The organism is Kitasatospora fiedleri (assembly GCF_948472415.1).
In the GTDB taxonomy this organism is placed as follows: domain Bacteria; phylum Actinomycetota; class Actinomycetes; order Streptomycetales; family Streptomycetaceae; genus Kitasatospora; species Kitasatospora fiedleri.
In genome coordinates, this window is sequence record NZ_OX419521.1 from 1 (window position 1) to 47,829 (window position 47,829).

General features: G+C 72.7%; 63 protein-coding genes and 1 pseudogene. 31 read left to right on the plus strand and 33 right to left on the minus strand.

The window, feature by feature from the left end; genetic code table 11:
• Window positions 1-450 precede the first annotated feature (450 nt).
• The 3 genes from QMQ26_RS36750 to QMQ26_RS36760 are packed head-to-tail and all read left to right on the plus strand — an operon-like array spanning window position 451 to window position 1,342.
• The gene (locus QMQ26_RS36750) at window positions 451-585 is read left to right on the plus strand and encodes a hypothetical protein (RefSeq protein ID WP_282206834.1); all 135 of its coding nucleotides are present in this window, start codon (window positions 451-453) and stop codon (window positions 583-585) included.
• Window positions 585-1,142: a hypothetical protein gene (locus QMQ26_RS36755; protein ID WP_282206835.1), complete on the plus strand. Its 558-nt coding sequence runs from the start codon at window positions 585-587 to the stop codon at window positions 1,140-1,142. Before QMQ26_RS36750 ends, QMQ26_RS36755 begins: the two co-directional genes overlap by 1 nt.
• The gene (locus tag QMQ26_RS36760; RefSeq protein ID WP_282206836.1) at window positions 1,142-1,342 is read left to right on the plus strand and encodes a hypothetical protein; all 201 of its coding nucleotides are present in this window, start codon (window positions 1,142-1,144) and stop codon (window positions 1,340-1,342) included. Before QMQ26_RS36755 ends, QMQ26_RS36760 begins: the two co-directional genes overlap by 1 nt.
• A gap of 12 nt (window positions 1,343-1,354) precedes the next feature.
• On the opposite strand, the gene QMQ26_RS36765 is transcribed toward QMQ26_RS36760, so the two are convergent.
• The 30 genes from QMQ26_RS36765 to QMQ26_RS36910 form a co-directional block, all read right to left on the minus strand.
• Window positions 1,355-1,519, minus strand: a complete 165-nt coding sequence (locus QMQ26_RS36765; protein ID WP_282206837.1) for a hypothetical protein — start codon at window positions 1,517-1,519, stop codon at window positions 1,355-1,357.
• Entirely contained in the window at window positions 1,516-1,965 is a 450-nt protein-coding gene (locus QMQ26_RS36770; protein WP_282206838.1) for a hypothetical protein, read from the minus strand. The genes QMQ26_RS36765 and QMQ26_RS36770 overlap by 4 nt, the downstream gene beginning before the upstream one ends.
• 59 nt (window positions 1,966-2,024) lie before the next feature.
• Window positions 2,025-2,450 (minus strand): RapZ C-terminal domain-containing protein, encoded by a 426-nt coding sequence (locus QMQ26_RS36775; RefSeq protein WP_282206839.1) that lies wholly within the window; start codon window positions 2,448-2,450, stop codon window positions 2,025-2,027.
• On the minus strand, window positions 2,447-2,797 hold the full coding sequence (locus tag QMQ26_RS36780) for a hypothetical protein (protein ID WP_282206840.1): 351 nt from the start codon (window positions 2,795-2,797) through the stop codon (window positions 2,447-2,449). Before QMQ26_RS36780 ends, QMQ26_RS36775 begins: the two co-directional genes overlap by 4 nt.
• Window positions 2,798-2,867: 70 nt before the next feature.
• Window positions 2,868-3,110 (minus strand): hypothetical protein, encoded by a 243-nt coding sequence (locus tag QMQ26_RS36785; protein WP_282206841.1) that lies wholly within the window; start codon window positions 3,108-3,110, stop codon window positions 2,868-2,870.
• Window positions 3,107-3,271 carry a hypothetical protein gene (locus tag QMQ26_RS36790; protein ID WP_282206842.1) on the minus strand — a complete coding sequence of 55 codons (165 nt, stop codon included), beginning with the start codon at window positions 3,269-3,271 and terminating at the stop codon, window positions 3,107-3,109. The genes QMQ26_RS36785 and QMQ26_RS36790 overlap by 4 nt, the downstream gene beginning before the upstream one ends.
• The gene (locus tag QMQ26_RS36795; RefSeq protein WP_282206843.1) at window positions 3,268-3,531 is read right to left on the minus strand and encodes a hypothetical protein; all 264 of its coding nucleotides are present in this window, start codon (window positions 3,529-3,531) and stop codon (window positions 3,268-3,270) included. Before QMQ26_RS36795 ends, QMQ26_RS36790 begins: the two co-directional genes overlap by 4 nt.
• Window positions 3,532-3,807: 276 nt before the next feature.
• Entirely contained in the window at window positions 3,808-4,584 is a 777-nt protein-coding gene (locus QMQ26_RS36800) for a hypothetical protein (protein ID WP_282206844.1), read from the minus strand.
• Window positions 4,585-4,749: 165 nt separating this feature from the next.
• Entirely contained in the window at window positions 4,750-5,955 is a 1,206-nt protein-coding gene (gene dnaN / locus QMQ26_RS36805) for a DNA polymerase III subunit beta (RefSeq protein ID WP_282206845.1), read from the minus strand.
• A gap of 87 nt (window positions 5,956-6,042) precedes the next feature.
• On the minus strand, window positions 6,043-6,912 hold the full coding sequence (locus QMQ26_RS36810; protein WP_282206846.1) for a hypothetical protein: 870 nt from the start codon (window positions 6,910-6,912) through the stop codon (window positions 6,043-6,045).
• A gap of 47 nt (window positions 6,913-6,959) precedes the next feature.
• Window positions 6,960-7,529: an AAA family ATPase gene (locus tag QMQ26_RS36815; RefSeq protein WP_282206847.1), complete on the minus strand. Its 570-nt coding sequence runs from the start codon at window positions 7,527-7,529 to the stop codon at window positions 6,960-6,962.
• A gap of 157 nt (window positions 7,530-7,686) precedes the next feature.
• Entirely contained in the window at window positions 7,687-8,145 is a 459-nt protein-coding gene (locus QMQ26_RS36820) for a hypothetical protein (protein ID WP_282206848.1), read from the minus strand.
• Window positions 8,146-8,335: 190 nt separating this feature from the next.
• Window positions 8,336-8,710, minus strand: a complete 375-nt coding sequence (locus tag QMQ26_RS36825; RefSeq protein ID WP_282206849.1) for a hypothetical protein — start codon at window positions 8,708-8,710, stop codon at window positions 8,336-8,338.
• 268 nt (window positions 8,711-8,978) lie between these two features.
• Complete coding sequence (locus QMQ26_RS36830) at window positions 8,979-11,471, minus strand: hypothetical protein (protein ID WP_282206850.1); 2,493 nt, start codon at window positions 11,469-11,471, stop codon at window positions 8,979-8,981.
• A gap of 226 nt (window positions 11,472-11,697) precedes the next feature.
• Entirely contained in the window at window positions 11,698-14,217 is a 2,520-nt protein-coding gene (locus QMQ26_RS36835; protein ID WP_282206851.1) for an FtsK/SpoIIIE domain-containing protein, read from the minus strand.
• A 148-nt stretch (window positions 14,218-14,365) separates the two neighbouring features.
• A complete protein-coding gene (locus QMQ26_RS36840; protein WP_282206852.1) occupies window positions 14,366-14,884 on the minus strand; it encodes a hypothetical protein in 519 nt (172 codons plus the stop codon).
• Between the two features lie 16 nt (window positions 14,885-14,900).
• Window positions 14,901-15,233: a hypothetical protein gene (locus QMQ26_RS36845; RefSeq protein WP_282206853.1), complete on the minus strand. Its 333-nt coding sequence runs from the start codon at window positions 15,231-15,233 to the stop codon at window positions 14,901-14,903.
• 31 nt (window positions 15,234-15,264) lie between these two features.
• Window positions 15,265-15,507, minus strand: coding sequence for a hypothetical protein (locus QMQ26_RS36850; RefSeq protein ID WP_282206854.1), 243 nt, complete (start codon window positions 15,505-15,507; stop codon window positions 15,265-15,267).
• 8 nt (window positions 15,508-15,515) lie between these two features.
• Window positions 15,516-15,998 carry a hypothetical protein gene (locus QMQ26_RS36855; protein WP_282206855.1) on the minus strand — a complete coding sequence of 161 codons (483 nt, stop codon included), beginning with the start codon at window positions 15,996-15,998 and terminating at the stop codon, window positions 15,516-15,518.
• Complete coding sequence (locus tag QMQ26_RS36860) at window positions 15,998-16,642, minus strand: hypothetical protein (protein WP_282206856.1); 645 nt, start codon at window positions 16,640-16,642, stop codon at window positions 15,998-16,000. The genes QMQ26_RS36855 and QMQ26_RS36860 overlap by 1 nt, the downstream gene beginning before the upstream one ends.
• Window positions 16,635-16,835: a hypothetical protein gene (locus QMQ26_RS36865; RefSeq protein ID WP_282206857.1), complete on the minus strand. Its 201-nt coding sequence runs from the start codon at window positions 16,833-16,835 to the stop codon at window positions 16,635-16,637. The genes QMQ26_RS36860 and QMQ26_RS36865 overlap by 8 nt, the downstream gene beginning before the upstream one ends.
• A 165-nt stretch (window positions 16,836-17,000) precedes the next feature.
• Window positions 17,001-17,168: a hypothetical protein gene (locus QMQ26_RS36870; RefSeq protein ID WP_282206858.1), complete on the minus strand. Its 168-nt coding sequence runs from the start codon at window positions 17,166-17,168 to the stop codon at window positions 17,001-17,003.
• A 76-nt stretch (window positions 17,169-17,244) separates the two neighbouring features.
• Complete coding sequence (locus tag QMQ26_RS36875) at window positions 17,245-17,529, minus strand: hypothetical protein (RefSeq protein WP_282206859.1); 285 nt, start codon at window positions 17,527-17,529, stop codon at window positions 17,245-17,247.
• Between the two features lie 94 nt (window positions 17,530-17,623).
• On the minus strand, window positions 17,624-17,974 hold the full coding sequence (locus QMQ26_RS36880) for a peptidoglycan-binding domain-containing protein (protein WP_282206860.1): 351 nt from the start codon (window positions 17,972-17,974) through the stop codon (window positions 17,624-17,626).
• A gap of 143 nt (window positions 17,975-18,117) precedes the next feature.
• Window positions 18,118-18,405 carry a hypothetical protein gene (locus QMQ26_RS36885; RefSeq protein WP_282206861.1) on the minus strand — a complete coding sequence of 96 codons (288 nt, stop codon included), beginning with the start codon at window positions 18,403-18,405 and terminating at the stop codon, window positions 18,118-18,120.
• Window positions 18,406-18,576: 171 nt separating this feature from the next.
• Window positions 18,577-19,263: a hypothetical protein gene (locus QMQ26_RS36890; protein ID WP_282206862.1), complete on the minus strand. Its 687-nt coding sequence runs from the start codon at window positions 19,261-19,263 to the stop codon at window positions 18,577-18,579.
• A gap of 188 nt (window positions 19,264-19,451) precedes the next feature.
• Window positions 19,452-19,721 (minus strand): hypothetical protein, encoded by a 270-nt coding sequence (locus tag QMQ26_RS36895; RefSeq protein WP_282206863.1) that lies wholly within the window; start codon window positions 19,719-19,721, stop codon window positions 19,452-19,454.
• A gap of 2 nt (window positions 19,722-19,723) precedes the next feature.
• Complete coding sequence (locus tag QMQ26_RS36900) at window positions 19,724-19,849, minus strand: hypothetical protein (RefSeq protein WP_282206864.1); 126 nt, start codon at window positions 19,847-19,849, stop codon at window positions 19,724-19,726.
• Window positions 19,850-19,851: 2 nt separating this feature from the next.
• Window positions 19,852-19,980 (minus strand): hypothetical protein, encoded by a 129-nt coding sequence (locus QMQ26_RS36905; protein WP_282206865.1) that lies wholly within the window; start codon window positions 19,978-19,980, stop codon window positions 19,852-19,854.
• Between the two features lies 1 nt (window position 19,981).
• A complete protein-coding gene (locus QMQ26_RS36910) occupies window positions 19,982-20,260 on the minus strand; it encodes a hypothetical protein (RefSeq protein ID WP_282206866.1) in 279 nt (92 codons plus the stop codon).
• A 315-nt stretch (window positions 20,261-20,575) separates the two neighbouring features.
• Here QMQ26_RS36910 and QMQ26_RS36915 point away from each other — a divergent pair, with 315 nt between their 5' ends.
• The 4 genes from QMQ26_RS36915 to QMQ26_RS36930 all read left to right on the plus strand — a co-directional run bounded on the left by QMQ26_RS36915 (window position 20,576) and on the right by QMQ26_RS36930 (window position 25,655).
• Window positions 20,576-21,334 (plus strand): GntR family transcriptional regulator, encoded by a 759-nt coding sequence (locus tag QMQ26_RS36915; RefSeq protein ID WP_282206867.1) that lies wholly within the window; start codon window positions 20,576-20,578, stop codon window positions 21,332-21,334.
• Between the two features lie 3 nt (window positions 21,335-21,337).
• Window positions 21,338-22,207, plus strand: coding sequence for a GNAT family N-acetyltransferase (locus tag QMQ26_RS36920; protein WP_282206868.1), 870 nt, complete (start codon window positions 21,338-21,340; stop codon window positions 22,205-22,207).
• 623 nt (window positions 22,208-22,830) lie between these two features.
• A complete protein-coding gene (locus QMQ26_RS36925) occupies window positions 22,831-23,997 on the plus strand; it encodes a hypothetical protein (protein WP_282206869.1) in 1,167 nt (388 codons plus the stop codon).
• A gap of 89 nt (window positions 23,998-24,086) precedes the next feature.
• Window positions 24,087-25,655, plus strand: a complete 1,569-nt coding sequence (locus QMQ26_RS36930; protein WP_282206808.1) for a replicative DNA helicase — start codon at window positions 24,087-24,089, stop codon at window positions 25,653-25,655.
• Window positions 25,656-25,683: 28 nt separating this feature from the next.
• On the opposite strand, the gene QMQ26_RS36935 is transcribed toward QMQ26_RS36930, so the two are convergent.
• Window positions 25,684-26,361: a hypothetical protein gene (locus tag QMQ26_RS36935; RefSeq protein WP_282206809.1), complete on the minus strand. Its 678-nt coding sequence runs from the start codon at window positions 26,359-26,361 to the stop codon at window positions 25,684-25,686.
• Window positions 26,362-26,487: 126 nt separating this feature from the next.
• On the opposite strand from QMQ26_RS36935, the gene QMQ26_RS36940 reads away from it, so the two are divergent.
• Complete coding sequence (locus QMQ26_RS36940) at window positions 26,488-27,219, plus strand: DnaB-like helicase C-terminal domain-containing protein (protein ID WP_282206810.1); 732 nt, start codon at window positions 26,488-26,490, stop codon at window positions 27,217-27,219.
• A 324-nt stretch (window positions 27,220-27,543) separates the two neighbouring features.
• Window positions 27,544-27,705 carry a hypothetical protein gene (locus QMQ26_RS36945; RefSeq protein ID WP_282206870.1) on the plus strand — a complete coding sequence of 54 codons (162 nt, stop codon included), beginning with the start codon at window positions 27,544-27,546 and terminating at the stop codon, window positions 27,703-27,705.
• A gap of 74 nt (window positions 27,706-27,779) precedes the next feature.
• Here the strand turns inward: QMQ26_RS36945 and QMQ26_RS36950 are convergent.
• A pseudogene (locus tag QMQ26_RS36950) lies at window positions 27,780-27,951 on the minus strand (histone deacetylase); the annotation flags it as partial.
• A gap of 713 nt (window positions 27,952-28,664) precedes the next feature.
• Here QMQ26_RS36950 and QMQ26_RS36955 point away from each other — a divergent pair.
• The 15 genes from QMQ26_RS36955 to QMQ26_RS37025 all read left to right on the plus strand — a co-directional run bounded on the left by QMQ26_RS36955 (window position 28,665) and on the right by QMQ26_RS37025 (window position 41,025).
• Window positions 28,665-29,300, plus strand: a complete 636-nt coding sequence (locus QMQ26_RS36955; RefSeq protein WP_282206811.1) for a sigma-70 family RNA polymerase sigma factor — start codon at window positions 28,665-28,667, stop codon at window positions 29,298-29,300.
• Complete coding sequence (locus tag QMQ26_RS36960; RefSeq protein ID WP_282206812.1) at window positions 29,297-30,022, plus strand: hypothetical protein; 726 nt, start codon at window positions 29,297-29,299, stop codon at window positions 30,020-30,022. Before QMQ26_RS36955 ends, QMQ26_RS36960 begins: the two co-directional genes overlap by 4 nt.
• Window positions 30,023-30,621: 599 nt before the next feature.
• Window positions 30,622-31,206 (plus strand): RNA polymerase sigma factor, encoded by a 585-nt coding sequence (locus tag QMQ26_RS36965; protein WP_282206813.1) that lies wholly within the window; start codon window positions 30,622-30,624, stop codon window positions 31,204-31,206.
• On the plus strand, window positions 31,203-32,021 hold the full coding sequence (locus QMQ26_RS36970; protein WP_282206814.1) for a hypothetical protein: 819 nt from the start codon (window positions 31,203-31,205) through the stop codon (window positions 32,019-32,021). Before QMQ26_RS36965 ends, QMQ26_RS36970 begins: the two co-directional genes overlap by 4 nt.
• Before the next feature lie 655 nt (window positions 32,022-32,676).
• Window positions 32,677-33,222: a MarR family transcriptional regulator gene (locus QMQ26_RS36975; protein ID WP_282206815.1), complete on the plus strand. Its 546-nt coding sequence runs from the start codon at window positions 32,677-32,679 to the stop codon at window positions 33,220-33,222.
• A complete protein-coding gene (locus QMQ26_RS36980; RefSeq protein ID WP_282206816.1) occupies window positions 33,219-33,659 on the plus strand; it encodes a helix-turn-helix domain-containing protein in 441 nt (146 codons plus the stop codon). Before QMQ26_RS36975 ends, QMQ26_RS36980 begins: the two co-directional genes overlap by 4 nt.
• Window positions 33,660-34,415: 756 nt before the next feature.
• A complete protein-coding gene (gene tap, locus QMQ26_RS36985; protein WP_282206817.1) occupies window positions 34,416-37,001 on the plus strand; it encodes a telomere-associated protein Tap in 2,586 nt (861 codons plus the stop codon).
• A 104-nt stretch (window positions 37,002-37,105) separates the two neighbouring features.
• A complete protein-coding gene (locus QMQ26_RS36990) occupies window positions 37,106-37,456 on the plus strand; it encodes a hypothetical protein (RefSeq protein WP_282206818.1) in 351 nt (116 codons plus the stop codon).
• Between the two features lie 92 nt (window positions 37,457-37,548).
• Window positions 37,549-37,899 (plus strand): telomere-protecting terminal protein Tpg, encoded by a 351-nt coding sequence (tpg, locus tag QMQ26_RS36995; RefSeq protein WP_282206819.1) that lies wholly within the window; start codon window positions 37,549-37,551, stop codon window positions 37,897-37,899.
• Complete coding sequence (locus QMQ26_RS37000; protein WP_282206820.1) at window positions 37,896-38,090, plus strand: terminal protein Tpg-like protein; 195 nt, start codon at window positions 37,896-37,898, stop codon at window positions 38,088-38,090. The genes tpg and QMQ26_RS37000 overlap by 4 nt, the downstream gene beginning before the upstream one ends.
• Before the next feature lie 220 nt (window positions 38,091-38,310).
• Window positions 38,311-38,562, plus strand: coding sequence for a DUF6213 family protein (locus QMQ26_RS37005; protein ID WP_282206821.1), 252 nt, complete (start codon window positions 38,311-38,313; stop codon window positions 38,560-38,562).
• A 247-nt stretch (window positions 38,563-38,809) separates the two neighbouring features.
• Window positions 38,810-39,802 carry a hypothetical protein gene (locus QMQ26_RS37010; RefSeq protein WP_282206822.1) on the plus strand — a complete coding sequence of 331 codons (993 nt, stop codon included), beginning with the start codon at window positions 38,810-38,812 and terminating at the stop codon, window positions 39,800-39,802.
• A 71-nt stretch (window positions 39,803-39,873) separates the two neighbouring features.
• Window positions 39,874-40,128, plus strand: coding sequence for a hypothetical protein (locus QMQ26_RS37015; protein ID WP_282206823.1), 255 nt, complete (start codon window positions 39,874-39,876; stop codon window positions 40,126-40,128).
• An 85-nt stretch (window positions 40,129-40,213) separates the two neighbouring features.
• Window positions 40,214-40,498, plus strand: a complete 285-nt coding sequence (locus QMQ26_RS37020) for a hypothetical protein (protein ID WP_282206824.1) — start codon at window positions 40,214-40,216, stop codon at window positions 40,496-40,498.
• Window positions 40,499-40,857: 359 nt separating this feature from the next.
• Entirely contained in the window at window positions 40,858-41,025 is a 168-nt protein-coding gene (locus QMQ26_RS37025) for a hypothetical protein (protein ID WP_282206825.1), read from the plus strand.
• 399 nt (window positions 41,026-41,424) lie between these two features.
• Here the strand turns inward: QMQ26_RS37025 and QMQ26_RS37030 are convergent, their stop codons facing one another.
• A complete protein-coding gene (locus QMQ26_RS37030) occupies window positions 41,425-41,979 on the minus strand; it encodes a hypothetical protein (protein WP_282206826.1) in 555 nt (184 codons plus the stop codon).
• A 341-nt stretch (window positions 41,980-42,320) separates the two neighbouring features.
• Here QMQ26_RS37030 and QMQ26_RS37035 point away from each other — a divergent pair, with 341 nt between their 5' ends.
• The 7 genes from QMQ26_RS37035 to QMQ26_RS37065 all read left to right on the plus strand — a co-directional run bounded on the left by QMQ26_RS37035 (window position 42,321) and on the right by QMQ26_RS37065 (window position 47,108).
• Complete coding sequence (locus QMQ26_RS37035; protein ID WP_282206827.1) at window positions 42,321-42,995, plus strand: hypothetical protein; 675 nt, start codon at window positions 42,321-42,323, stop codon at window positions 42,993-42,995.
• 85 nt (window positions 42,996-43,080) lie between these two features.
• Complete coding sequence (locus QMQ26_RS37040; protein ID WP_282206828.1) at window positions 43,081-43,581, plus strand: hypothetical protein; 501 nt, start codon at window positions 43,081-43,083, stop codon at window positions 43,579-43,581.
• A gap of 327 nt (window positions 43,582-43,908) precedes the next feature.
• Entirely contained in the window at window positions 43,909-45,276 is a 1,368-nt protein-coding gene (locus QMQ26_RS37045) for a hypothetical protein (protein ID WP_282206829.1), read from the plus strand.
• 531 nt (window positions 45,277-45,807) lie between these two features.
• Entirely contained in the window at window positions 45,808-46,113 is a 306-nt protein-coding gene (locus QMQ26_RS37050; RefSeq protein WP_282206830.1) for a hypothetical protein, read from the plus strand.
• Between the two features lie 6 nt (window positions 46,114-46,119).
• On the plus strand, window positions 46,120-46,440 hold the full coding sequence (locus QMQ26_RS37055) for a hypothetical protein (RefSeq protein WP_282206831.1): 321 nt from the start codon (window positions 46,120-46,122) through the stop codon (window positions 46,438-46,440).
• Window positions 46,441-46,689: 249 nt separating this feature from the next.
• On the plus strand, window positions 46,690-46,962 hold the full coding sequence (locus QMQ26_RS37060) for a hypothetical protein (protein ID WP_282206832.1): 273 nt from the start codon (window positions 46,690-46,692) through the stop codon (window positions 46,960-46,962).
• Window positions 46,962-47,108: a hypothetical protein gene (locus QMQ26_RS37065; RefSeq protein ID WP_282206833.1), complete on the plus strand. Its 147-nt coding sequence runs from the start codon at window positions 46,962-46,964 to the stop codon at window positions 47,106-47,108. The genes QMQ26_RS37060 and QMQ26_RS37065 overlap by 1 nt, the downstream gene beginning before the upstream one ends.
• Window positions 47,109-47,829 lie beyond the last annotated feature (721 nt).

A 47,829-nucleotide genomic window follows, 5' to 3' on the forward strand; every position in this document is an offset into this window, starting at 1 on the left:
GCATCGACCCGCAGGGGTCCATGGAGCAGTGGGCGCGGCGCGTCGCGGCGGATCTGCTGCCCTTCGACTACGTCGTCACCAAGGGGGTTGGGCACGCTGCCCGAGCTGGTGAGGGACCCGAACGTGAAGCGGATCTGGGTGGACACCCCCGGCTTCGTGGACACCGACCCGGACGCTGACTCCGACGCGGACCCGCTGGCGACGGCCGAGCCGCCGACGCGATGCGCGAGGCGCTGGAGCACGCGGACCTGGCGCTCGTGCCGATCACCACGGAGTTCCTCTCGAAGGAGCCGGCGAGTACACGATCGAGTACGTGCTCAAGCCCGGAAGATCCCGTTCATGGTAGTCATCAACATGTGGGACGCCCGGAGCGGACGGCAAGACGCACGCGGACCTGAAGAAGGCCGAGGAGTGGTGCATCGAACGGGGCTACCCGTACGCTCCGGCGCCGTGCGCAAGTACAAGATCCACAGCAACGCGGCCGAGAAGGGTGAGACGGTGATCCACTACAAGGAGCAGGGTGTGGGCGCGAAAGCCCGCAACGACCTCTACAGCCTGGCCCTCGCCGTCGAGCAGGTCCTCTGATGGGCCGCGAGCGCGGAACCGGGCAGGAGACGCGGGCGGTGCTATCCACTGCGGCGGTGGTGAAGGGCCTGCCCCACCACTTCAAGCAGACGTCCGACCTGAAGGTGCTGACGGAAACGGAGCGGGAGGCGCTGGCCCGCGAGAGCCGCGGTCGAGATGCTGGAGCTGTCCTACTGGGCGGCGGGAAGGCTCTGCAGATCATCCGGGACGGCAGGCTATACCGGGCGACCCACGACACCTTCGAGAAGTACCTCGAGGCGCGATGGGGGATGAAGCGGGCGAACGCCAACAAGCTGATCAAGGCGTGGCCGGTCGCACAGGCTGTGTTCGAAAACAAATCGAACGCTTTGGCTCACGCGGGAGCCAAAGCGCTGCTCGCCTTCCGTAGTGCGCTGGAGCTGGTGCCTGCCGCCGAGAAGCACGGCATCGAGGCTGCGACCGAGGTGTGGGGGATGGTCCTGGAGGTCTCCCCAAGCCGACCTCGGACATGGTCCGGCAGGCTGTTCAGGCGGTCCCGGCGCAGCAGCCGTTCGACGCCAAGCGCGTCCGGCCGGTAGTGCAGGCGGCGGTCAAGCCCGCCAAGGCTTCGGCGCCCCGGCCCCGCCGCGCACCGCAGGCCCCCGCCCCGGCCGCTGCGCCCGCGGTTCCGTGGAATGACCCGCAGGCGCTCTACGGGCTGCTGCGCGAGCACATGACTCCGGAGCACCGGGCCAGCCTGCTGGAACTCCTGCGCCAGGAGTCCGCTGTCGCCGTGTAGGTCCAGCTCGTTTTACGGCCGTAAAACGACGAAGCCTCCACCCCGAGCGGGGTGGAGGCTTCGTCGTGTCGGCGTGTCAGGCGGCGGTGATGAGGCGGCGGCGGCGAGCGCGACCAGGGCGGCGATGGAGGTGTCGGTGGTGGTGATGTCGGTGTCGGTGGTGGTCTCGGTGGTCACGGGCGCTCTCCCTGGACGGCGGGGTCGGTGGTGAGGGCCATGCGGTGGAGGGCGGTGGCGAGGGCCTCGTTCCAGTCGCCGGAGAAGGTGACGGCGCGGTCGTCGATGTAGCAGGCCGCGCCGAGCTTCTTGTTGGTGACCAGCAGGACGTCGCGGGTGGTCCAGTGGGAGCGGTCGGGGTCGTCGTCGACCTCGGCGTCGAAACCGTGCCCGCGGAGCCAGTCGGCGATGTTGGGGTGGTGCTCGCGCGAGCGGGCCGTGACGACGAAAACCGCGCGCAGCTCGAGGAGGGCTCGCAGGGCCTCCAGCGCCCCGGGGATCGGCTCGCCGTAGATGCGGCCGTCCTGCCAGCCCCGGTCGTGCTGTACGAGCGTGAGGTCGAAGTCGATGCCCACGGCCTGGGTGGCGGCGGACTCGGATCGGTAGGGGACAACGGTGCCGGACAAGCTGGTGGACCTCCGTCAGGTAGGAGTGGGTGGTAGTCGGTGCGGTGGTGCACTCCGGGTCAGGCCGCCTGCGGGGGCTGCACGACGTCGCGGTGGACATGGCGGTGCGTCAGGACTGCGGAGAGGCCGGCGGTCTCGGCGAGCCGGGCGACCTCCCGGCCCAGAGCGACGCTTCGGTGGCGTCCGCCCTGGCAGTACAGGTGCACTCGGACCGGCTCTCCGGGCAGCACGGCGAGCTGGGCGCGGGCGCGCAGCACGGTGCGGTAGGCGATCTCGCGGGCGCCGGGGGTGGCCAGGACGTAGTCGAGGACGTGCGGGTCGAGGCCGGTGGAGCGGCGCATCTGCTCGCGGACGGTTGGGTCGTCGGGCGGGTTGCGCAGGGCCCGTGTCAGGTCGACGGTGATCGCGTCGCCCGTGGGCGGGTCCTGGTGCAGGACGCCGTAGGTGGTGATCTCGATCCGGGCCTGGTCGGTGTCGGCGTTCACCGGGCGGCGGGGCGGGGCGTCGACCGGCACTCGGTGGCGTGGAAGTTGGCGTCCTCCGTGGCGCCGCGGCGGTCGCTGGAGCTGTACGGGTCGGTGAAGGGGTGGGTTCGGCGGCGGTTGCGGGTGCCGCAGCCGTGGCACGTCCAGGTGTGGCCGGCCGGGTCGCGGGTGAGGTCGACGTGGGCTCCGCCGAGGGTCAGGTAGCGGACGAGGAGGTCTTCGGGCCAGGGCTCCTGGTCCGGCGCGGCCGGGTCGGTGGGGTGCAGCAGGGCGTGCAGCGCGGCGGTGAGGCGGCCGGGTCGGCGGGCGGGCTGGTCGGCGGTGGCGGTGGCGGTGGCGGTGGCCACGGTGTCCTCCTTCGGGGGTCGGCCGGGGCCGGGCTGCGCGTGGCGGTCCGGCCCCGGCGGTTGGCGGTGGTCAGGTGCGGTGGGCGCGGCGGGCTCCGTCGCGCAGGCCGCTGATGCGGTGGGCCTGGCGGGAGAGCCGGGCGGCGAGGGCGGCCAGGCGGTCGGCGTCCTCGACCCGGGCGGGTCCGCGGCGCAGGTCGTCCCGGTAGCGCTGGACGTCGGCGAGGAGTTGCGCGGCGTCCTGGCCGTGGGCCTGGAGCTCGCGCTCGGCCTCGGGGTCCGGGTCCCGGTAGGGAGCGGAGTGGTCGATCACTCGGTGGTCCTGGGGTCGGGCGACCAGGCTCCGGTGGGGTCGTCGCCCCAGTCGGCCGGGTCCGGGTCGGCGGGCGGGGCCGGGCGGGCGGGGCGCAGCCGGGCGAGGAGGGTGCGCAGCGCGGCGGCCAGGCGGCCGCCGTGCTCGGTGGGGTCGGTCACCGGGCGGTGCCGGTGGTGAGTTCGGCCGGGCTGGTGGCGGGGAGGGAGAGGAGGGTGGCGGCGAGTTGGGGGGCGCCGGTGGAGGCGACGGCCAGGAGGGTGTCGAGGGCGGTGGTGGTGAGCGGGGTGGCGTCGAGGTCGATGTTGGAGGCGCGGATGCTGGTGGTGTCCAGGCGCAGCCCGACGATCGTGGTGCGGCTGCCGGTCAGGTGGGCTTGGCCGTTGTTGGCGGCCAGGCCGCCGATCGCCTCGCCGGGCACGATGGCGGTGACGGAGCCGGTCTCGTCGCTGATGGTCAGGGTGCGGGGGTAGGCGCCGTGGACGCGGGTGATGACGCCGTGGACGGTGACGAGCGCGCCTTCGGGGCGTCGGCGAGGCGGGTGCGGTTGTTCACGGGGGTGTCCTTCCGGTGGGTGGTGCTCGGGTCGAGGCGGCTGGGGCCGGGTGGCCGGGCGGCCGCGCCGAGTCCCGGTGGCGCCCGCCGCTGGGTGCGGCGGGCGGTCCGGGGCCGGCGGCGGCGTTCCGCTCGCGGGGTGTCAGGCCTGGCGGGCGCGCAGGGCGTCGGCCATGGCCTGGCAGTGGGCGGCCAGGCCGGGGTCGGTGTCGGCGGCGTGGGCGGCGGTGGCCTGCCAGGTGCGGGTGAGGGTGCGGCGCTCGGCGGGGTTGTCCGGGACGGCCTGGCCGGTGCGGGCCGCCACCGCCAGGGGCGCGAGCTCGCTCAGGTCGATGCGCGGCGGCTCGCGGTCGGGGCGCGGCTCGGTGGGCAGCGGGGTGTAGGAGGGGACGGCGGCGTCGGCGATGAGGCCGCGCAGCAGCGCGAGCACCCCGGGCAGCAACGCGGGGTTGTGGTTGTACTCCCAGTTGGTGATCGTGACGTGGGGCACGGGCAGGTGCTGGGAGATGACGGCCAGCGCGTCGTGGCACAGCCGCCAGTCGCCCACCGCCGCCTCGGAGACGGCCAGCACGGTGTGGTTGAGGGCGTGGGCCAGCTGCGTGCCGTCCGCCCGGGCGAGGACGTCGGGGCCGTAGGGACGGGCGGCCAGCCAGTGGGCGGCGCCGGCCAGGACCCGGCCGATCGCGGCCGGGTCGGCGACCGGCGGCCGGCTGGTGGCGCGCAGGTGCGCGGCCACCGCCCGCAGCTCGCCGTCGCTCGGCTCGCGGGGGTCGATGTGGCGCTCCGCCAGGGCCCGGCGGGCGTAGGTCTCGAGCGTGGTCTGCAGGTTGGGGCTGCCGTACGCGCTGATGCACGCCTCCGCCCCGATGGAGGAGGCGGTGGCGCGCTCGAGAACGCCGGCGATGATCCAGGGGTGCATGGTGGTTCCTTTCGACGGGTGGTGTTCGGGCTCGGGTGGGCTGCGGTCGGGGTCGACCGGGCAGCCGCGCCGTGTCCCGGCGACGCCCGCCCGGGCGGGCGGGCGGTCCGGGGCCGGCGTCGGCGGTCCGCTCGCGGCAGGGCTGTCCTGGCCCTTGAGGGCTGGTCAGCCGCTCAGGCGGACGGGCATCAGCAGGTGCTGGTAGGGGGTCTGGGCGCCCTCGCCGAGGCGGGGCAGCAGCAGGACCGGCTTGTCGGCCTTGCGGATGTGGAGCTCGGCTTCGGGGGCGTCCAGGGACTTGAGCGCGTCCGCGAGGTAGCCGGGGTTGAAGCCGATGGCGAAGCCGTCGCCGAGCTCGCCGGCCGTGTTCACGGAGACCCGGTCGCTGCCCCGGGCGTCGTCGCCGGAGCCCGCCTCGATGCGCACGGTGGCGCCGTCCAGGACGAGCAGGACCGGGGTGTTGCGGGCGGCGACCAGGGCGACGCGCTGGAGGGCCGCGGCGGCCTCCGCGACGGGCAGCGTCCACGTCGCCACCGCGCCGATGTCCTCCAGGAGGACGTCGGTCTTGGGGAACTGGTAGCCGGACAGGACGCGGGTGGTGTAGCTGCGCCCGGTGGGGGCGGAGAGGCCGAACAGGCCCTCCGACCAGTGCAGGGTGAGCGCGTGTTCGCCGTCCAGCGCCCGCGCGGCCTCGGCGAGCGCCCGAGCGGGCACCAGCGCCTGCGCGGCGGCGTCCTTCGCGGCCGGGTCCGGGCCCTCGCCCGGCTCCGGCTTGCGCCGCTTCGCGGCCGGCTTCCGCGGTGCCGGGGCGGTGAGGGTCAGGGGCAGTTCGTGGCGCGCGATGCGGTAGCGGTCGGTCGCGGACAGCAGCAGCCGCTCGCCCTCCAGGCGCAGCTGGATGCCGGTGAGGGCGGGCAGGGTCTGGTCGGTGCTGGCGGCGATGGCGACCTGGGCGACGGTGCGGGCGAGGGTGTCGGCGGGGACGGTGGCGACGGCGCCGGGGAGGGCGGGCAGCGCCGGGTACTCGTTCAGCGGCAGCACGGGCAGGGTGAAGCGCGCGGCGCGGGAGGCGACGGCCAGACGGCTGCCCTTGTCGACCAGTTCCAGGTCGACGTCCGCGCCCTTGGGCAAGCGGGCGCAGATGTCGTTCAGCAGGCGGCCGGAGACAACGGCCTGGCCCTCGTCGGCGACCTCGGCGGCGGTGGTGTCGGCGGTGTAGACCTCGGTGTCGGAGGCGGCCAGGTGCAGGGCGCCCGGGGTGGCGGTCAGCAGCATGCCGGCCAGGACGGGCACCGGGGGGCGAGCGGGCAGGGCGCGGGCGGTGTAGGAGACGGCGTCGGTCAGGGCGGCGACGGACAGGCGGAGCTTCACGGCGTGGGTTCCGATCTGGGAGAAGGGTCGGCCGCGGGTGCGGCCAGGCCGGTGATGCCGGGTCAGGTCGTGCGGGAGCAGCGCGGGTCAGGCGTGCAGGTCGAGGACGCCGCCGCTGTACTCGGCGCGGCTGAGCGGGTAGCCGGCCATTTCCACCGGGGCGTGGCCGGGGACGTCGGCCAGGGCGGCGAGCAGGTCCTCGGCGGTGAGGCGGCCCGTGCGCTCGGAGGCCCGGGTGAGGTAGCCGGTGCCGCTGTCCGGCGTGGCGGCCGCGGGCGCGGCGGCCGGGGCGGGGGCGCGGTTCAGGCGGGCGCCGAACAGGTAGCGGCCGACCGGGTACTCCTCGCCGGCCTCGCTGCCGTCGCGGGCGGGGGCCGGGGCGGCGGGCAGGTCGAACGCGCCCTGCCCCTCGGCGGCGGGGGCGGTGGTGCGGGTGGCGAGGGTCTGCTCGGCGCTCAGGTGCGCGGGGTCGACCTGGGGGCAGATCAGCTCACCGCCCGGCAGCGCCTTCCAGTCGCGGTCCCGGGCGACGGCGATGACGTCCTCGGGGGACTCGTAGTAGCCGTACTCGTCGTCCAGCGGCTCGTCGCAGATCGCGCACCACGCGGAGTGCACGACGTGCGGGCGGACGCTGGCGGTGCGGGCGGCGCGCGGGCGCCGCCACGCGACGCCGTGGTGCAGCACCACGGCGTGCACGACCGCGTTGAACGGCGAGCCGTCGTCCATGTCGGTGGCCACCGCGTTGTGCTCGGCGGCCTCCATCAGGGCCTCGCCGAGGCTGGGCATCGGGATGACCTGGCCGAGGGCGGTCAGCCACAACGCCCACTCCTGCGACTCGGAGCCGACGACGAGCGGCTGCTCGGCGAACAGGCCCCGGCGGGCGATGGTCTGGGTGGTGGAGGCGAGCACCGGGGCGGGCGCGGCCGGGACGGCCGGGGTGGAGGTGGTGGTGTTCATCGTGCTGTCCTTCCTGGAGATGACGGGTGCGGGGTGCGGGGGGCGGGTCAGCGGCCGATGCGGGCCGATTCGAGCCAGGCCGGGCTGGTGGGGAGGGCGCGGTCGACGTGCGTGAAGCCCTCGCCGAGCAGCTCCTCGGCGGTAGGCAGCAGGCGCTCCTGGTCGACGAGGACGTGGTCCGGGACGACCCGCTCGCGGGCGCCGTTGAGCAGGCGGCGGCGCTCGAGGGAGACCTCGAACAGCACCGCGGCGCAGGGGCGCTGCCAGTAGCGGGCGCGGGCGAGCAGGTGCGCCCTGACGTGCGGCAGCAGGGCCGTGGAGTCGACCACGGTGGTCAACTTCCTGGCGAGGCGGGCGTCCAGGAGCAGGTCCTGGATCTGGGCTGCGACGGGGGTGGCGGACTGGTCGGCCGCGGAGTCGGTGGCCATGGCGCGGTACTCGTCCGGGCACAGGCGCCAGGTGGCCGGCCAGCGGCGGGCGGCGTAGCGGGATTTGCCCGCGCCGGAACCGCCGACGAGGACGATCAGCGAACCGGGGGCGAAGTCGAGCGAGCCGGAGGCGGAGTCGAGCGAGCCGGAGGCGGAGTCGAGCGAGCCGGAGGCGGAGTCGGGGTGCACGGGCAGGTGGTCCTTCCGGGTTCGTGCCGGTGGGCGATGACGGGCGCGGGCTCCTGAGTGCTTGCTTCACACGGGAGCCCGCCCGGGGCCGGGTCCGGCCCGCACGCGCCGGGGCCCCGAGGAGATCGCTTTCTCCTCGGGGCCCCGGCGCGTTGTCTCAGAGCTGCGGCTGCTGCCGTTCGGCTCGGAGTTCGGGGTGATCGTCTTCGAAGTTCTGGCGGATGCGCTGCAGGGTGGAGCGGGAGAGGCCGGGGTCGATCAGGCCCCTGCTGGCCAGGGCCTGACGGATCTCCTCGGCCCCGGGCCGGCGGCGCAAGGTGGTGTAGAGCTGGCGCAGGACGGTGGGGGTGTCCTCCTGCGGCGGCGCGACAACGGGGGTCTGCGCGGGGATCGCGATCACCGGGGCGGGCGGGGCAGCGGTGTCCGCGCCGCGGGCGGCGGCGAGCAGGCCGGCCAGGTCGTGCAGTTGGTCGGCGGTGAACTCGAGCCGGGTGTAGCCGGTGGTTCCGGCGCCGTCGGTGGTGAAGGCGATGAGGGCGGCGGTGCCGTGGCGGTGCTCGACGGCGAACTGGGCGACGGCGCCGACGACCTGGACGGTGGCGGGCATGGTGTCCATCCGTTCTTGAGGCAGTGGTTGCGCGTGTTCAACGAGGCCCGGGGTGCGGGAGCGCTTGCTTCGCTCCCGCACCCCGGTTCTCGGCCGCGGGTTCGCCTACGCGGTGCGGAGGTTGCGCAGGAGGGGTGGGACCGGTGCTACGGCGGGGAAGGGCCCCTGCTCCGGGTGGGGCAGGGGCCCGGGTGGGCTGTCAGGCCGTGGCCTCGACGGCTTCGGCGGTGTGGCCGGCCTTGCGCGCCGTCCGCTTGTCCCACCAGGTCCGCGCGCTCCAGTCGGTGGCGTAGCTCAGGAGGATGTAGGCCAGCGTGGTGCCGACCGCGAGAATCCCGTGGGCCCATCCCCACTGGCTGGTGTGTGTGGTGGCGGTGATGGCGTTTCCTCCGCCGATGGCGCTGATCAGCGTGATGATGCCGCTGGCGCACAGCAGGGCGAACTCGGAGTCGGTGACGTTGCCGATGCCGTGGTGGATGGCGTAGCGGACGTGGAGGGCCAGCACGGTCAGCTGGACGGCCCACAGGGCCAGGACGACGGCGGCGAGGCCGGACAGGGTGACGAGGTGGTGCATCGGGTTCCTTTCGTGAATGGTGCGGCCAATTTTCGGCGGTGGTGCGGTACTTGATCCGGGCTTTGGAGGGTTTCGTCTGGTTAGCGACGGTCGGCGGCGAGGGTGCTCGGTTCGGCGGGCGAACCTGCCCAGCGCCCTCGGGTCGGGCTGTTCGCGAACCGGCCCCGGGGTGCGTGGTTCGCCTCTGGGCCGGTTCGCGGTTCGCGGGTCGAGTGGTGAACCGGTTCACGGTGAACCGGTTCGCAGTTCGCCGAGTGCGGTTCGCGGTTCAGGCGGCGGTGCGGTTCGCGAACTCGCGGCGGGCGTCGGTGAGGCGGTGGTAGGCCGTGGTCTTCTTCAGGCCGAGGTTCGCCATGACGTAGTCAAGGTCGACCGTGTCGTAGCCGACGGCTTCGATCAGGGCGAGGACCTGCCGAACCTGCTCGTCCACGAGCTCCTGGGCGGCGCTGCGCCGGTTCGAACCGTCCGGGTCCGGGCCGGTGCGCTGCTGGTCGGCGGCGGTTCGCGGCCCGGAGGCGGTCCCGGCCGGTTCGCAGGTCGGCGTGGTGCGGTTCGCGGCCTCCAGTTCGCGACGGCCGCCCGTCGCGCCGGAGCGCGCCGCGGGCAGGGCCGGGTTCGGCGAACCGCCGGGCCCCTTGGGGGGCTGGTTCGGCGAACCGGGGCGGGTGAGGCGAACCGCGAACCGGGGGACGGCGGCCGGGGTCGGCGAACCGGAGAGCGCGACGATCAGGGTTCGGTTCGGCACGGCGGGCAGAGCGCGCAGCGGCATCCAGTCGCCGACGCCGATCGCGGCGGCGACGATGCGGCGAACCGTGCCGAGGCCGGTTCGGCGAACCATCGCCCGGTGGTTCGCGGCGGCGCTCCAGGCGAGCTCGACGGTGGACAGCGACTCGTCGGTGATCGCCAGCGACCACGCGGTGAAGGAGTGGCCGGGGTAGCGGGCCCAGCGGATCGCGCCGATGGTCGGCCGGGACTTGGCGACCTTGCCGTCCGCGCGGAGCTTGGTGCGGTGGATGAGGCGGGCGTAGAGCTCCCACAGCACCATGCCGGTGATGCTCATGACCGAGAACGCGACCGCCCTCGGGGTGGGCTCCCAGTAGCTGAGCTGGTCGACCATCTTGTGCGAGGCCGGGTCCCACCTCTGGCCGGTGACGGTGGCGGAGGCGTGCCAGTAGTTCATGACGGCCGCGCCGATGGCGAACACCCAGGTCGAGACGCGGTACAGGGTGCCGCTGTCGCCGACCTTGCGGGCCTCGTGGTACATCCACGCGACGAACGCCGTGGACAGCTCCCAGGCGGCGGCGAACAGCACGGTGAACGGGGCGATCCAGCCCAGGATGTCGTGGGCGAAGCCGGCCTGGCCGGTCCAGGCGACGGCCATCGGCGCGGTGATCGGCACGATCGCCAGCAGGCGGCGGGCATTGGCCTTGACGAACGCCTTCACCCGGCCGACGGCGGTGGGCTTCCCGGCGCGCTCGGCAACCCGCGCCTCGCGCTTGAGGCGGCGCCGCTCCAGCCTGCGGACGGTACGGCTGGTGGCCTGCCGCAGCTCCTCGGCCGCAGCGGCAAGGTCCTGGGCGGCGAACTGGCGCAGCCGCTCCGCCTCGCCTTCCGTCTTCTTCGCCGCGGCCAGCGCCTGGTTACCGTCGCTCTTGAGCGCGGCCGCGGTCTTCTCGGCCTGGCGCAGGATCTTCTCGGCGTCCTTCGTCGCGTCCTGCAGCAGCCGGGCTGCCTCCGCGTCCGCCCGCGTCCGCTGCTGGCCGGCCTCCTGCTCGGCCCGGGCGCGGACCTGGTCGGCGTCGGCCGCGGCCTTGGCCCGCACCTCCCGGGCCGCATCCGTGGCCTGGTCGATCTCCCGGTCCGCGTCCTCGCGCAGTCGGCGGACCTGGACGCGCACCCGCTCGGCGTCCTGTTCAGCGACGCGGCGCAGCTCGTCGGCCTGCTCCCGGGCGCTCTCCAGCAGGCCGTCCGCGCGGGTGCGGGCGTCGCCGATCAGGGTGTCGGCCTGCCGGGTGGCGTCCTGCCGGACCCGCTCGGCCCGCTGCTCGGCGCGGGCGCGCAGTGCCTCGGCGTCCCGGTCGGCCTGGGCGAGGATCTCCTCGGCCCGCTGCTGGGCGGTGCGGGCGGTCTCGGTGGAGGCCTGCTCAGCGCGGGCCAGGATCTCCTCGGCGGCGGCGGTGTCGAGCCGGGCCTGCTCGACCGCCTGGGCGCGGATCTGATCGGCCTGTTCAGCAGCGGCCCGGGTCAGGCCGGCGGCCTGCTGCTCGGCGGCGTCGATCCGTCGGCGGGCGTCCTCCTCGCCTTCCTCGCGCCGCTCGGCGGCGTCCTCGACGGCGCTCTGGCGGATCAGGTCGGCGTGGTCGTTGGCCATGTCGAGCACCTGACGGAACGCCGCTTCGGCACGCTGCGTGAGCATCTCGGCCTCCGCCTCGGCGGCGGCGCGCAGCGCTTCGGCCTCGGCGGTCCACTGCTGGGCGGTGGCCAGTTCGGCGTCGGCGGCGCGGCGGGCGCGGCGCAGCAGGGTGTCGGCGGCGGCCTGGGCGAGGTCGCGGATGTCGGCGGCGCGGTCGGCGGCATCCGCCAGCACCGGGTCCGCGGCGGGCCGGGTAAAGGTCGCCGGGACGGTGGCGGGGGTGCCCTTCGGCGGGGTGTCGGCGGGCTTCGGCACGGTGGCCGCGGGCGGCTTGGCGGCGGTCTTCGCCGGGGGCCGGGCCGGGCCGGTTCGGGGCTTGCGGGGGGTGGTGGTGCGGGCCGGGGTCATGGCCGGTCTCTCCTTCGATCGGTCACGGCGGGTGAGCTGTACGGGGTATCTGGGGTGTCTGGGTCGGGGCCCCGTCTGGGGCCGTGTCTGGCATCGCCGGGGCGGTTTTCGGGGGGCCCTGGCGGCCCCATACACCCCATACGGGCAGGTCAGAGCCCACTACGGCGGAGGGACCCCAGACGGGCTGTCTGGGGCCCCTCCCAGGGCCTGTACGGGGTGCTGCTCGCTACGCTCGGTGCTGCTCCTGGTAGCGGTTGATCGCGGTCTTGAGGGTCTCGGCGTAGTAGCCGAGGCCCGGCCGCTCGACGCCGGGGACGCGGAGCTGGCCGCCGCCGGGGCGCTCGACGCCGACGTCGCGGAGGTAGCCGTTGACGGCGAGTCCGAGCTCCCGCGGCTCGTAGCCGAGGAGCTCGGCGAGCGGTCCGGTGTGCATCCGGCCGCCGGCCTTCTGAATCTCGTTGTAGGCCCGCAGGAGCAGGATCGGGATGCCGTCGGGCGTGAACTCCACGCCCTGGTCGTCGTCCTCGTCGTCGTCGGAGCAGTAGACGCCGTCCTCGTCGTCCTCGACGTCGACCTCCAGGTCGTCGCCGTCCTCACCGAACGGGTCGTCCGGCTCGGCGGGCTGCGGTGACTGGCCGTAGTTGGGCAGCGGGGTGCCGACGCCCAGGCGGCGCATCGCCGCTTCGATCGGGTCGGCCCACTGGCCGCGCAGCCGACCGGCCGCGTGGCGCAACCGCAGCAGCTTGTCGATCATGCGGGTCATGTCGGCGCCGTCCAGCCACAGGCCGCGTACGCGGCGGTAGCGGTCGGAGAGCAGGATGCCCATGCCGCGGATCGCCGGGTCGAGGCTGGAGGCGTCCCAGCCGGCGCGGGCCGCACCGGGGGCGAGCGCCATGTTCGACTCGGTGACGTCGGTGACCCTCATCGCCCATTTCCAGCTGATGTTGCCGGTCACCAGGCGCGGCAGTACCCCGTCGGCGCCCTTGGAGATCACCTGGGTGGCGAGGACGAGGATGATGCCGAAGGCCAGGCCGCGGGCGGAGAGCGCGGCCAGCGCGTTCTTGATCGCGTTGCCGTGCTTCTTGTCGCCGGTCAGGGCCGCGACCTCGTCGACGATGACGAGCTCCAGGCCGCCGAGCTCGCTGATCAGCTTCGGGTCGTCGATCTGCTCCATCCCGTAGCGCTGGAGGATCTCGGCGCGCCGCCCCATGTCGTCGACCAGCGCTTCCAGCAGGACCTTGGCGCGCTTGGCGCCCCGGCTGCCGGTCTCGTCGACGAACGACGCGGCAAGGTTGCGCCAGCGGTCCTGGCCGGGGGCCTTCCCGTCGATCACCCGGAGGTTGACGCGCAGGTCGAGCAGCCCGCCGGCCGCAATGGAGCGGATGGCGGCGCCCTTGCCGGAGCGCGAGGCCCCGCCGATCGTCAGGCTGGTGTCTTTGAGGATCAAGTTCACCAGCGCGCCGTAGGCGTCGTAGGCGACGGGGATGCCGTCGGCCCACACGTCGACCGTGTCCATCTCCGGCAGCGGCGACAGCCGCGCCTCGGTGAACGGGTCGGTGGTGAAGGCCGCGACGGCGACGGTCTTGGCGTTGCCGCCCGCGCTGGCGTGGACCGGGTCGAGGAAGAACCGGGCGCGGTCGAGGCCCATCTCGCCCGCGATCTGGCCGAGCTTGGGCAGCACGGTCTCCGCGGTGACGCCCTCGCCCTTGGGCAGGACGACGTGGGCCATCCAGCCGCCTGACATGCGGGTGATCGAGACGGGCGCGGCCAGGCGCACCACGCCGTCGCTGATCGCCCCGGCGGCGAGCATTGCCTCGGTGAGCAGCGCGGTCTCCTCGCAGTCCAGTCCGCCCTCGGGGCCGGCCGGGGCCGCGTACTCGGCGGCCGGGGTCCACGTCGCGGTGAAGCCGGCGTCCGTCGGCGCGGTCGGGGCGGCGGGCTTGGTGAACACCGGACCCGTCGCCGTGCCGGGCGCCGTGGCGGCGGCCGGGCCGGGGCCGGCCGGGCGGGCGGCGGAGGGCGGGGCGGGGTAGTCGAGGGCCTGGACCTCCGGCGGGCCCGAGCGCCAGCCGGAGATGCGGCCCTTGGCCCAGGACAGGGCGAGCAGGCCGCCGGACAGGCCAAGCAGCAGCACCGGGCTGCCGAACTGCACGATGGCCGCGCCTGTGGCGACGCCGCAGGCGATGGCGCGCCAGCGGCGGCGGTTGGACATGCGGCGGCGGTGCGCGGCGAGCTCGGCGGCGGTCGGCTCGCGGTGCCCGGTGTAGGGCTGCTGCTCGAGGCCGCGCACGTACTCGCGCCAGGTCGCGGCCTCGGCGCGCAGCGTCTCGGCGGCCTTCTGGGCGGCCGCGTGGTCCTTGGGGGTGGAGTCCTCGCCGGTGCCCTCGGCGGCGCGCTCACCGGCGAGCTTCTCCAGCTCGTCCACCTTCGCGGTGAACTTCTCGACGGCCTGCTTCTGCTCCTCCTGCCACTCGGCGTACCGGGTGTTGAGCCAGTCGGCGCGCACGTGCTCGTCGCTGAGCAGGCTGCTGTTGAACCAGGCGCTGCGCTCGCTGCGCAGCACCCGGCCGCCCTGGCGGGCGTAGGCCCACTCGCGGCGGGCGGTCTCGGACAGGAACGTGGCGATGCTGCGCCGGGCAGGGCCCGGGTCGGCGGCGCTGGTGCTGGTGGCGGTGTCGTCGTCGACGAACTCGCCCTCCAGGACCTCGATGTCGGCGGGGGCGGGCAGGCGGGTGTCGGTGCTCACGGGGCTCCTCCTGGTGAGGCGATTGCGGGTCGGGGGTGCCGGGCGGTTGCGGCCGTCCGCACCCGGCTGCGCCCGCCGCGCGGGGCGGTGGGGCAGGGGTGCGGGCGACCGGTGGCGTCCGGAAGGGCGCGGGGGTGGTGATGGCGGGTCAGCCGACGTAGCCGAGCAGCGTCGCCCCGGCCGAGTTGACGGCGGGGATGACGGTGACGGCGACGGCGCCGCCGAGGACGGCGGACAGGCCGAGCAGGACGCCCGCGACCGTGCCGCGGCGGGCCATGCCCTTGCTCGCCTTGTCGAGCACCTTCCACAGGCCGATCAGGGCGACGGTGACCAGGAAGAGGATGATGTTGCCCTCGGCGGACAGCTCGACCGGCGTGGCGCGCACGGCCCGGGTCGAGTTGCCGCCGGCCAGGCCCCACAGCGCCAGCGACCCGGCGCCGTTGCCGAGCCAGGTGATCACCCCGGCGCCGAAGCCGATCAGGCCGCCGGTGCACATGCTCGCGAGGCCGCCGTAGGCGATGCCGCCCGCGAACGGGATCAGGGTCTTCCAGTCCTTCTTCTTGGCCTTCCAGTTCTTCTTGGCCCAGGCGACGCCGAAGTGGACGGGAATGCCGAGGCCGACGGCCAGGCCGCCGGCGGTCAGGGCGGTGGCGGGGATGTTGAACACGGTGGTGACCTCCCGGTCAGTTGGTGAGGAGCTGGACGAGCAGCGGTATGAGGTGCACCCCGGTCAGCGCGGAGACGGCGGGCGGGGTGAGCAGGACGAGCAGGTCGCCGGCGGCGGCGCGGGTGTGGGAGGAGCCTCGGCGCGCCAGGCGCCACAGCCGCACCGCGGCGAGGAGGTAGACGGCTCCGGCGGCGGCGCGGCCGGGCCACCAGGGCAGCGACAGCGCGAGTCCGGCGACGTCGGCGACGACCGCGACGGGGCGGCGGCCGGCCTCGGCGAACCGGCCCTGGTGGGCGGGCAGGTAGGGGATCCCGGCGGCGGAGAGCACCAGGTCACGGATGAGGATCACGGTGGGCTCCAGCGGGGTCGGTGGAGATCGGTCAGGGGAGCAGGAGGACCAGGACGCGGGCCAGGCCGTCGATCGCGGCGAACAGCGCCTCGATCCCGGCGGCGCCGACGGCCAGCCAGATCAGCGGGGCCTGGCGGCGGCGCAGCTCGTCCGGGCTCCAGGGCTGGCCGCGCCAGGCGGCGAGCGCGTTGGCGCAGACGACCAGCGCGGCGTAGAGCACGGCGGCCGCGACGGCCAGGAGCCACACCGGCACGCCGAAGAAGGCGGTGTTCATCGGGCTCCTCAGTGGAGAGCGGCCAGGACCTGGAGCCCGGCCCAGTTGGCGAGGGGGACGAGGGTGACGGCGGCGGCCCCGGCGATCCCGGCGGCCAGGCCGAGCGCGGACCCGGCGAACACCCCGGCGCCCATCTGGCGGCGCAGCTGGTAGTCGCAGCAGCGCCAGGCGAGGACGGCGACGACGACCAGGACCACGGTGGCGACGCCGCCCTCGGGGCGCAGCCCGGTGGGGCCGGACGCGGGGCCGAGCAGGTTGTGGGTGCCGGTGACCTTGTCGCCGAGCGGGTTGGTGGCCTGGCTGGTGAGCAGCCGGGCGGCCAGGCCGAGCAGGCCGCCCGAGCACAGCGCGGACAGCAGGCCGGCGGCCAGGCCGCCGCCGAGGGCGGCGAGGCCGGGCACCTGGTGCCCGTGCCGCCACCACCGCACGCCGGTGAAGACCAGGACCGCGGCGGCCAGGCCGAGGCCGCCGTAGGAGAGGCGGGCGTCCATCACTGCACCCCCGTGCCGAGGAATCCCAGGCCCAGAAGGCCGGCGGGGGTGATGAGCCCGGCGGCGACCCAGGTGCAGGTGTGCACCCGCACCAGCCACCGCAGCTTGCGGTGGTCGTGCCAGGCCCACTCCATGAGCAGGGCGCCGGCCAGGCCCGCCAAGACCACGCCGTAGGAGTCGCCGAAGACGTGCAGCACGCCGTTCAGCGGGCCGCGGGCGATGGCCGCGCCGATCGCCAGGGCCAGCCCGTTGCGCACGGGGCGAATCCGCTGGACGTCGAAGCGCGGCGCGGGCGGAGCCGGCGGCGCGGCCTGCTGGACGATGTAGTTGTAGGTGTTGTAGCTGACCGGCGCGGCGGGCGGGACGTAGACGGGGGCGACCATCGTGGCCGTCCCGCCGCTGTACCCGCCTGCGCTGTACCCGCTGCCTCCGGCGCCGTGGCTGCCGTTGCCGCCTCCGGCACCGTGGCCGCCGCTGCCGTGGGCGCCGCGCCACCAGCTGCCCGGCCCGGACGGGCTCGGCGCGACGGCGGTCGGCGGAGCGGTCGGCTGCGGCGGCACGGCCGGGCCAGGGTTGGCGCTCGGCGGCGGCGTCGTGCCTTCGCGGCCCAGCGTCACGTTGGTGGGCTGGATCGGATCAGACATCGGCCCGCTCCAGCTGCGCCTCGATGCCCTGGGCGGCGATGGTGACGTGTATGGCCAGGGACGGCCGGGGCTCGGCGGCGGCGCGGCGCCGGTCGGCGCGGGCGGTGAGGGCCTCGGCCGCCAGGACCATCGCGGAGGTGACCGCGCTGCCGGCGAAGAACACGCCGAAGACGGTGTCGGTGGTGACGTTCATGGTGCGCGGCCCTTTCTCGGGCGACGGGTGCGGAGGTGGGGCTGTGCAGGTGGGCCGGTGGCTCCCCTCACCGGCCGTCCCGGGCGGGGACGGCCGGTCGGGGCAGCACCGGACCGGCCGCCGCCGTCCCGGCGTGGTGCGGGCCGGGCACGGCGGGCGGCCTGTTCAGAGCCGGTTGGGCTGGAGATCGAAGAAGAGGACGGTCGAGCCCTCCATGTCCGGGCGCTGCCGGACGGCGTGGGCGAGGATCTCCAGGTAGACGTCCAGGCGGGTGCCACCGGCGCGCGGGGTGACGGTGCCGGAGACGGTGGAGGTGATGAACCCGCCTGGCATCGGTTGCTGCTGGGTCAGGACGTAGTGGTGGGTGCCCTGGTCGGGGTCTGCTGCGGGGCCTGGGCGGTCTGGGACATCAGCTGCTCCGGGAGGTTGACGGGGCGGGGTGGTAGTGCGGGCGCAGGGCGGCGTAGCCGAGGTCGGCGGGGTCGGTGCCCTCGCGGATCGCGGTGGCGTCGGCGGTGGCCTGGTCGGCCTGGTCGGTCAGGAGCTGCGCGGCGGCGGTGGCCTGGGCTCGGGTGAGGGGGTCGGTCGTGGTGGCGGCGGCTTGGCGGCCCTCGGTCGCGGCCTGGGTCTGGGTGGCGGCTGCGGCGTCGAGCTCGGCGGCCAGCCGGGTGCGGGCCTGGCGGGTCCAGGGCATCGGGGTTCTCCTCGGGTCGGTGGATGCGGGCGGCCGCCACCGGGCCCGGCGCGGGTGCGCGCCGGACCGTGCGGGTGGCCGTGCTGGTGGTGGGTCAGTCGGCGGGGCGCAGGCAGATGTCGTCGACCCGGCGGTCCGCGTTCGCGTCGAGGGCGGCGCGGGTCTTCGGGCCGACGACGCCGTCCATCTCCAGGCCGGTGCAGGTCTGGAACCAGACGACCGCGGAGCGGGTAAGCGGGCCGAACCGGCCGTCGGTCTCGAGCTGGTAGGCGGTGCCGAGCTCCGCGTTGAGCTGGCGCTGCAGGTCGCTGACGCTGGTGCCGGTGGAGCCGGTGGCCAGCAGCGACGGGGCGGCGGAGGCGGGGGAGACGGCGGCCGCGGTGATGACGGCGGCCAGGGCGACCGACGCGACGGCGGCGCGGACGGCGTAGGGGTTGGTGCGCATGCGGGTTCTCCTCGCGGTGGTGGAGGGGACCTGGGTGGTCCCGGAGCTCCCCGCTCGCCCCCGGCCGACCCTCCCGGCGCGGTGCGCGCCGGGGAGCGGACGGGGGGTCAGGGCAGCCACGGGCGCCGGAGCGCGGTGGACGGTCAGCGGCGCAGCAGGCGGTAGCCAGCGACGACGGCGACGACGAAGAAGACGGGCAGGGCGAGAGCGGTCCAGACCATGACGGCGGGCAGGGTCATGACCCAGAAGGTGGGTCCGGCCAGCGCTCCGAGCAGCAGGCTCCAGAGGACGTCCCCGACGCTGGGTCGGCGGCGGGGCCTGGCCACGAGCAGCGGGACGGCGAAGTGGATGACCGCGACGGTCACGGCGATCACGACGATCAGGCGCACCTGAGCTGCCGGTTGTTCCGCGGCGAGCAAGCTGGCGTACACGGGTTCTCCTCCGGATCGGAGGGGACCTGGTGGTCCCGGAGCTCCCCGCCCGGCCCGACAGGTCGGGGCGGGTGGGGAACCACGGGGCGGTGCGCAGCAGCGGCGGGGTGTTCGGCGGGGCCCGGGTCGGGCGACGGGGTGGAGCTGGCAGCGACGGCCGGGACGGTCGGCCTAGTCCGCGAGCGAGCCGTCCGGGTAGCGGCGGGAGCCGTCCTTGCAGCGGATGACGTAGCGGCCGCGGGGGTCCTGGCCGGAACGGTCGGCGCGGAACGGGGACCAGGTCTCGACGACGTCTCGGACGTCCTTGCCCCAGGCGTCCATCGGGTCGTCGCCGAACGCGGCGAGCTGCGCCTCGGTGTACTCGGCGAGGGCGAGCTCGCGGGTCCAGTTACGGCGGATGGCGCGGAGCTCGACGGCCTGGCGGTTGCGGTCCTCGGCCGCCTCGGCCGCAATCTCCGCCTCCAGCTCGGCGAAGTCGTCGCCCAGGACGTCCGGGACAACGGCCTGGTTGGTGAGGATGGCGGCGGTCGCGGCCTGGTTGACGAGGCGGCGGGCGGCGACGCTGCCGTCCAGCGGCCCGGACAGCCACCGCTGCGGGTCGGTGCCGGTGAGGGCAGCGACCTCGGCGGCGAAGCGCAGCCGCTCCTTGGCCTCGAGCTCGGCGAAGAAGTCGAACTCCACCTCGTCGGTGTTGGTGTCGATCCAGGCGGCGGCGACAGGGGCGGTGCAGTAGGCGATGTGGGCGGCCTGGCGGCGGCCGGTGGTGGTGGCGTTCACGTTGTCCTCCTGGACGGTGCTGGTGGCGGGTTCCGGGTGGAACCCGCCGCCCGCTCCCGGCGCCCGTCCCGGCATGTGCATGACAGGACGGTTCCGAGAGTGCAGGCGGCGGGGGCCGAACTGCGGAGATAGGGAGAGGGGGAGGGAGCGGGGCTACTGGCCGGAGCCGGAGCCGGACTTCTGCGCGTCGCGGCGGGCCTGGTCCTCGCGCATCCGGCGCAGCGCCTCGTCGGCCTGGTTGGAGAGCTCGGCGGTGATGGTCTTCACGGTCAGCTCCTCCAGAACGAGCGGTTGGTGTCCTGCGGGGCGGGGCGGGGGCTGAGCTTGCGGGTGCCGTCCGAGCTGTACTCGGCGGCCGGGACCGACACCTGCGCGGTGCGGTGGTGCTCCCGGGCGGTGGCCTCGTCGTAGGTGTGCCAGCCGCCGGAGTTGCTGGAGCCGGAGGTGGTGGTGCGGGTGCCGGCCGAACCGGACCCGGAGCCACCGCCGTTGCTGCTGGAGTTGCTGCCGCCGAAGCCGAGGTAGGAGCGGAGACCCATGCTCACTTCCCTCCCTGCTGCGGGGCCGGCTGCACCGGGGGCTGCGGGGCGGGCGGCGCGGGCGGGTCGGGCAGGGGGACCGGCTGAGCCGGGATGCCGTACGAGCCGTTGAAGTTGTAGTCCGGCATGATCAGCTCCCGCTCTGCCGCTGGCGCAGCTGGTCGGCCTGCTGGCGGGCGGCCTCGGCCGCCGCCGCGGCCTGGTTGGCGGCCTCGATGCGGCGGGCGACCTCCTGGTCGCCAAGGTGCTGGCTGCTCATCTCAGCACCCCACGATCTGGGTGCGACGGGCCGCCAGGACGTCGGCGACGAACCAGCTGATGTGGTCCCAACCGGTGCGGGCGGCCGAGGCGGCGTGGCGGGTCGTCTGCTCCCAGACCCGGCTGGCGAGTTCGACCACGGTGGCCACGGTGGCCTCCGGCTCGATCGTCGCGAGGTCCTGGGCGACGAGGGCCAGCACCTGACCCTGGAACTGCTGCTGAAGGGCCGCGATCGTGCCGAATTCGATTCGGGCACTGCGGCCGGGCATGATGGTCTGCACGGCGTTCTCCTCATGGCTTTTGCTGGCAGTGAGGGTGTTTCGCCGGATGTGGGCCGACGTCGGAAGCGTCGGCCCACAGCCGTTTACCGCCAAGGTCCCTGGACTTAGGTACCTAACTTCTGGCGACACCGAGAACCGTATGCATCCCATGACGCGCCGTCAAGTTCTTTGGTACCTAAGTCTTTCGTCTTGGTACCAAAGATGCTGGCGGGAGGTAGAAAAGCTCCTCGCCTTGAGCGCCGCCGACTGCCACTCGGCCACCCAACACGGGAAAGTTAGGTACTTAACTTGCTGTCCATCGGGTAGGTTTGGCCCATGACCCCGACAGACCAGCCACGGCGCGGTACTGCTCGTGCAGTGGCCGAGGCCCTTCGAGAGCAGATCAGATCCGGGCAGCTTGCTCCGAACGCAGTTCTTCCTACCGGCCGAGAGCTCGCCGCGATGTTCAACGTCTCCACCAAGACCGCAGCTGCGGGGATGGAGCTGCTGAAGATCGAGGGCCTGGTGGTCGGCGAGCAGGGTGGCCGGCGCCGTGTGCGGTCCGTCCGTCGCATCACATGGGACCTCTCCGCGTTCGAAATCGGCACCCGCCGCGACTCCCACGCTCTGGACGACTGGTCATCCGCCATCAGGCAGGCTGGCCGCGAGCCGCGGGAGGATGTCACCCGGACTTGGGAGCAGGCCGACGCCCAGATTGCGGAATGGCTGTGCATCGAACCGGGAGCCGAGGTGGTCCGCCGAACTCGCGTGCGCTGGGTCGATGACCAGCCGTTCCAACTCAGCAACAGCTACTTCCCTGCTGACATCGCACGAGGCACCCTCCTCGACGAAGACCGCGAGGTCTCGGTCCCTGGCGGAGTTCTTCGGCACATCGGCCACCCGCAGGTGAGCGTGCGCGACGAGATCAGTACGCGGATGCCGAGTCCGGAGGAAGTCGCCGCGCTTGAGCTGCCGGTGGGCACCCCGGTCATCCAGCACGTCCGCATCGGACGCGGGACCGACCGACCGGTCCGCGTAATGATCACCATCGCTCCTGGCGACCGCCATCTACTCGTATATGAACTGGAGGTCTGACTCATGGTCGACTACACGGTCCGACTGGCTACGCCCGATGACCTCCCGGCCCTCATGGCCCTGCGCAGCGAGGCCGAACGATGGCTCGCCGACGCCGGCATCGACCAGTGGTCTGACCCCGACCTGGGCGAGCGGGCAATCCGTAGCTGGCACGAGCGCATCGACCGGGAACAGACCTGGGTGTTCACCACCCCCGACGACACGATCGCGGGAACGATCAGCCGGGGCCGAGCTGACACCGACTTCTGGAGGGAGGACGACGCTCCGAGCTCTGCTCTTTACCTCTACAAGCTCATCGTCGCCCGCACGCACAGCGGTGAGCAGCTAGGTGCTCGCATCCTCGACTGGTACTCCACGATCGCGGCCGCCGAAGGAAAGCTGTGGATCCGGTTGGACGTGTGGCGGAACAATCGGAAGTTGCAGGAGTACTACACGAAGCTGGGGTTCGAACACGTCCGGACCGAACGCGTCAGCAGCCGCCTCAGCGGCTGGCTGGGGCAGCGGCCGGCGGGGAGCCTCACCCTGCCCGACCGCTTGCTGCCGGTGATCCCGTCGCCGCTGCCGAAGCAGTACGCCGCAGAGGTAGCAGCAGCTCAACAGAGCGCCACGACCTTGTCTCAGCAGGTCGCGGCCCTGCTCCTGACGCTGCAGCAGACCTCCGTCCCGGTCACCGGTCCGGTGCGCTGGGAGTACGACCGCGTGGGGGAGAATCTCAACCTGGCGGGCAGCGCGATCCGCCGCGCACTGGAGCACCTCGGCCAGGCGTCGAACAGCACCACGTTGCTGCCCGAACCCACCAGCCTGCAGTGGGCCGCCGCGCCCAGCAGCTCGACGGAATCGAGCACCCCGGCCGACGCGCCGTCGACCAGCTAGAGGTATCCAAGACCCACTCGGCGGGTGACAAGAGGGAGGCCCGAACCAGCGTCGCACCCGACCGGGCCTGACCCCCGACACGCCGAAGAACCATTCGGGGCCTGGCTTCCCCCCGGCTAGGCTCCTCTGATGCCCGTACAGGGCACGTACAACGTCCACAAACAGCAAAAGCGGCCCAAGATTGGCGTCTTCGGGGCCGCTTCGCTGGCTACTGCGTCGTTGCCGACGGTACCAGGTGTACCCGAACGCGAGCGAGAGACACCCGTCTCTCGCTCGCTCGGGCTACCTGTGCGTACCGGCGGTGACGGCGCTCGACCCCCGAGAGGCAGCGCCCCCGTGCACCAGGCCGACCCGCCGGCCAGCTCCACCGCAGCATCGCTCGGTGTGGGTTCCGCTCAGTTTCACCGCCACTTCCGCCAGCTCTGTCCACAGGGCAGCCGTGAGACGACTGGCGATGTGAAGACCAGCCCGAAGTTCGGCGTCCGCGCACGTCACACCGCGCCCCCGAATTCGACCTCTAGGGGCGTGCATACCCACACCCCTGTCCTGACCTGTCCTGTTCCCCGCCCGGCCGTCCAGGCCGGGCTGCTCCTGGCGCCCGCCGCCGGATCGGAGGTGAAGTGATGAGCGAGAAGCGGTTCTCCATCGCCGCGGTCGTCCCCGACGTGAACATCCGCGCGGAGACGTTCTACGACCACGGCTTGGACCAGCTCGACGTGATGCTCTACATCCACCTGCGCTTCAAGCCGCACGGCACCGAGTTCACCGCCGACTCGCTGACGGCGGAGCTGCAGCTGCTGGGCTGGCGCGGCGGAAACCACCAGCTCATCTCCAAGCGCAGCGTGACCGCTTCGCTGCGCCGGCTGACGGGTGCGAAGTACATCCGCAAGACGCAGCAGCACGCCGCCGGCGGGCAGTTCGGCGCGGTGTCCTACGAGTTCTTCCCGGTTCAGCAGACCGGTGCCGTCGAAACGGCAAACCCGCAGGTCGCACCGTTCGCAGAGCCCGTCGAGGACGTCTCAGCGCTCCTCCCGGTTCAGCTCGGTAATGAAACGGTAAAAGCACAGGTCGCACCGTCTGTCGGCGATGACCGCATGCGGGTGCTGCCGTCACGCGGTGAAATCACAAACCCGCAGGTCGCACCGCATGTCGGCGATGCCCGCATGCGGGCGACAGCGTCAGACGGCGACGACCGCATGCGGGGTACAAACCCGCAGGTCGCACCGCGTGCGGCCATCGCCGACATGCGGTCCTCCACCTCCACACCTCCGGTGGTGGTAGGTACTACCACCACCACCAACCTCCTCCAGAGCCGTCCGGCGCAGCAGGCGGCACAGCAGCCCCGGCAGTCGAAGGGGCGGTTCGGGCGCAAGCAGGAGCCGGTCGACCAGGCGCTGGCCGTCGCGGAGCGGTTCCTCCAGGAGGTGCCGGGCGTCGGCGCGGACAGCGCGCGCCGCCTCGCCTCGCAGCTGCTGACGCAGGCCACCAAGCAGGGCTGGAAGCCGGGGCCGGAGCTGCTGGCCTGGCTGACCGACGACCCGAAGGGCGAGGTGCGGCGCTGGGCGAACGTGCTGCCCGCCCGCATCCGCGACCTGCCGCGCTACCGGCCCGGCCTGGTGCGCCTGCCCGGCCAGGAGACCGGCCCGGCCCCCGTGGCCACCTGCCCCCGCTGCGCCGACGCCGCCAGCATCGGCCTGCGCCCCGGCCAGATCTGGGGCCACAAGCTCGGCCCCGACGGCGAACCGGTCGACGTGGCCGTGGCCTGCAAGCACGAGCCCGTCACGGCCTGACACCCGAACATGCTGCTGGCCCGGTGCGGACACACCGGGCCAGCGGTCGACCCCGCCCAACCACAACGAGAACGGGACCAACACCGATCATGCCCAAGCCCAGCAGCGACGACCAGTACGAGCCCGCGGACGACGAGTTCGGCGGCGACCGCCAGGCCGCCCTCGACGCCCGCCGCCTTGCGGCCGAGGAGCCGATCATCGGCGCCCTCCTGATGGCCACCGCGTCCTACGACGTGGTCACCGAGGTCGCCGACGAACTGCGCGGCGAGTCGCCCTGGCTGCGCACCGCCCACCAGCTGATCTGGGAGGCGGTGATCCGCCTCCACGGCCGCAGGCTCCCCACCAGCCCGCAGGCCGTCGCCCAGGAGCTCGACCGCTCGGGCGACCTCGCCAAGGCCGGCGGACCCAGCTACCTCCACCGCCTGGCCGGCCTCGCCCACCCCGCCGCCTCCGCGGCCTACTACGCCGGGCACCTGCGCGGCATCGCCCGCCTAGCGACGCTGCGCCAGATCGCCGAGCGCGGCATCCACCGCGCGGACACCGCCGACCCGGAACAGCCCGAGGACGCCATCGCCGCGCACCTGGCCGAGGTGGAGCAGCTGCTCGGCCAGGACGTCCACGACGACGACTTCGGCCGCCTCGGCGACTACCTGCCCGACGAGCTCGCCGCCCTAGAGCAGGAGGACACCGACCCGTTCGGCGTCACCGGCTTCGCCGACGTCGACACCCTGATGAACTGGAGGCCCGGCGAGATCATCGTGGTCGCCGCCCGGCCCGCGATGGGCAAGAGCGCCTTCGCCCTGGGCGTGGCCACCGCCACCGCCGCCACCGGCCGCCCCGTGCTGTTCTGCTCGCTGGAGATGGGCCGCGCCGAGGTCACCAAGCGCATCCTGGCCGCCAAGTCCCGGGTCGCCTTCAACCACCTCAACCGCGGCAAGAGCGCCATCACCGACGACGACTGGATGCGCATCGGACGCCACGTCGGCTCCCTCAGCGCCCTGCCGCTGTGGACCGACTACGGTGCCCGCACCTCCCCCGGCCGCATCCGCTCCCGTGCCCGCAGCCTGGCCAAACGCACCGGCCAGGCCCCGCTGATCATCATCGACTACATCGGCCTCCTCGCCCCCGACCGCACCGGCCGGCGCGCCGAGAACCGCTACGCGGAGATGACCGACATCAGCCGCGAGCTCAAGCTCATCGCCAAGGAAGACCAGTGCACCATAGTCGCCCTGGCCCAGCTCAACCGCGAGAACGAGAAACGCCAGGACAAGAAGCCCGTCCCCTCCGACCTTCGCGACTCCGGAGCCATCGAGCAGGACGCCGACGCCATCCTGCTGCTCCACCGCGAGGACTACTACGAGAAGGAGACCTCGCGCGCTGGCGAGACCGACATCATCGTCGCCAAGCACCGCAACGGGCCCACCGCGACGTGCACCGTCGCGCACCAGTTCCACTACAGCCGGCTGGTCGACATGACGCGCGACATCGACGGCGACTTCGGCAACAGGCCCACCACTGTGATCCACCAGACCGGCGCCATCGGCACGCAGACCATCTCCGCCGCCGATGCCGCCGCCCTCGGCTGGACCGCCGAAAACAGCGATGAAGAGACGGAATGGTCGTCCGACTCCAGCCTGGGTTCAGACCTCGGACTCTGACAGGCCCGAGAAAGTCTCTGGCGGCCCCTCAGCTCGTTTCCCGGGCAGGACCGGTGCGAACTCGCCGTTTGAGGCCAGCGGGCCGGCGGGGGATGAGCAAGGGGACTCCGGCTTTCTCGTCGGCGCGTCGGCGGGCGGCTCCCACGCAGAACAGGCAGGCCCCGTTGGCCGTCGGGTCGGTAGGGGCGCCGGGGTGGATGTTGCAGCCGGAGGTGTTCCTGGGCCGGGAGAGTTCCCGGGCGACGCAGAACGCCTGGTGCAGAACGTCGGCCATCTCCTCGAACTCGCTGAATTCAGAGCGCAGGGACAGCGAGAACGACAGGCTGTTGGCGTGGCTGAGGAGCTGGCGAAGCAGTTCCAGGTCGTAGGGGCCGTCGGGGATGGGGTAGCCGAGCGGGTTGGTCCGGGCGGGTGGCGGCACGTCGGCCGGGTGCATGCCACGCCGTCGGGCCTCGTTGCACAGCAGGCAGCGGGTCCAGCCCTGGGGCGCCTCCGGGTCGACGGCGCCGTCGGGGTGGGTGCGGCAGCCGGTGTGGCTCTTCGGAGGAGCGAGGTTGGCCGCGGTCCTGAAGACGGCGTACAGCTCGTCGGCGACGTCGTCGTACTCGGCGGGGTGCGAGTCGCTCCACAAGCCGGTGACGGCGTCGCCGATGGAGGCCATCTTGGTGCGCAGCTCAGCCAGGAGGAAGGGACGGCCGGCTGGCACTGAGTAGGTCTGGGATCGTCGCTCGCTCACCTGTACAGCTTGGCACGACGGGTACCCGAACCGGCACGCCGCCGGAGGGTCGAGGTCGGCTACCGTGTGCTGAGAACAGGACCTGGGAGGGGCGGCGTGGCGGAGCAGCAGGCTGGTTCGACGGACGGACGCGATGAAACCGGCGAGGTCCCACCGTGGGCCCTGGCCAGCCAGCGTCCCCGCGTGCCCTCTCCTTGGCCGGACTTCGACCGCATCGTGGGCCTTTACGAGGGCAAGCTGGTCGGCCTCGGCACGTTCAAGGGACGCCGGGAAGCCGCAGCCGGACTCGAACTGGCTATCCACGCTGCGGCGAACGGCCACTCCACTGTGCTCTTCGCTCCCGACCTGCCTCACCGCAACCCTGTCCCGCGTCTTCGCGTGGACCACTCGCCGGAACTGACACCCGCCCGGATCCGAAGCGTCGTGGACGGCATGGCGAGCAGGCGCGAGCCCGCCCAGCTCGTCGTTGTCGACCACTTCGGCCTGCTCCAGCGAGATCCCCAGCCAGTGGCCTACGACGACTACGACCAGTGGGACGACGACGAACCCGACATCGATCTCGCCGAACAAGAAGCGGGAGAGATCGCCCGAGAGCTGAAGCACCTGGCAAAGGACCACCATGTGCCCATCGTGGTCATGGCGCACCTCATCGGAGCGTTCGACAGGACCACCCCTCTCGACCTCGACCGCCTCGGCATCGCCGCCGTTCTTGAATACGACGCCGACGCAGTACTCCTCCTTCGCCGAACAGACGCCACCCAGGTCTCCGTCCACGTCGCGAAAGACCGCAGCGGCCCCGCCCCCCTCGATACCGCGATGGCCTGGTAACAGCCGGTAGGACGCGCTGAACCTGCGCGACCACCTCGGCCAGGCGGTCCCAGACGGCTTCGACTGGGACCGCCTCGACCCCTGGATGGAGCGGCCCTACGACACGATCGACCAGCGCCTGAACCAACTTTGTGCCCCGCGCCAGGCCCACCCCGGCCCGACCGGCGATCAGGAGCGACCGTCAACGGAGAGGTGAACCTCAACAGACTGCTCGCCGTGCGTCTGCAGCCCGGAGGCGACAGCCGCGTTGCCGCCGGGCCGCGATCGGGCGGAAGTCCGGTGTTCCGCCCCGGTGAGAGCTCTGGGTTAGACAAGATGGCGGCAATGACGATGGTGATCGTGGTGGTGCACGCGAAGCTGGGCTACGAGGACGAGCACCTTGAGGAGTTCGTGCGCCAGTACGCGGCGGCGGGCTGGCACTGGCTGCCGGGCGATCACCCCGTGGTCTCGCGAGCCGCGGCCGCCGCCCGCGGCGCCGGGGCCTGAGCGGCTCTCGGTCTGAGGTCGGGCGGGGCTGGACACGGCAGACGAGGGCGGCTGCCCGGCATCAGCACGGTCGGCGTCGGCGAGGCCCCACGGCGCGGTGAAGGTGAGCAGCGGGATGCCGTCGATCGCGCCCGGACACACCAGGGTCTCGTAGCGGCCGGGCCCGAGCTGCTGCCGGCCGGTGGCCAGGGCGTGGGTGAGGTCGAGGTCCGCTCCGGGCACCCGGTGCATTTCCTGGGCGGCGATAATGCCGTTCCACCGTCCAGGCCGTGGCGGGCCTGAGTCATGGATTCCCTGGTGATGGTGCGGTGCCTGTTGCTGGGCTCGGCAGGAGTGGGGTGGTGGCCTCGATGTGGTGGGTTGGGGCTGTTGCGGGTTGTGCTGCGTAGACGAAATGTTTCCCGTTGCCATCGTGGTGTCGCGGCGGGTGCTCGGAGTACGGCCCTTCGGCAAGTGATACGTGTACGAGGAATGCTTGTGGTGTAAGGGGATGGAGTACCAGTCGGGTGTTGCGGGTGCTGGCCAGGGCGGGTGGTCGGCAGGCTTCTGGGCATGGACATGTGAGGTAGATCACTTACTCGCGGGTAGGCGTGGAGCGCCCTCGATCGGCGAGGGGCGCACCCCCCCCTGACCAGCAATGTTTCTCTGAGTGATCATGTAGCTACCCAGTGTTCGAATATTGCGGTGGGATTCGTACGATCACCTCTAGGTGATCCCGTTCCGGTGCGCATCAGTGTGCGAAGGCCGAACTCGCTTAGCTGGAGTCACAAGCACAAGGCCTCCCTGGCCCTGTTAGTGAAGCGAGGCAAGTTGAACGCCACTTGTGACGGTCGGGTCCGGCAGCGCCGCCGGGCCCCGGCGGTCGGCGCCGTGTTCCCGTCCACCGGATCTTCCGGACGGATGGGGCGCCACCCTGCCGACCCTGGTGCGGCGGGTTCCCGTTCGACGGGAGCGCGTCCGTGAGCGGCGATCTCTTCTCCACCGGAACCGGCCCCGGCGCCTGGAGCGACCGGGACGCGCCGCCCTGGCAGGCCGTCTGCCACGGCATGGCGATGCCCCTCGAGTTCGAGGTCTTCTACCTGACGCACAGCAACGGCTACCTGCACTTCGCCGACACCGAGTTCGGCGATACGGGGACGGCGCTGCAGGTGGTCGACGACGTCTTCCTCTACTTCCTCGTCACCTGGAGCGAGATGAGCGCCGAGGTCAACTTCGCTGAGGCCGCCTGGGAAGTGCTGCGTGCGGCTGTGGTCTACGAGAAACGGCGCCGGGACCGGGGCATCCACGACGCCCCCTCCTTCTTCTGGAAGATGACGTTCGGCCATGCGATGGTCAGCAGCCGCGAGGACTTCAGCCGCGAGCCCGACGAACTGCGCCAGGCGATAGCCCAGCTTCCGCCCCGCCAGTTCGACGTGATCGTGCTGAAGCATTTCATGGGGCGCAGCCGCGGCGACATCGCCTACCTCCTGGGGATCAAGCCGGTGACTGTCGACCACCACCACCGCCGGGCCCAAGCCCAGTTGCGAGTTCTGCTCGGCAAGCAGCCCTTGCCGGCCCCCGCCGGTCCAACCGGCGAGATCGAGGAGACAGTGTGAACGAGGACGAGGGGATGTTCGACCCGGTTGATGTCGTAGACGAGGAGATGGACGAACTCCTGGCCTCAGCGGCGGCCAGGAGCCGGTACGGCCCTCCGCTCGCGGACCAAGGGGAAGGCCTCCGCAGGCTCGCGGCGCAGTACGAGGCGTTCCAGATCGGGCTGTTCGAGAAGCCGGGCTGGTGGCAGGCGCAGGCTTCCGCCGGTCCGAAGCTGGAGTCGCTCGCCCGGTGGGTGATCGACCAGCCCGGTGCCATCGGGACGATGGCGGCTCTGTGCAAGGTGGACGTCCTCAACACCACCGACCGCGAAGGCGCCCTCGTGTTCGGCTCGATGCTGTACCTGACCGGGCATCCCGTCAGCGCGAGGTTCTGGTGGCAGTACGCGGCGGGCGCGGACCATCGCATCGCGGCGTACTGCTTGTACCTGGGTGAGCTGCATCACGGCAGGTTCGGCGCGGCGCAGGCCTGGTACGGCCAGGCCACCTCGGGCAAGAGTGCGCCGGGGGAGGAGATCTCCCGGTCGCTGCCCTGTCTCGACTCCTACCAGGATCTGCTGGAACTGGTCGACGACAACCGGCCGGCGCCCTCCGCGCCCGCCGGGCACGACATCGATCTCCACTTCGCGGTCGAGCGCTTGGACTTCGGGGTGGAGGACGGCATCGCCCACCGGCCCGATCAGCGCCTGGTCGACACCCTTGCGACTTTCACCGGCCGAGGCTGAACGCCGAGCCGGTGGCGCGTCCGATGCGGCACCGACGCACGCATCGGACCGCGCAGGCAGGCCCTCTCTGCCGTCGGCACGGTCTGCGTGCACATGCTGTAACAGGAGGAACCGGAACTGATCGCGTCCGGTTCCCGTCCGGCCGGGGATGGCCATCTGCTTGATCCCGTCATTCAGGCTTCATTACAGGCAAGTTGATGATTAGTCAAAATGACACCCTGTCAGTTTTAAGGCCTAAACGTGACGCTCATCACATGCATGAGGAGAATCCGCAGCTCAGAACGCTGCGCACATGACTGGTGACCCTGGGTCGAAAAATTGACTGGCCCGGATCCGGTGAATTCGCCTCCGTCGCAGCGGTTCTCCTCATGAGCCCCAAGGGGCCCACTTCATACAGCACATGAACACCAACCATCAGCAAGGGAAACAATGACGCACCACCAGACCCACGGGACCGCCGGTCCTGCCCGCAGGCCCGACAGCGAAGAACCGGCCCGGACGCAAGTCGCCTCCGACCTCTCGGCGCCCGCGCTTCCGATCCGACACGCCAGGTCGGTCACCGCTCTGGTCGCGGTCCTCGCGAAGCTGGAGCGGGCGTCATGGTGATCCAGTCTTCCGAGCCCTCCGGTACCAGTACCGGTGCCAGCCCGATGCCGTTCGATTTCGAGGTGTTCGTCCGGGCGAACAGCCGAACCTGGCTGCGCTACGCCAGGACCCGCCTCCAGAACCTCTCCGACGCCGAGGACGCCGTCCAGGAGACGGCGGTGCGCCTGTTCACCCATTGGAAGTTCATGCTGGCGCTGCCGGAGCCACAGGCGATGCAGGCCTTCGCCCTGAGGGTGCTGAAGGGCAAGGTGAGCGAGGCGCAGCGGGCCCGGGCACGGGACGGTGCGAAGGTCGGCAGGCTGGTGCAGCTGCGCAAGGGGGTGTCGGACCAGGACCCGGTCGTCTGTGGGGACCACATGCTCGACCGGGAGGGCGTGGCCCTGCGGCTGGCGATGGAGGCCCTCGGCCGAACAGATCCGTTGCTGGCCGAGGCGGTGAGGCTGCGGATGCTCAGGCTGACCTATCGCGAGATCGGGGAGGCGCTGGGAATCGCCTCGACCACCGCGAAGACGTGGGTGTCGGAGGGCTGGCGGTGGCTCGATCAGGCGCTCAACAAGGATGAGGAAGGCACTTCATGAGCATCGAGGAGCACGCGAGCGATGTCGCCGAACGGATCGAGCGGGAACTCGACGAACACTACGACGAGGACGACTTCATCCGCAGGCTCGCGGAGCGGATCCAGGCGGGGCGGCGGCGACCGTCCTCCCCCCGCGCCGGCGGGGTCCGGCCCGGGAGGCCCGAAGTCGCCGCCGGGGCGGCCCCGGTTGCTGCCTCCCCGGCGACCCGTGCCACGGCGGGCCGGCCGACCCCTCAGCTGATGCCCGCGGCGTGCCGTGCGGATCTGAGGGTCCAGCTCGGCCAGTTGTGCGACGGGATCATCGGCAGCGTTCATCCCGCCCGTCCCCAGGCCGCCGACAGGGTCGACGATGTCAGGGCAGTTCTGACAGGCTGCATCCTCTACAGCAGGGGCAGCGAGGCCCTGGCCGAGTGGTGGTGGCAGCGGGCCGCTGACGCGGGCAGCAGCCTCGCGCCGCATCTGCTGTCGGTGCTGTTCGCCGCGACGTGTCGGGAGGATGAGGCCGGGCACTGGCGCATCCACGCGGAGGCGGTGGGCCTGACTGTCCCGTCCTCCGCCGGGTGGGAGGACCTCAGCACCGAGGTGCTCCTGTCCGACGAGGTGTCCGAGGCTGCGGTGCACGCCGTCGTCGAGCAGTGGCCCGCCTGCTCGCCGGTCTCCGGGCCGGACTGGATTGAGCACTGCTCCTCCGTGGACCCCAGTCAGCCCCCGCCGAGGCCCGTGAATGGCCGCAGTGTCCGGCGCCGCACACTGCCGGCATCGGCGTCGCCGCTGAGGCCGTCGGACCACAGCGGTACAGGGTGGCCGTGGATCTGACCGTACGGACAACGGGGCCACGGGGCGGCCCCTCCGCAGGAGCTGGCGCAGCTGAGCTGCGGACCGTACCAGCCACCCCTTCGGCGCAGGCAGTCGAAGGACGCTAGGGGCAGCAGCAAACCGGTGTCACTACCCGAAACCAGCGGGTCCCCGGGTCGCCACCTGAGGGCAGATGGCGATGCCCTATTCCAGGAATCGTGAGACAGGGGTTCCGTGCTGTGGCGGGCGTAGAGGGGTGATGTGGGATCGGGCGAGCAGCTACCAGGGTGTTCCGTGGGAGACGGAGCCCCCAATGTTCTGGCACCTGCGTGCTGACGGTGGGCGTGACACCCGTCCGGAGTTGGCCCCGATGAACGACTCGCCTTTCCTTAAGAAGGAAGCACATCCCCTGACCTGCGGTGACGCCTTCTGCAACGTCTGGTTTTCCAGCCGCTACGGCCAGAAAACCAGACGTTAGGAGCGGGGCCGGTCCGGGTACAGGGTCCGACACGCCAGCATGGGGAAGCGTTCTTCGAAGCTGCTCCTGTAGCTTCATGTCGATAACGTCTGGTTATTCGGATCTAACGTCTGAAAAACCAGCCCTTGATGGAAGAAGAGGACACCGGTCGTTCGACCGGCTGCCGAGCGACTACGACTTGCGCGACGAGGAGCAGCAATGGCCCGCAAGGGCAACATCGCCTTGGTGAACCTGGAGACGGGCGCGGTACTGCCGCCGCCGAAGCCCCGGACGCCGCACAGCATGGACGGGTCCTACACGCTCAACGCCTACACCGACGATGCCCCGCTCTATGGCTTGGCACTGTCCGGGGCGGAGTGGGCGACGATCGACTGGGTCCGCTCCAACGGCGGCGCTGGCGCTGCGGTCAAAGTGACCCCGGCGGCTGTCGCGGAGGACATCCACGCCACCGAGACCACCGCCAAGACGGCGCTCGCCCGCTTGGTGAAGCTGCACATCCTGCTGAAAACCAGCCCGCGCAGCCAGACTTACCAACTCAATCCCCGTCGGTTCTGGGAGGGCAGCGGTGAAGCCCAGGTCCAGGCCTGCCGCCGCCTCGACCCGCCGGCTATCTCCCCCGATGCCAAGGCCGTTGCCGTGGCGCGGAAGGCAGCCGCGAAACTTGCCGAGAAGGCAGAGGCCGATCAGGAACCTACCGGCCCGCGCCGCACCCGTAAGGCCACCACGATCGGAGCCGACCGATGAGCGCCGCCACATACACCCATCATGGCGGATTCGACCCGGACGACCTCAGCATGCCGCCCATCTACACCCTCAACCTCTCCGCCGGCCAGCGAAGCGTTCTGGAGTGGCTGACCACCCGAGGGGCGGTTTTCGACACGATTACCGTCGATGTGGAGGAGATCGCCCAGGACTGCGGCACCTCCGTCTCCACCGTCTACGACTCCCTCGCCCGCCTCGAGGGCCTCCAGTTGGTGGACAACCCCGACCCCACCCGTTATCGCGTCAACCCCCGCTACTTCTTCTCCGCCAACCCAGAGATCCGCCGTCTGGTCGGCGAAGCCCTCGGAGCCCCACAGATCACCCCTGACGCCCGCGCGGCTGGTCCCCGAAAACTCGGCAACACCGCTGCCCGACGCCGACGGACTATCAAGGCCGTTCCTGATCAAGAACAGCCGTAGTCCGGAACCACAACTGCGGAAACTCCATCCCAAGGGCTGGTTCTTCGGACCTAAGGTCCGAAGAACCAGCCCTTGGCTGTACCAGCAGGGCACCTTTCTAGTACGACGATCCGCCTCAACGAAGCAGGCTGAAACCCTGATGCCCCGGGCGAATCGCCGCACTACGGCGTGAAACTTGGTGCAGCCCGGGCTGCTGGCCCCATATGCCGTCGCCCACCTCGGCGGCGCCCTGGCCGCCCTCGCCGACCAGATCGACCCGCCTGCATCGCCGCCGCGAGCTGATCTCCTGGCCGGTGCCGCTGCCCACAGCCGAGCACGGCGCGGCCGTCGACCTGTCGGGCGCCGGTGACGCGGTCGCCGAGCTGTGGTGCGACGACAACTCCCTTTCACTGTCCGGCGGTTCGGGGAGATGGCCGTCACCCGCACCCCGATCCCGACGCGGGGACGCCCTTAAGCAGGGGCGCCGGGCGGTGCGGCGTCCAGTTCTCCGCGCTGATGGGCGTTGCGTGCCGGACACCGGTTCCGGCTCGCGCGTGGCCACCTGTAGGTGGCCTACGGCGTCCGGAAGGGTCCGGCCGCGGTTCTCACTACTTCTCTTAATGGTGTCCGCGTAGTGCGGCCCCCGTCCGGCTGGTGCACAGACCCCCCTTCGAATCCGCCGCGCGATCCGCGCTGTCCCGATTCACCCGGAAGAGATGCCAAAACATTAGATCCAGTATTAGAAACTGCACTACGATGAGGTGTAGGAGGTGCGACATGCCCGAGGGGATGGACCCGATCGACGCGCTGCTGGCGGAGGTCGACGAGGAGGAGCTCCCGCCGCCGGGGGAGCGCAAGCGGCTGCGCCGGGCGGCGCGGCTGACCCGGGCTCGGGTCGCGGAGCAGGTGGGGGTGCGCGAGGAGACGGTCTGGACGTGGGAGACCGGGCGGTCCGAGCCGCGGCCGCCGCAGCGGGGCCTGTACGCCCGGCTGCTGCGCGGCCTGGGCGAGCGGTTCCCCGCGCCCGCCGGCGCGGCCCGTCCGGCCGCGCTGCAGCTGCCGGTGCCGGTGCCGGAGACGTTCGCCGCCGCGCCGGGCACGCCGCCCGCCCCGGCTGCGCCTGCCGCCGCGGACGTCCGGGCCGTGCCGGTCGACCGGCCCGCCGCCGTGCCGGCCGTGCCGGTCGCCGCGCCGGTCGAGCCGGTGGCACCGGTGGCGCAGGTGGTGCTGCTGGACCAGAACCCGGACGGGTCGCTGCTGATGGCCGCGCCCTTGCCGTGCGTGCAGTGCGGGCAGCCGTCGGTCTACCGCGTCCAGGGGCACCCGATGCACCTGGGCGGGCTGTGCCGCCCGCCCGCCGCCGCCCCGGCCGCCACCCCGGCCGCCACCGTTGCCCCGGCCGCGCCGCAGGCGACGCCGACGTCGGCACCGGCTCCGGCCGTGCGGGTCGAGCCGGTCCGTCCGGCCCACCAGCGCTCGGCCGCCCCGGCGCCGCGGACCGCGCGGCCAGCCGCCGCGGTGCGGTCGGCCGGCTCGACCAGGCCGAGGAAGGCCACTGCGGCGAAGAAGCCGTCGGCGACGTCGTCGACGCCGGCGTCGTCCGCGGTGGCGGAGTGGCGGCAGGCCGCCCAGGCCCGGTTCCCGGGCGGGCCGCTGGCCGTCCTGGACGTCGCCGCCGACGGCAAGACGCTGACCGCGTACCTCGCCGACGGCACCCTCGCCCCGACCGCCCCGACGACCCGGACCCTGGTGGGCCTGGTGGAGTGGGCGTTGGAGGCCGGCCTCGGCGGCGCGAGGTTGCACCGGTTCGGCAAGGACAGCGACCCGGTGCTGGTGCTCACCGACCGGGTGCTCGCCGCCGTCGGCCTGCCCGCCGCAGGCGAGGACGAGAAGCGCGACTTCGTGCCGCGCCTGGGCCGGCTGCCCAAGACGCACAAGGTGGTGAAGCAGGTCGAGAAGGGGGGCTGGCAGCTCACCCAGCGTGGGCTGGGACGCTGGGCCCGCGTCTACCGCCAGCCCGAGGGCGGGCGCCGGGTGTGCGTGCAGCTGTGCGTCCCCGGCTGGGGCGCGCTGTCCGCGAAGGACCACTGGGCCGTGCCGGAGCAGGTGCTCGCCGACCCGGCCGCCCTGGCGGTGCTGCTGGGCACCTACGCGACCCGCGTGATCACCCCGTGCGGCGGCGCCCCGGTCTCCGGGCTGGAGCTGATGACCGCGCTGCGCCCGCGCACCCGCTGGGTGATGAACCCGGACGGCACGAAGGGCAGCGCCCTGGTGGAGGGCTCCCTGCACCACGCGGTCGACGCCGCGCCGTGCGAGGTGCCGGACATGCACCCGCGCGCCAAGGAGCGCCAGGGTGAGGGGCCCGAGCACGTGATGGCCGAGGAGTCCTGGGACTGGCACCGCCCGATCGACCTGGTCGACGAGAGCGAGCGAATCCTGGCCTGGGCCGTCGGCCTCGACACGAACACCGCCTTCCTCGCCGCCTCGGCGAGGTTGGTGGTCGGGCTCTCGGAGCCGGTGCACGAGCTGAACCCGGTCTTCGACCCGAAGATCCCCGGCGCGTGGAAGTGCGACTTCTCCGCCCTCGAGCTGGACCCGCGGCTGCCCAACCCGTTCACCCCGACGGGCGAGCGCCCGGTCGGGCCGGGCTGGTACGCCACCCCGACCGTCGCCTACGCCGTCGAACTCGGCCTCCAGGTGCGCCCGCTGGAGGGCTGGCTGCGCCACGAGGCGGGCCCGTACCTCGACCCCTGGTACGAGCACCTGCGCTCCGCCTACATGACCACCATGGAGAACCTGGGCGTGCCCGCCGACCTGGCGGTGCGCGACCTCGGCGCCCACCTGGAGGCGATGGCCCGGCTCAAGGAGGGCGACCCGGCCGAGCTGGCGGTGCTGCACGCCATCAAGGCCAGCGCCAAGAGCGGCATCGGCAAGCTCAGGGAGAAGCCCAGGGGCCTCGGCTACAAGTTCGGCGAGCGCTGGCCGGCGCTGGACCGGCCGACCTGGCGGCCGGACATCCGGGCGGCGGTGATCTCCGCCAGCCGCGTCAACATGCACCGCAAGCTGCGCAAACTCGCGGAGGCCACCGGCCGCTACCCGCTCGCCGTCGCCACCGACTGCGTGGTCTACGCGGCCGCCGGCCCCTCGCCGCTGGACGTCCTGCCCTACGACGCCGACGGCAAGCCCACCGCGATCCTCGGCGCGAACGGCAAGCCGATCACCGGCCTGCCCCGCCTCGGCGTGTCCCCCGGCCACGTCAAGCACGAGGGGAGCAGGCCGCTGGCGGAGGTCCTGGAGCAGATCACCGACGGCTACAACCCGGGCCGCCTCATCAAGGGCGGCCCGGCCGCCGACGACCAGTAGCACCCGCCCGGCCGGCCGGGTCGAGAGCACCTGCGGCCCGGCCCGGCCTGCCCGCCACCATCACAGCGGCCCGCCGGACGGCGGCCGGACCAAGGAGGGACCCCATGGAGCACGACCCCCGCGCCGAACAGCTCGCCACCGCCTACTGGAGCCGCACCCGCCCGGTCGCCTGGAACCGGTTGAAGTCCGAGGTGCAGGCCGAACTGGTCGAGCAGGCCGGCATCTGGCTGCACGCGGCCCTCGCCGCGGGCCTCCTCGCGCCGGCCACCGCGCCGAGCGAGGACCACACCGCGCTGTGGCTGGACGACCAGGGCGGTGTGTGGAACGGCGTCCCGACCAGCGACGGCGACGACGACCTGGTGCTGCCGCTGGTCCACGCCCGCGACGAGGCCACCTCGCGCCGCGACCTCGCCGACCACGGCCACCGCCTGACCTTGATCGGCTGGACCCGCTGACCCCCGCTCGCCCGGCACCGGCCGCCGGGCGGGCCCCGCCCACCACCACGACACCAGCACAGGCCGCCGCAGGCGGCCGGGAAGGAACCGGCGTGAGCCGCCGTATCGACGAGGGCCTGGAGCGCGCCGAGCGCACCCGCCCCCTTCCGCAGTCCACCGCCGCCCAGGTGCGCTTCCTCCTCAAGGGCGCCAAGTCCACCAAGGCCCTGGCCGCCGAACTCGGCGTCTCCCAGCGCACCGTGCAGCGCTGGCTCAAGGGCCAGGGCAACCCCAAGCCCGCCGCCGCCAAGGCCATCGAGACCAAGGTCCGCACGAAGTGGCAGCCCAAGGTCAAGGAGCGCGTCCGCAAGGCCGCCGAGGCCAACGGGTTCACGCTGCACTTGTCGGCGACGTTCGGCTACACCGCGGCCGGGGCAGCACCGACGACCCCCGCCCGCGCATGATCAGCCAGAAACTGCCCGGCGACGTCGCCCGCCGCCTCTACGCCGCCCGCGACGCCGGAGCCAGCCAGGCTCAGCAGGAGGAGATCCTCGCCGACGCCCTGTCCGAGCACTACTTCCGCAACAGGGACTCCCGCGCCCGCGGCCTCGACGCCGAGGTCAACTCGGTCGAGTGGATGGACATCGAGGTCTAGGCGGCGCCCGCGGCGGCCCCGGGCCCCGCCCGACTGTCCACCGACACCGCCCGGCCCGAGAGCGAGACTGCTGTCGCCGACACCGCCCGCGACGGCCGCCCCGACCCCTACGCCACCACCGGCTGCGCCCGCGCCGACCGCATCGCCCTCGAGCTCATCGAGTCCGCCGCCGGCACCACCTGACGACCCGACAGAACCCACCGGAAGGAACTTGACGTACGTGGACGACGACACCCCCGAGCCCGGCGAGCTGCGCCTGCCCCTGGCGCTCTACCGCGACAACGCCACCGGCGAGATGGTCATCCCCGCCGCCGAGGTCAGCGGCCTGCTGCGCACCTCCGCCCGGCAGTGGCTGACCTGGGAGCGCGAGGACCAGGCCGAGCTCGACCCGCAGACCGTCGCGCTCCTCGGCGGCGCCCTGGCCGACCTCGCCGACCAGATCGACGTCGCCTGCATCGCCGCCGCGAGCTGACCGGCCGGACGCCTCCTCCCGCTCGAGCCGGTCGGCGTCAACCGGCTGCTGCGCGCCCTCACCCCTCCCCCGATCACCTCGCCGGAGCCCCGACGGGGCTCCGTGTCGCCGATAAAGCCCCGATGGGCCGCCCGATGCGGGCGGCCCATCGCTTTATCCGAAGACAGAATCGGAATTCACCGGCGCGGAAAGAGCCGACACGGAAAAATATCACCGAATTCACAGAGCACCTGGAAAGGAAAGCGCGATGACGTCCACCACCCCGGCCGACACCACCCCGGCCGACACCACCCCGACCGCGACCGCGACCGCCACCGTCTTCCCGCCCACTCCGGGGCCGGCCTACTTGTGGTTCGGGGAGGTGCCCGAGCACCTGCTTACCAAGACCCAGCTGGCCTCCCTGGAGTTGCCGCGCCGTCCCGGCGGGCCGGTGCGCGCCACCGTGGAGGGCCGCACCCCCGGCGGGACGGACACGTTCGACCTCTACGACCTGGGTGAGTCGGTGCCCACCGCCGCGACCGGCGCGCAGCTGGCCGCGGCCGCCGCGCGCTCCGCCACCGCCCGGCTCTGCGAGGAGTGCGGGGCCCGGCCCGAGGCGCCGCCCGCTGCCCGGACCGACCCGAAGAACGGCCCCGGTCGGCTGCTGTGCCGCTCCTGCCTGGCCATCGACAAGATCCGCCACACCCAGCAGCTCCTGCGCGCCGAGTCGGCGGCCGCCGCCAAGGAGCTCGCCGACCTGGTCGCCGAGAGGGGTGAGCACCTGGTGGTCCTCGACGCCGCCTACACCCTGCGCTCCACCCCCTCCGGCAGGCAGGTTCCGGCCGCCGCCGCGCTCACCGCCCTCGACCTGTTCGGCACCGTGCTGTTCCGCCGCGTGCTGCGCCTGACCGGCCCGCGCACCCCCTGCCCCGATCCGGACGCCGTCCCGGCCGCCGCCACTCTCGACGGGCTCTCCGGCATCCTCGCCGGCCGCACTGTGCTGATGTGGGACCTGGACGACCTCGATGCGCTGCACGCCGCGCTGCGCCGTGCCGGCATCGACGTGCCCGCGTTCCTGCCCCGCCGCCGACGGAGCCTGCACGAGCTGGTCACCCGCTGGCGCGCCGACGTCACCACCAACGCCCGGCTGCGCCCGGCCATCGCGCCCGGCACCGCGGACCGCCTCCTGCACCTGGTCCACCTCGTCGCCGGCACCACCGGCGCCCGCCGACCCGGCGAGGCCGCCCTGCCCGGCCTGTGAGCACCCGCCGCTTCACCGCCCGCCCCGCGCCGTGCGCGATCTGACGCACCGCCACCACCGAGAGGACCTCCGTGACCTACCACTCCGACGGCAGCAGCGCCCGCTTCACCGTCCTGCGGGACCTGGTGACCGGCGGCATCATGATCCCGGCCGACTCCGCCACCGCGCTGCTGCGCGAGACCGCCGGGCGTTGGGTGGCCGACATCGCCGACCCGCACCAGCCGCCCCGCGACCCGGCCTTCTACGCCAGCGCCCTGCTCGCCCTGGCCGACCAGATCGACGCCGAGTGCATCGGCGTCGAACTGCGCCCGCTGGCCGACGAGTAGCCGCCCCCGCACGCCCGCACCGACCAGGCCCGCCACCACGAGGTGGCGGGCCTTCGCCATGCCCGCGACCTGAAGGAGGACGTCCGTGCCCACCGTCACCTACACCCGAGCCGCCGCCCGTGCCCTGCAGCGCCTGGACGGCCACCGCGCTGACCGCGTCCTGCGCCGCCAGGTCCACGGCGCCCTCGAACGCCTCGCCGCCGACCCCCGCCACCCCGGGCTGCGCACCCACCGCCACCATGCCCTGCCCGGCCACCTCGGAGAGTTCGTCTACGGCTCCCGCGTCGGCGCCGGCTGCGGCTGGCGCATCCACTGGAGCTGGACCCCCTCCGGCTCCATTGAGGTCGTGCGCATCGGCCCGCACCTGTGACCCTTCGCCGACTGCTTTTCCGGCACCTTGTGCGGCATCTCCTCGGGCCCGTTCACGGGGAGATGCCGAACAGTTGGCGGTGTGACGCTCGTCACGCTCTCTGGTGTGGGTCTTCGGTGCCCTGTGATGATGTTGTTGCAGGTAGTGACGGTTTCCTAGTCCTGGGGGTTCACCCAGAAGAGTGGATGGCGACCGGAGTTCGATTACCCGAACGGGTGATGCGCGGATGGGGCGTCACATGCTGTGCGGCCAGCGGCCTTTCACGGATGGAGTACGGTTTTCCCAGCCCCAAGGGGCACCCGGTGCTCACCGACTGCGAGCCGGACCGTCCGGCCGTATCGAGCACAAGGGCGTGCCCCGTGGAGTACGAGGAAAACCAAGATCAATCCCTCCGGGGACGGCTGCGCCGATGGCTCGGCCGTGCCGTGGCCCTCACCGGCCGGTGGCTGCGGCGCAACGCCGCGGTGATCGGCGCGCTGGGCACCGTGGCGGGAGCGATCGCCGGGATCGTCGGTATCGGCCGCTGAGCTGACGACCCCGGGCGGACAGCAGCCGGCTGCCCGTGAAGCCCGACCCGCGTTCGCGGGGCAGTCCGTCAGGGGGCCACCGGCAACCGGCCAGCGCCACCCCGGACTGGAGCAGCGGTAGCACGAGAGAACCCCCGGCCAAAAACGGTGGCCGGGGGTTCTTCGCGTCCCCGGGCGTCGGACGGGCCGCTCGGGTCGCCGGGCTGGAGACCACAGCGGGCACCGTCGTCAAGCCCGGGTGATGGGAATGACCCCGATCTGACGACGTGCAAATTTGCACGCCTGGCCACCGTACCCGCATCGGAGTGCTGGTGAACGCCGGGTTGTACAACCCGTTGAACACCGAGTTGTACGCGGAGTTGAACTTCGGGTCCCGCTGTGTGCCGGACGCTGCGGCGGTCAGCCGGTGATGCCGGCGGCGTGCCAGGCAGCGGTGATCTGGGCGAGGGCGGTGCGGGCGGCAGGGGTGTCGGTCTGCTTGGTGAGGTGGGCGGTGGCGAGCATCCGGGCGGCGGGCAGGTCGAGATCGAGGACGGCCAGGACCCGGTCGAGGTCGGCGAGGGCCCGGGCCGGGGTGAGTCCGGGGAACAGGATCCCGTCGTCGAGCAGCAGCTCCAGGTTCCCCAGGAGGTCCCCGGCATCGTCGGCCCTGCCGACGGCGCGGTGCAGCGCGTCGCGCGCCTCGTGCAGTGCGGCGATCCGGAAGGCCGGCAGGACGAGCAGCCGCACCGCGGTGTCGGGCGGGTCTTCGGCGTCGACGGTCTCCACGACCGCGTCCAGGGCGTCTGCGGCGGTGTCGAAGGTGAGCGCCGGCGCGGCGAACGCGGCGCGGGGGCGCCGGTAGGCGGCGGCCGCGGCGGACCGCAGGACCTCCCGCAGGGGCGGGACGGTATCGGCCCAGGCCGGGTCGGCAGGCAGCGCGAGGGGCAGGTCGGCGTGGAAGGAGGAAGTCACGGCCGGGAGCATGCCCGTCCGGGTGCCCTCGTGCACTACCGGCGCCTGGGCCTGCCGCCAGCTGTTTTCGGTGGAGCAGTCCAGGGTCCGCGTGCCGCTGCCGGCGGCGATCGCGCGTCCGCCGGCCTCCGGATGGGCGAAGGCGCCGCCGAGGCGCTGTGCGTTGGAGGGCCCCGGTATCGGGGCAAAGCCGGACAGCCCTCGCCAGGACATGGTCTGTATCGAGACAGTTGGCACACGCATTCGGTCATGCGTTTCATTCGTGGGCGATGGGAGTCATCGGGACCGGTAGACAAGGGGGCGCGGCGGCCGAGGCGGCCGCCGCAGGGAGGGGATACCAGATGTTCCGCAAGTTCGGCACCATCGTGGCGGTGGGAGCCTTGGCGCTGGCCGCCGCCGCCACGACCCCGGCCGTCGCGGCACCGAAGAGCGCCGCGACAACCCAGCCGCCCGCGTCCGCGCCGGTCGAGGTCGCGCTGGAGTTCAAGGGCTACGACAAGGCCGTCGCGCAGGCCCACGGCTACACGATCAAGACCAGCCCCCAGGGCTTCGAGTACTCCGTCATCGACAACGCCACGCCCGCCCAGGACCAGGCCGCCCAGGCCAAGGCCGCGATCCGCTGGGGCAAGGCGGCGCCGACCGGCACTGCCCCTGGACTCGTCCACCCCAACGGCTACGGCGACGTCTTCTCGCCGACCTGCGGCACCGCCTGGATCTCGGGCACCGCGGTGGGCAACCTCACCGTCGACATCTCCACCGGCTTCACCCTCCTCCCGGGCGACGAGGCGATCTTCTACTTCTGGAAGGTCTACCTGGCCGACCCGGGCGGCACCAGCCACCTGCAGTGGGGCCCCACCAGTCTGGCCGATCGCAACAAGTGGTCCGGCCACAAGACTGTCGGTGGACTCACCGTCGGCAATGCCAGCGCCACGGTCAGCACCGAGAGCTACGCCGTCCTCATCGACGGTTCCTCCTGCAACGCCGGCCCCGCCCAAGCCACCTACGGCATCAACTGACCCAAACCGCCCACCGGGTGGGTGGCGCCCCTGGCACAATCGCCAGGGGCGCCACCCACCCCGCCCCGGACCTCCAGGAGGCGCGATGTACCGCAGCCCCACCCCGCCCGCCGGCGTCCCCCGGGCGCTGAGCGCCGACGAACTGCTCCACGCCTTCGGCGAGCCGGTCGCCCACCTCGCCGACCCACCCGCGCACTGGCGCGTCAACCACGACTGCCAGCGCTTCGACGACCACCTCACCGACATCGAGGTGCAGTACATCCACGGCACCGAGCACCAGGTCGTCGTCCGCACCACCCGCCCCGCCCCCCGGGGCGGCATACTCGCCCCCGACATCCTGCTCGCCGGCTTCTTCCGCACCTACCTCGCCAACTACAGCGACACCCCGGACCCCGAAGCCCTCACCGCTACCGTCCCGGGCCCGGAGACCGTGCTGCACCTCGACGGCGCCGAGATCACCGCAGCGACCCTCACCGCCCCCGGCCACCACGCCTTCGCCGCCCGCAACGGAGAGCGCGCCATCCTCGTCGCTGCCTCCACCCGCCACGCCGTCACCGCCCACCACCTGCGTCTCGTCACCCGCTGATCCCGGCCCGAAGAGCCGACTGCGCGGCGAACGCCCGGCGTTGCGTTGCGGCAACGAAACGCTGGGCCCGCCCTGAGAGCGGGCGGAGGCGGCTGGTTCCGTGGCGGCAACGAAACGCCGGGCGTTCGACGCCGGAGACCGGACAGCCGGCTGACGGGAGGCGCTGCCAGTGGGGTGCAACGAAACGTCTAGGGTGGTCGGGTGACCATGGATCAGCCCGACCGGCAGCCCGCTCTCCTTGACCTGGATGTCGCCGTGCCCGCGCCAGCGCTGTGTCCGGGGTGCGGTCTGCCGCTGCCGCCGCGCGCGGCGACCGGGCGGCCGATCTTGCACCACGACTCCACCTGCCGCAGCCGGGCCCGGCGCCGCCGCCTGCGTGAAGAAGCACAGGCCAAGGCCGCCGATCGGCTGTTGCACCGCACCGTGTTCGAAGGGCTGGCCTCCTTGGTTGCCGCGCACGCGGGGGACCTGGCCGACATCCTGCACTTCTCCGGCCGGCCGGGGACGTTCTTCGATCCGGCCCGGGTGGAAGTCGCCCACCAGGGGCTGCGAGAGGCGGTCGCCGACCTGCTGGAGCACGCCGACCAGCAGGTGGCGGCAGTGTGCAACGAAACCCCGGGCAGGCCCTTCGGCAGGCTGCCTGACGCCGCCGAATCGGACCCGGCCCCCGCCGACTCGGACGGCGCGCATATCCGTGGCGGCAACGAAACCCAGGCCGGGTCAGCCCCTTCCGCACCCGCTCCCGAGCCGCAGGCGTTCCGTGGCGGCAACGAAACCCCCGCCCCAGTCGCCCCGGCCGCCACCGTGCTGGATCGCGCTGCCGTACCGAAGCCGGCTTCGCGGACCGACACCGAGGCCGCGCTGCTGCGCGCGGCGGCCGCCGACCCGCGCCTGCGCCACGGCGATCCGGACCGCGTCGACGACCTGGCGCTGACCCTCGCAGAGAACTGGTCGCTGGGCACCTGGAGCAAGACGGCAGCCGCAGGCTTGCAACTGCTGCTGCACCAAGACGAGGTGGCCGGCTGGACGGTGCTGCTCCCCCCGGGGCCGTGGGGGCGTGAGGGCGGGGGCGGGCACGCCGCCGTCCTGCACCGCCACGACCGGCCCAAGGAGGGCGAGTTCGTCATGGGCGACTTCGGCCGGCCCCGGGTGAGCGAGCACGCCCACGAGGCGCTGGAACACATCCGGTGGGGCCTGGCCCCCCGCCGCCGGGACGCCCACACCGCGCGCACCGCCGCCCCCGTCCCGGCGGATACCGGCCGGGCCGCGACGCGTTCGGGCGGGCGGCTGCGCGACCTGGTCGACCAGCGCCTCGCCCAGCAGGGCCTGTCGCACGCCGACCCGCAGCCGGTGGACGGCGACAAGGAGGAGATGCTTCCGGCGCCGAAGCACCCGCACTTCCGTGGTGTCCCCTCCATCACCGTGACGGTGCGGCAGCTGGGCCCGCACGCGAAGTGGGGCCACTGGTGGCGGCTGGAGGGCTGGCCCGAGCACCCCGACATCTGGCTGGTGACGGGTGAGGGCCACGAAGTCGGCTGGGTGGAGCGCAACGTCCCCGGCCTGCCGAAGGACAAGTGGGCGGCGGTCTACGAGTGGTGCTTCGTCGTCGACGCCGCTACCGGCCGCGTCCTGCTCTACGACACCCCCGAGGACGCCGCCTACACGGTCAACCAGGCGTACCTGCGGGGCCTCTGACCGGGGATCCGGCCGCACCGTACTGCCTGTGGGACTTGCAGGACCTAGGCCGGCTGTACGCCGTGCTGCGCCGCGCAGGCATCGACGCGCCCGCGTTCCTGCCCCGCCCCCGACGCCGTTCCGGCTGCCGCCGCCGCGCTGGACGAGCTGTCCGGCGCCCTCGCCGGCCGAACCGTCGCCCTCCCGGCCGCCCGGCCCGCCCCGGTTCGGCCTACAGCTGGTGGGGCGAGGCGCCCGAGCACCTGTCCACCCGCACCCAGCCCGCCGCCTTCAACCTCTCCCGCTGCCGCGGCGGGCCGGTGTGCGCCACCGTGGTGGGCAGCACCCCGGCCGGGCGGGACTACTTGCCGGTCAAGCCCCACCGCTACCGCCCCACGATCAAGGCGGACAAGCCGGAGGAGGGGAGCCCGGCAACACGACGTGAACCAAGTGGGCAACACCCACTTGCCTACTTTGGTATCCTGGGGTCATGCCTATTCCCCCTATGCGTCGCTTATTGGGGATGGGAGCACCCGGGAGAGGAACGTTGATATGACCACGATGTACCAGGAAGAGGAGTTCGAGACGGTCGCCGAGACCGAAGTCGACAGCCGTGGACGCGTGTCCCTCGGCCGGGCAGGCGCCAAGCCAGGTCGCCGCTACCGGGTCGAGAGCAACCCTGACGGAGTGCTCCTGCTGACCCCCGTCGTCTCCATCCCGGAGCGCGAGATGCAGGTGTGGACCGACCCGCTGCTCGCCGCGCGCATCCGCGCCGGCATCGAGCAGGCCGAAAACGGCAAGACCATCGACCTCGGCGACTTCTCGCAGTACCTCGAAGACGAGGAAACCGAGGACTAGCCCCACATGTACGACCTGCGCTTCGCCGACCAGGCGGCGAACACCCTCAGCCAGCTCCAGACCGGCCCCAGGGCCGACCCGGTGAAGCTGGGCAAGGTTCGCCGGGCGCTCGCCCGGCTCCAGACCAACCCCCGCCACCCCGGCCTGCGATCCCACCAGTACCAGGCATTTCCCGGCTACACCGACGACAAGGTCTGGGACTCCTACGTGGAGAACAACAACCCGTCCGCCTGGCGGATCTACTGGAAGTACGGACCCGACGAGCAGAACGACCAGGGACAGAACGTCCCGGTCATCACCGTGCTGGTGATCGGCCCCCACCCGTAGCCGACCTGTTCAGGCCCGAACACGTCGGCCCGAACTCCCAGAAGGCGCCCAGTGCCCATCCGGCCAGCCACCGTGCCGGATGGGCACCGGGCTCGTTGGGCCGTCCGTGACAACAACGCAGAACGACACTGCTGCGGGCATCGACCCGCGCACCCTGGCCCCCGGGGACTTCACCGCCTCCGACCGTGCCCGCCTCGAGCTGGCGGTCGCGGTGAAGGGCCTCGCCCACGACCTGGGGACACGGCGGCGATGCTGGCCGAGGACCTGGCGGTGGCCGGCGACTATGCCCGCCGCGCGAGGACCCTGGAGAACACCCTCTCCACCCTCATCGACGCTGCCATCGTGGCCGAGCGGGCCCGTGGCACCAGCTGGGAGCAGATCGGCAAGCCGTTCTTCCTCGACGCCGCGGGGGCGGAGAAGCGGTGGAGCGATGCGGTCGAGCGCTGGAACTCCGAGACCAGGGCCACCAACATCTACATCCGCGAACCCCAGCAGCACGTGCCCGGGTCGACCGGTTCCTGATGGAAGGCCCCCGGAACTTCACCGGGGACCGGCGCCGCCCGCTGACCCCCGTGCTGGACGCCGCGGCGGCGCTCACCGGACGCGACGTGGCGGCGGCGGACCGGGCCTTCGCCGGCACCGACGCCTGCGAGCACTGCCACCGCTGACCGCCACCGCCCGCACGGCCAGGGCCAGGTTCCGTGCGGCGCGGCGGCGGTCCCCTTGCGCCTCGGGGCGCAATCCGGCCGCCGATGCGCCGCCCGAACAGCCGGGCATTGCGCCCCGGGGCGGAACCCTGCCTGGCCGGGGCTACGATCCAGGCGTGATTAACGCCTCGGGACGCAATGGCGCGGCTGCTTCGGCCGGGACGCTGTTCGACATCGGCCAGGTGTCGGCCGCTGCGGCGGTGTGCGTGCGGGAGGGCTGCGACAAGCCGGTGCCCGTCGCCGAGTCGGGCCGCGGCCGACCCGGAAAGTACTGCTCCAAGGCGTGCAAGTCGAAGGCGGAACGCGCTCGCGCCAAGAGCCCGGGCTCGGCCGGTCCGGCCCGGGCTGCCGACGGGGTACGGCCGACTACGGCGTCGGGCGGGCCGCAGGCGGCGCTCGCGGACTGCGCCGCCCTGGCGCCCGGGTGGTGGAGGAGTTCCTGGCCGCCGTCGACGCCGACCCGGTCGCCGCCCACGCCCGTTTCCTCGAACAGCAGGCGCTGCTGCGGCGCCCGGGCGGAGGCGGCCGCCACGGCGGTGCGTGACGCGGCCCGCCGACCTGGCCCGGACAGGGCCGAGCGGGAACCGCACCGTGGGGAGGCGGAGTTGGAGACGGAAGCTGGGGCGGCCGCGCCCCGGGAGCCGGCCGGGGCACGGTCCGGCCGGGCGGGTGATCCGCCTCG

What these genes read in the sequence shown, in the direction of transcription:
- QMQ26_RS36810 (WP_282206846.1), bottom strand. Translation starts at nt 6,912, where the DNA reads ATGAACACCACCACCTCCACCCCGGCCGTCCCGGCCGCGCCCGCCCCG.
- tap (WP_282206817.1), top strand. Translation starts at nt 34,416, where the DNA reads ATGCCCGAGGGGATGGACCCGATCGACGCGCTGCTGGCGGAGGTCGAC.
- QMQ26_RS36980 (WP_282206816.1), top strand. Translation starts at nt 33,219, where the DNA reads ATGAGCGCCGCCACATACACCCATCATGGCGGATTCGACCCGGACGAC.
- QMQ26_RS36890 (WP_282206862.1), bottom strand. Translation starts at nt 19,263, where the DNA reads ATGCACATGCCGGGACGGGCGCCGGGAGCGGGCGGCGGGTTCCACCCG.
- QMQ26_RS36945 (WP_282206870.1), top strand. Translation starts at nt 27,544, where the DNA reads ATGACGATGGTGATCGTGGTGGTGCACGCGAAGCTGGGCTACGAGGAC.
- QMQ26_RS36900 (WP_282206864.1), bottom strand. Translation starts at nt 19,849, where the DNA reads ATGCCGGACTACAACTTCAACGGCTCGTACGGCATCCCGGCTCAGCCG.
- QMQ26_RS36975 (WP_282206815.1), top strand. Translation starts at nt 32,677, where the DNA reads ATGGCCCGCAAGGGCAACATCGCCTTGGTGAACCTGGAGACGGGCGCG.
- QMQ26_RS37000 (WP_282206820.1), top strand. Translation starts at nt 37,896, where the DNA reads ATGATCAGCCAGAAACTGCCCGGCGACGTCGCCCGCCGCCTCTACGCC.
- QMQ26_RS36970 (WP_282206814.1), top strand. Translation starts at nt 31,203, where the DNA reads ATGAGCATCGAGGAGCACGCGAGCGATGTCGCCGAACGGATCGAGCGG.
- QMQ26_RS36875 (WP_282206859.1), bottom strand. Translation starts at nt 17,529, where the DNA reads ATGCCCTGGACCCGCCAGGCCCGCACCCGGCTGGCCGCCGAGCTCGAC.
- QMQ26_RS36860 (WP_282206856.1), bottom strand. Translation starts at nt 16,642, where the DNA reads ATGTCTGATCCGATCCAGCCCACCAACGTGACGCTGGGCCGCGAAGGC.
- QMQ26_RS36825 (WP_282206849.1), bottom strand. Translation starts at nt 8,710, where the DNA reads ATGCACCACCTCGTCACCCTGTCCGGCCTCGCCGCCGTCGTCCTGGCC.
- QMQ26_RS37035 (WP_282206827.1), top strand. Translation starts at nt 42,321, where the DNA reads ATGTTCCGCAAGTTCGGCACCATCGTGGCGGTGGGAGCCTTGGCGCTG.
- QMQ26_RS36870 (WP_282206858.1), bottom strand. Translation starts at nt 17,168, where the DNA reads ATGCCAGGCGGGTTCATCACCTCCACCGTCTCCGGCACCGTCACCCCG.
- QMQ26_RS37060 (WP_282206832.1), top strand. Translation starts at nt 46,690, where the DNA reads ATGCTGGCCGAGGACCTGGCGGTGGCCGGCGACTATGCCCGCCGCGCG.
- QMQ26_RS37065 (WP_282206833.1), top strand. Translation starts at nt 46,962, where the DNA reads ATGGAAGGCCCCCGGAACTTCACCGGGGACCGGCGCCGCCCGCTGACC.
- QMQ26_RS36880 (WP_282206860.1), bottom strand. Translation starts at nt 17,974, where the DNA reads ATGCGCACCAACCCCTACGCCGTCCGCGCCGCCGTCGCGTCGGTCGCC.
- QMQ26_RS36865 (WP_282206857.1), bottom strand. Translation starts at nt 16,835, where the DNA reads ATGAACGTCACCACCGACACCGTCTTCGGCGTGTTCTTCGCCGGCAGC.
- QMQ26_RS36925 (WP_282206869.1), top strand. Translation starts at nt 22,831, where the DNA reads ATGAGCGAGAAGCGGTTCTCCATCGCCGCGGTCGTCCCCGACGTGAAC.
- QMQ26_RS36850 (WP_282206854.1), bottom strand. Translation starts at nt 15,507, where the DNA reads ATGAACACCGCCTTCTTCGGCGTGCCGGTGTGGCTCCTGGCCGTCGCG.
- QMQ26_RS36990 (WP_282206818.1), top strand. Translation starts at nt 37,106, where the DNA reads ATGGAGCACGACCCCCGCGCCGAACAGCTCGCCACCGCCTACTGGAGC.
- QMQ26_RS36820 (WP_282206848.1), bottom strand. Translation starts at nt 8,145, where the DNA reads ATGGACACCATGCCCGCCACCGTCCAGGTCGTCGGCGCCGTCGCCCAG.
- QMQ26_RS36855 (WP_282206855.1), bottom strand. Translation starts at nt 15,998, where the DNA reads ATGGACGCCCGCCTCTCCTACGGCGGCCTCGGCCTGGCCGCCGCGGTC.
- QMQ26_RS36965 (WP_282206813.1), top strand. Translation starts at nt 30,622, where the DNA reads ATGGTGATCCAGTCTTCCGAGCCCTCCGGTACCAGTACCGGTGCCAGC.
- QMQ26_RS37055 (WP_282206831.1), top strand. Translation starts at nt 46,120, where the DNA reads ATGTACGACCTGCGCTTCGCCGACCAGGCGGCGAACACCCTCAGCCAG.
- QMQ26_RS36905 (WP_282206865.1), bottom strand. Translation starts at nt 19,980, where the DNA reads ATGAGCAGCCAGCACCTTGGCGACCAGGAGGTCGCCCGCCGCATCGAG.
- QMQ26_RS36800 (WP_282206844.1), bottom strand. Translation starts at nt 4,584, where the DNA reads ATGCACCCCTGGATCATCGCCGGCGTTCTCGAGCGCGCCACCGCCTCC.
- QMQ26_RS37010 (WP_282206822.1), top strand. Translation starts at nt 38,810, where the DNA reads ATGACGTCCACCACCCCGGCCGACACCACCCCGGCCGACACCACCCCG.
- QMQ26_RS36895 (WP_282206863.1), bottom strand. Translation starts at nt 19,721, where the DNA reads ATGGGTCTCCGCTCCTACCTCGGCTTCGGCGGCAGCAACTCCAGCAGC.
- QMQ26_RS36915 (WP_282206867.1), top strand. Translation starts at nt 20,576, where the DNA reads ATGACCCCGACAGACCAGCCACGGCGCGGTACTGCTCGTGCAGTGGCC.
- QMQ26_RS36830 (WP_282206850.1), bottom strand. Translation starts at nt 11,471, where the DNA reads ATGACCCCGGCCCGCACCACCACCCCCCGCAAGCCCCGAACCGGCCCG.
- QMQ26_RS37050 (WP_282206830.1), top strand. Translation starts at nt 45,808, where the DNA reads ATGACCACGATGTACCAGGAAGAGGAGTTCGAGACGGTCGCCGAGACC.
- QMQ26_RS37040 (WP_282206828.1), top strand. Translation starts at nt 43,081, where the DNA reads ATGTACCGCAGCCCCACCCCGCCCGCCGGCGTCCCCCGGGCGCTGAGC.
- QMQ26_RS36920 (WP_282206868.1), top strand. Translation starts at nt 21,338, where the DNA reads ATGGTCGACTACACGGTCCGACTGGCTACGCCCGATGACCTCCCGGCC.
- QMQ26_RS36755 (WP_282206835.1), top strand. Translation starts at nt 585, where the DNA reads ATGGGCCGCGAGCGCGGAACCGGGCAGGAGACGCGGGCGGTGCTATCC.
- QMQ26_RS36930 (WP_282206808.1), top strand. Translation starts at nt 24,087, where the DNA reads ATGCCCAAGCCCAGCAGCGACGACCAGTACGAGCCCGCGGACGACGAG.